This is a genomic window from Reticulibacter mediterranei (genome assembly GCF_016587455.1).
Genome location: NZ_BNJK01000001.1, coordinates 7,952,330 through 8,010,000 on the forward strand (window position 1 = coordinate 7,952,330; position 57,671 = coordinate 8,010,000).

Here is a 57,671-nt window from a genome sequence, read left to right on the forward strand (position 1 = left end):
ACCTACTACTGTGACCGCTGAGCAGACGGCGTTGTTGGCGGCGGTTGAGAATGCCACATGGTGTCAGCGGCACTACCAGGGAGGGGCGCGCATCATTGGCCTGCATCTGGAAGGCCCATACATCAGTGCGGCTCATCCCGGCGCGCAACCCGTACCGCATATTCGTCCAGCAGATCCCGCTGAATATACCCGGCTCTTCGCTCGTGGCAATGTACGCTTGATCAGTCTGGCCCCGGAAATAGCAGAGAATCGGCCATTGATTGAGTATGCGGCGGCTCAAGGTGCGTCTGTTGCGGTGGGACATTCGGCGGCAACTTATGACGACGTAATGGAAAATGTTCCACGCGGCCTCAACCAGTGCTGTCATACTTTCAACGGGATGAGCAGGTTACATCATCGCGAACCAGGGGCTGTTGGTGCAGTGCTGACCTGTGATGAGATCTATGCTCAGGCTATCGTGGATCTGGTGCACTTGCATCCCGCCATCGTCAAACTGCTCGTCAGGGCAAAGGGAACGGAGCGAGTTGTTCTGATTACCGATGCCATGCGCGCGGCTGGTCTCTCTGATGGGGAATATGATCTGGCTGGTCAGAGCGTAACGGTGAGCAAGGGTAGGGCATATCTCACGTATGGGAATAGCCTCGCCGGAAGCGTCCTGACAATGGATCAGGGGTTACGCAACCTCATGCAAGCCACCGAATTATCGCTGATCGAGGCGCTGCCGATGGCAACCTCTGTGCCCGCACGCTCAATCGGTCTGGGGCACGAGCTCGGTCTGTTACAGCCCGGCTATGTGGCTGATCTGGTTATTTTGAAGCACAACGATGGTCGAGATTTTCAAGTAGAAACGACTATTGTACAAGGAAACGTTGTTTATCAGAGAACATCATAGATAGAGAAACGAGGAATGTGAGATGAGTAAAGGAGTACTTCTGTGACGAAGATTGATACCGTCCAGCACGGAGATGTGAGAGAAGTGGGCAAGGCGACATTACAGGAAATTATTACGCAGCCGGTTGCCTGGCAAGCGGCCCTCGACATGGTGCAGGCGCTCAAACGTGAGCTAAAGACGTTGTGGGCCGACGAGCAGGTCGCCGAGGTGCTGGTGACGGGGTGTGGTTCAACATATTATCTCTCTCTGGCGGTGGCCCCGCTATTGCAGCAGCAGTTGGGGATACGGGCGCGTGCGCTACCTGCGTCCGAACTCCTCCTCTTTCCTGAGACGGTCATACCACCGTCAGGAAAAGCGCTATTGTTGACGATTTCGCGCTCAGGTAGCACGACGGAGACTATCAAGGCCACGCGACAATATCGGGAGAGGCAGCTGGGAAAAGTGGTGAATATCGGCTGCTATGGCGATGCAGAACTGGTAGCACTCAGCGATCTGGCTTTGACTGTTACGGATGGGCAGGAACAGAGCGTTGTGCAAACGCGCTCGTTTAGTGCGATGTTGCTGACTGCTCAGGCGATGGTTGCAGCGTTAAAAGATGAGCAGCAGTTGCAGGCAATGCAGCAGTTGCCGGAGTTTGGCTCCCAATTGATTGCGGCCCATCACGATCTGGCGAGACAGCTTGGAGAAGATACCAGCATTGACCGCATCTACTTCCTGGGTTCGGGCCTGCTCTATGGATTGGCTAGCGAAGCGAATTTGAAGATGAAAGAGATGTCCCTCTCCTTCGCGGAAGCTTTTCACTTCATGGAGTTTCGGCATGGTCCAATGTCGATGGTCAACAAACATACACTGGTGGTTGGTCTGCTCTCCGATGCGGTTCGCGATTATGAAATGGCCGTATTGCGCGAAATGAGGGCATTGGGTGGGCGAACGCTGGTCCTGACCGAGCAGCCTGTGACGGAGCAGGAGGCGGATTATGAGGTTTGTTTCCGTTCTGGTTTGCCGGAAGCGAGTCGATCCGTTCTCTATTTGCCGGTATTGCAATTATTGGGTTTCTATCGTGCGGTTTCACGGGGACAGGATCCCGATCATCCCCATAATTTGACTGCTGTGGTTGTCCTGGAGCCAGGCAAACAGCCATGATTGTAACGATTGTGCCGAATCCGGCCCTGGATAAAACGGTGGTCTTGCCCGATTTCACGACGGGCAAGATCTATCGAGCAGATGTCCTCACGCTGGCTGGCGGCAAGGGCTTTAATTTTGCACGGGCCTTGCACACATTGGGTCAGCAGTGCCTGTTGATAGGCCCAGTTGGTGGACACGCGGGGAGACGCCTGCTAGAACTGGCGGCTCAGGATGATCTGCCCTGCGATTGCCTGCCAGTTGAGGCCGAGTTGCGTACCTGTCTGACCATCGTTGATCCTCGTTCCAGTCAGCCGCCAACGGAGATTTATGAGCAAGGAGCGCCTTTGCAGTCTGGAGCGTGGGATCTCCTGATTGCTAAAGCTGTCAGCCATTTTGCCGAAGCCAACTTTCTTGCCGTCTGCGGCAGTTTTCTCCCTGGTACGCCGGAGGATGGATTGTATCGTCTCGTTCAGCAAGCAAAACAGGCTGGCGTGCCAGTTCTGCTCGATACACATGGGCCTCAATTGCGCGGCGTGCTGGAAAGTGGCCCGGCACTTTTAAAGGTCAATCAGTTTGAGGCCGGAGAATTGGTTGGAAGAGACATTGCCACTGTTGCCCAAGCTCTAGAGGCAGCGGTAGAATTGCAGCAGCATGGCGTCCAGGAGATTGTGATTACGCTGGGCAAAGAGGGGGCGGTTGGTCTGACTGCTGATGGGCAGCGGTTTGGCTGGGCTGCTCCAGAGGTGCCAGTTGTTTGTCCGACCGGGAGCGGTGACAGTCTCTTTGCCGGAATCGTGGCTGGGCTGGCGCAGGGACAGCGCTTGCCGGAAGCGGTCCGGCAGGGAGTCGCGGCAGGAGCTGCCAATACGTTGCAACTTGGGGCTGGTCGTCTGGATTGTCAGCAAATGAAAGCACTGTGGCAGGAGGTTCGGGCTTTGCCAGTTGATGCTCAGGGCTAAGAAGCGCACGCAGGAATGAAGAGAAGGACGAAGAACATGTCGAATGAAGCGAAAGTACAGATCAGTCGGGGCAAATTTGAGGGCATACAGGCCTGCGCCGATAAAGACGGGATTATTGCTGCCGTCGCGATGGATCAGCGGGGAGCCTTAAAGAAGCTCATGGAGCAGACGCGCAAAGGTTCGGCCACCGATGCCATGTTGACCATCTTTAAGCAGAAAGTGGCGAAAGTGCTGACCCGCCATGCCAGCGCCGTGTTGTTGGACCCGGAGTATGGGCTGCCAGCGCTACAGGAGCGAGCGAGCGGGACGGGCGCTCTGCTGGCCTATGAGAAGACGGGCTACGATGCCAATGCGACGGGACGCCTACCCGATCTGTTGCCAGTGTGGAGCGCCCGGAGATTGGTTGAAGCCGGGGCAACGGCGGTTAAAATCCTACTGTATTATCACCCCTTCGACGATGAGCGCATCAAAGACATCAAGCACGCGTTTATCGAGCGCGTTGGCGATGAGTGCCGTGCGCTGGATGTGCCATTTTTTCTGGAACCGCTGGTCTACGATGATCGCTACGACGAAAAGAGTCTGGAATTTGCGCGCTTGCGACCAGCCTATGTGCGAGCCACCATTGAGGAGTTTTCGCAGCCCCGCTATGGTGTGGATGTGTTAAAAGTGGAGGTGCCGATCAACGTGGCGTATCTGGAAGGCAGTCGGGCTTTTAAGGGAGGAGTGTCGGCATATAACTACAAAGATGCGCTGGATCATTTTCGTGCTGCTGCCACTGCTGCTCAGAAGCCGTTGCTCTATTTGAGCGGTGGCGTCGATGATGTGGTCTTTCGCGAGACGTTGCAGATGGCCGCTGAGGCAGGTGCGCTCTTTAATGGCGTGTTATGTGGACGCGCGACCTGGAAAGGTGGAGTCCCTGTGCTGGTTGAGCATGGTCCCGAAGCGCTTGAGGAGTGGTTGAGCGATCAGGGCGTGAAGAACGTCCAGGCGCTTAACGAGGTATTGAAGCAATGCGCGCATCCCTGGTATACTGTCTATGGTGGCCTGGAGAACATAAAGATTGTAGAGCGAGCATGATTGTGGTAATTGCGCAATGATTGGTGCATTCAGCAAATTGAGAGGGGGAGAGAGGAAAAGTTCCCCTACCCGTAGCGACAATGGGAGGTGTGGTGGGGCTGCGGGGGCCTTGCGCTTGTCGCGCTCCTGGAACTCCATTGCGGGGCAACAGCGACAAGCGCAAGGCCCCCGCCAAGATCCCCAGGCCCCTCTTGTCGCTACAAGTAGGGGAACATCTTCTGTGCCCAGAGCCATTCCCCCCATCAATTGCTGGATACATCAATATCGTGCAATTACTACAATCATAGAGGTCTTCCCTCAAATTGTTAATATTAAGTAATCGATACCGTTTCCCCGCCCGTCATCGTTTGCAGATCGGCTGGTGTGAGCTTGAAGACGGCAAAGGGCGTGCCAGCGGCGGCCCAGATTTCGTCATAGAGCAGCAAATCCTCATCGATAAAGGTTTCAATTGGTTCTAGATGACCAAGAGGCGGCACACCACCAACGGCAAAGCCGGTGTGTTGCCTGACGAAATCAGCATCGGCCTTCGTGATCGGTTCACCGGCAAGCTGGGCGAGTTGTTTCTCGTTGACACGGTTGGTGCCGCTGGCAACGACCAGGATTGGCTTGCTGCTTTGCTTGCCTTTGAAGATCAATGATTTTACGATCTGTTCGACACGGCACCCGATGGCCTGTGCTGCTTCTTTTGCTGTGCGTGTGGAGTCAGGCAGTTCGACGACTTGACTGGAAAATCCCCTGGCGTTCAGCGCTTCCTGCACCTTGCGAGCGCTATTACTCAAATCATTTATCATTTGCGACCTTCCGTGACGAAAGAGTGATAGTTTGTGGTGCCGACATGTTGCAGGTCGGTTCCGCGCAACAGAACCACGATTCGGTCAGATGTGGTAAAACCTTGTGCGCTCCGTAGCGTTGCAGCGCATCCTCAATCGAGAAATCCCTTCCTTGAGCTGTCAGTGCTGAGGCTTTTATCTGAAAGAAGGTTGCTAGCGGATCAACATTGTTGCCCTCTGCACGCTCTGCCAGCGCCGCCACGTTTTTCTGCAACTCGTCCATGTGCGGATCGGGATGCTGCCAGCGATACGTATAGGCAGCCCCGTCAAGCTCGCCAACCCATTCGTTGCTCTCTGTCGTATCGAGCAGGGTCGAACCGGGAGGGACGAGCAGGCGAATGGAGAGGTGGACGGGATCGATATGTTCGATATAGTGTCCCTCTTCAAAGAAATCGAGCAGGTCAATATAGCTGTCGAGCGTCTCCCAGGGCGTAAAGGGGAGCAGTGAGGGACGGAGTGAGATGCCTGCTTGCTCTGTCAGGGCAAAGGCTGTAGCGATATCGGCGGCTGTGTGGCCCTTGTTGAGACGTTGCAGCACCGTTTCATTGAGCGATTCGACGGCAGAAACGATAAAGAGGCAACCATTAGCTTGCATCTCCGGGAGCAGATGGCGATGTTTCAGCAGATGCTCAATTTTGATCGTCGCATCAAACGTCACATCGGGAAATTCTTGATGCATTGCCTGAATGATGCGTATCGCGTGCGTCGGACCATTCCAGAAATCGGGATCGCCAAACGTAATATGTTGTGCGCCCTGTGCGACTTGCGTACGGATGTCAGCTAGCACGATCTCTTTTGGCACAGCGAAGAATCGTCCATGATAGATCGGCACGACGGGGCAATGCAGGCAGGTATGTTTGCAGCCGCGCGTTGATTCGGTGTAACCGGCAACTCGTAGCTCGTCATTCCATTGCAGATGGGCATATTGTGTCAGTGCGGGTAGTTGTTGGCGTTGTGGGACAAGAAATGGTGTGCGCTCGACCCAGGGACCACTGGTAGCTGTTCGCGTATGCACTCCCGGTACATCAATCGAGGCACCATTTTCAAGCGCTTGCACCAGATTGAGCAGCGGCATCTCATATTCGCCGCCGATGGCCGAATCAATGGCTTCCTGTAAGAGATGGTCCGCATTGAGCAGGGCGTAGAGGCCGTAGAGACAGATATGGGCGTTGGGATTGTTCTGGCGTATGCGTTGGGCAATCTGTTCTCCTAAGCGCAAGGCGGTATGCATAGGGACAGAGATAGCAATGAAACGCGCCCGGCGTATAGCTCTGGCTGTGAGTGGTTCGACTGCCGTATCAATGCACACAGGAGTATAACCGGCCTGTTCAAGCAGAGCCGAGAGTGATGCAAGGTGAAACGGTTGATGTCCCAACTCATAGCAAGAAATGAGTAGAATATCTCCTTTGTTTCTCATTTTTTACGTGCTGCTCCGCCTCCGCCTTTGCGTCTCGGACCAGCACCAGCGCCAGCCGGTTCGGGTTCCCAGCCTTCGGGCATTTTCGCATCTGCACCGAAGAAAAACTCTTCCATTTGTTCGCGCAGGATTTTGCGCGCTTCAGGATCGGCCATATTCAGCCCATAGTGATTGATGATGAGCGTACTCTGCGCAGGCCACATATCCCAGGCTTGCTTGGAGATCCCCTCGTAGATGCGCCTGCCCAATTCGCCGGGAAATGGCGGCTTATCCAGCCCTGGTAGCTCGCGCTGCAATTTGGCGCAAAACACCATATGCTGGCCTTGTTGCTGGCTCTGTTGCGCGGGATCGCCAAAGAAGAACTTTTCCATCTCCTTGCGCAGCAGTTTGCGTGCTTCGGGATCGGCCATATTTAAGCCATTGTCATTGATGATCTGTGTGCTTTGCGCAGGCCACATTTCATATGCCTGCTTAGAAACATGCTCAAAGATGCGCTGCCCCAGTTCGCCAGGGAACGGGGGCTTGTCCAGGCCGGGCAATTCGCGTTTGAGTTTGACACAATAAACCATTCGTGGCATGATAAAAACTCCTGAGTTCAGGTGCCTGGTTAGCAATGATTGAATCTCTATTATAGAAGATACTACATGATGCAATCGGCCATGTCAAATAATGGATCACCACAACGACCTCCACGCGTCCTCTTTTTCGGTATGGAAGGAGCCTTTTCGTTTCCATCGCTGGCAGCTCTACTTGCAAGTGGTGTAGAGGTGTGTGCTGTGATCGTGCCAGCCGCGCCCAGACCCGATCACCACGTTGTACTGATCCAGCGCAGGGAGGCTCCACGTGTTCTGCGCTCGACATTGCCACTCGTCAACTCATCGCTCCATACCTCCATTGTACAACTCGCCTGGCAAAAGCGTCTGCCTGTATGGGAAATTTCGCGCCTGGGACACCCTGAAACCGTTGCTGTTCTGGCGGCATATGAGCCAGATCTGATCTGTGTTGCCTGCTTCTCCCAGCGTATTCCTCAACGTATTCTTACCCTCCCGCACCTGGGCTGCCTGAACATTCATCCCTCGCTGTTGCCCGCGAATCGTGGCCCGGTGCCGCTGTTCTGGACCTTTCGCGAGGGCCAGACGACTACAGGTGTTACGATTCATTTTATGGAAAGGCAGATGGATAGCGGTGACATCCTGGCTCAAAAAAGTATTGCTGTCCCGGATGGCATCAGCTACAACCTGCTTGAGCGAAACTGTGCTAGCGAGGGAGGAGTGCTGCTGGCCCAGAGTGTCTGGGATCTGTATACAGGCGATGTAACGCCTCGTCCACAAATTGAGGAGGGTAGCTCTTATCACTCTTTTCCTGCCGACGAAGATTTTGTGGTTTATGTAGAGCAATGGGATGCGCGCCACATCTATAACTTCATTTGCGGTGTTGGTGAGTGGGACGAGGCGATTACATTGCGAGTAGGTGAAGAAACGCTACTTTGCCGCCACGCGATTTCTTATAGTTTTGATAACCTCGATGGTGAACAGCTATATTACCAGAGCGATGAGGGGCTGATGATACGTTGTAAGAGCGGGTGGGTGTGTGTGGAGCCTCTCTCATAGAATTTCTAACCAGCAATTGTTAACCTTGGCTTGACTTTTTGGTTATGAGTGTGTATAGTGCGTAGAGATGATACGTACTATACGTATTCAATGCGTATTGATCGCGTACTGATCGAAGGGATAGTTTCTCATGGCTCGTTTGAACATTACCGTTCCAGATATGCTCTATGCTCGCCTGGAACAATTGCGTGACCGGATCAACCTTTCAAAAGTTTGTGCGACAGCATTAGAAAAGGAAGTAATGATGCTCGAAGGACAACCTAACATCACTGATCCCAGAATCGCCCGGCTCCTGCAACGGCTTCAGAGTACCCGTGAGCGCTGGCATCAGCGTGGCTACGAAGATGGCATTAACTGGGCTGTGGAACTGGCAACCCGTGACGAATTGCAGAGCGTGGCAACCCATCTTGCGGGGCACGATGGTCAACATCTCGCCAAGTTTTTTCATGTACGGGACAAGTTTGCCATCGCAACTCATTCTGCGCCGCCTCCGCCAATGCCGCCTGAGCCGCCCGGTTTCCATGTTCATGTCCAGCCGCCTATGCAGGGAGGGCATATAGTTTCTGAACCGGCTTTTCCCGTGCCTGGAAAGCATGTTTTTTCAAAACCAGCCTTTCCCCCTGGTGAGCAGCCAATCCATCATGAGGTCTTTTACCATCGTGCAGGCGTTCCGTTTCCTGATTTCCCAACGTCGTTTCACCCGGAGGAGCGGCTCAAATACTGGCAAGACCAGGATCGCGAAAAGAACGGAGAGGCGGCGGCAGGCGAAACAACGCGTGTCGAAGTTGATGAAGGTGCCTACTTTGAAGGCTGGCGCGATGCCGTCAAAGGCATCTGGCAGACCATCGCCCCCGCCCTCTCCTGAGATGCGACAGGCTCGCCTTCCTCTCTATGTTTACCGGGGCACCTGATTGCGCGTCATCGGGCGTACGAGCAGTACGGGACAGGGAGCATGATCGAGAACGAAGCGAGCGACATGTCCAACCGATCGGGGACCGGGAGGGAGCGCGCTTCCTCCTGGAGTGCGCGGACAGATCACGATCAGATCGGCGTTCCACTCAACGGCGCAATTGACGATTTCTCGCTCTGGGCGTCCCTTTCTGCTCAGCAGCTCGGAGCCGGGGATGAAGCGCTGACCCTCGTTGAGAATATCCTGGGACGCCACCTGTTCCGCCTGTTGCATCTGCTCTCTTCTTGGCCCTCGTAGTTCATGCGGGCGAAGGTGACGTATGCGCAGGCGCTCCATCTCCTCAAGCGGCCCTTGATCGGTCACATAGAGCAATCCAACGGCCTGTGTATCGTTATGGAGCAGAGTTGTCAGAGCGTGCGTGATTTGTTCGATATTGGTATCATCCAGACAGCATAGGACGCGCATAGATACCTCCTCATTCTAATAGGGTAATAGTAGCCAGATGACGAATGCCCCCACTAGAAGCATCAGCGGCGTGACCAGAACGCCTATTTTGAAATAATCCAGCCCCGACACATCAAGGTTGCGACGGCGCAAGATCAGCAGCCAGAGCACTGTTGCCAGCGAGCCAACCGTTGTCAGATTTGGCCCCAGGTCGCAACCGAAAATGGTTGCCGCGACGAAGCCGAGATGTACAGAAGGACTCGCCTGTTGCACACCTCCTAGAGCCGAGGACATGACAACCGCCATCGGCACATTATTGATGAGATTGGTGCCAAAAGCAGACCCCAATGTGCCAATCATCACAGCTCCAAAGCTTGTTCCGCCAGAGAGATGCAGCAAGAGTTGTCCGAATGTTGCGGTGAGACCTGTATCTTCAACGGCCTGCACAACGACAAACATACCTGCGATAAAGCCAAAGATCGACCACGAAATCTCTTTGCCTAGATGCTGGATCGTCGTCCGCTTCCACCATAACGCTCCAACAAGCAGCAAAGATGCACCACCGAGCGCGACGATTGAGAGAGGAAAACGAGTCGCCGAAGCCAGCACATAGGCCACCACAACGAGCAGCAGAATACCACAGGTATAGCGAAAATAGGCGGGATGCTTGATGCTGCTTTCCGCAGAGAGGAGTCGCTTCATATCGAATTGCCCTTGTAGCTGGCGACGATAGAGAAGGAAGAAGATTGCAATATTGATGCTAATCACCAGCAGGGAAGGTAAGAGGAGCAGGCGCAGAAAGGTCCAGAGATCGAGCGGAAACTTTGACAGAACGATGATATTGATGGGGTTGCTGACGGGCAGGAGGAACGAAGCTGTGTCTGCGATAAACGTGCAGGCGAACAGGTAGGGCAGCACTGAGAGCCGTAGACGCGTCACCAGTGAGTAGACAATCGGCGTGAGGATGAGCGCGGTGGCATCGTTTGAGAGGACCATCGAAATTATGCTGCCCAGCAGAAAGATGTTGAGCAGCAGCCGCGAAGGGTTATTGTGAGCCAGCCGCGCCGCCTGAACTGCCAGCCAGTCAAATAAACCTGCAACCTCTGCAAGCGCGGACAGGCTCATCATGCCGAGAAAGAAAAGAAACGTGTTCCAATCGTTGAGCAGCGTATTGAGCGCTTGCAGAGGAGAAAGCAGGCCAAGCAGCAGCATGAGCGCTCCACCAATCAAAGCGATCAACGCCTCGTCCCATTTGAACGGGCGAATCATAATCCCCAGCAAAGTGAGTAGAGCAATCAATGCGGTCAGGATCGTGCGGGTGAGCGCCGGGACGTGAAAGAGCAAAAACATGAGCGATGGTCCTTGTGTGCCGGTGAAATAGGATAAGAGCAGCTACTAGTAATACGGCCGGACTACACTCAATGAGTCAAATTGCATAGCTTATCGAGCGATAGATCGTATATGGTAGGGGCGATGGCTTGTCTTCGCCCGTTTTGCCCCAATTGTGTGTCTTATGAACCAGGCGAGGACAAGCCATCGCCCCTACCATATACATTCGTGTCAGCGAACAAGGCGAAGAACATCATTGTGTTCTCATCACAAGAAGATAGCTATTGGTGAATGATGAAACAGATTGTGATGTTTTTCTCCCCCTACTCGACCGGAAAAGCGCAGTATGGTATCATCGTGTGTATTATTGAACCAGAGCAGGGAGGAACAACCAGGCTGTGTATCTCAAACGTTTAGAAATGTTGGGTTTTAAGAGCTTTGCAGCACGCACAGTACTGGATTTTAGTTCGGGTATCACCGCTGTCGTGGGGCCAAATGGTGCCGGGAAATCCAATGTTGCCGACTCGATGCGCTGGGTGCTGGGCGAACAGAGTATGCGCCAGTTGCGTGGCAAGAAGAGCGACGATATCATTTTCGCTGGCAGCCAGGGACGCGCCGCGCTCGGCATGGCAGAGGTCTCTCTGACGCTGGATAACAGCACTGGTTGGGTGCCCTCCGAATATAGCGAAATCAGCGTGACGCGCCGTTCGTATCGTTCGGGCGAAAACGAATACCTCATTAATAAGCAGAAAGTTCGCCTGAGAGATGTGTTGCTATTGCTGGCTCAGGCGCGGATCGGTCACGATTCGTATACCGTCGTCGGTCAGGGCTTGATCGATGCCGCACTGAGCTTGCGTGCCGAAGAGCGGCGTGGACTGTTTGAGGATGCAGCCGGGATTCGACCATTTCAGGTGCAACGTGCTGATGCGGAAAATCGCTTGCGTCAAACGGAGCAGAATCTAGAGCGATTGCGCGATATCGTCAACGAAATCGAGCCGCGCCTGGCTCCGCTGGCAGAGCAGGCACGACGTGCCGTTGAGTTTCAACAACTCAATAACGAACTGCAAGAAGTGCTGCTCTCGTGGTATGCGCTGCAATGGCGGCGGTTGCGCATGGCGAAAGAACGCACAGAGCGGGCCGAGCAGGAGCAGGCGCAATATGTACGCAAACTGGAACACGCTTTGCATACGATTGAAGAGAAAGCGGGCGCTCTGCGCCTGGCTCGTCAGCAGACACAGTTGCATATCGCGGAGGCCCGTAAGAGCTTTGGCGAGGCCAACGGTCGCGTGCAACAGCTTGAGCGTGAATTGGCGGTCAGCGAGGAGCGCATTGGCGGGCTGGATCGTCAGCGGAGCGATATCCAGCAGGAGGAGCGGCGGATGCGTGAGCGTGTAATCGCACTGCAAAAGCAGACGATTGATCTGGAAGAGCAATGCGATCAGGCCGACGAAGCGGTGGATGACGGATCAGCGAAGCTGGCGACGTTGGAGACGCAGGTTGCCAGAGCGCAAAAAGAGTACGAGATGGACGAGAAGCGGCTGCGCAGTGCTCAAAACGACCTTATTCAGGTGCAGGCGCGTCTGGGTTCCAGTCAGACCGAGACGGGACGGCTCCAGAAGCAGTTGGGAGAGCGCAACCGCACGCTGGCAGCCCGACGCGACACCATTGTTCAGGCCCAACAATCTCTCCGCACGTTGGAGACGCGGCTGGTCGAAGAGCGGCAACGGTTGAGCGAGGCACGGGAAGAAGAGCAGGAAACCACACAGCGCAGACAGGCCATTGCCCGCACTATCGCGGAAGGTCAACAGGAAATGGAGCGGCTCAAGTCTGGTTTGGCCGAGGCCGAGCGGAGACGACGCACCGTGACAGACCGGCTTAACATGTTGAAGAACTGGCGTCAGAGCTTGAGTGGATATAGCGATGGTGTGCGTGCTCTGTTACGCTCTCCTGCTGGGAAACTGAGCGGTTTGCTTGGTCCAGTGCCGCAACTTGGATTGGTGCCTGCCGGGATGGAAATTGCGCTGGAGGCCGCGCTCGGTCCATATATGCAGGCCATCGTGGTGCATAGCTTTGCGGATGCGCAGCGCTGCCTGGAATATCTGCAAAACGCGAAACAGGGCAAGGCGATGGTCGTCTGGGTTGAGCGTGAGGGAGAGGATGAGACCAGCCAGGAAGTGAGCCTCATTCAGGGGCAGGTCGAAGAGGCAGTGTTGCAGCGCTTTCTTGCCCAGCAGCAATCCCCCTTGCGTGAGCGCGTGCTTGGTTTTGCATGGCGACGTATCCAGTGCGAACAGCGCTATATCCCGCTATTTCGGCGCATGTTGCGCGGCGTTGTGCTGGCACATGATTTGGAAGCCGCGCAGATATTGTTATCCTGGGCCATCTCGCTTAGCGCCTCCTCTGATGGCGACCTGCCATTTACCTCGATAGTGACGCTCAAAGGCGAAGTTTTGCATGTTGATGGCTGGCTGGCGGGCGGTGGCAGTAAAGATAGTGCGCACCAGGGCTTGCTGGCCTACGAACGTGAACTGCGCGAGTTGCCGCAGCAATTAGAAGAACAGAAGACGCAGATCGATCAGATCAATCATGCGATCAGCGCTGTGCAGCGGACACAGGAGGGACGCCGCGTTGAGCAGACTGCGCTCGACAAAGAGTTACAGAAGATTGCGTCGCGCATCAACGAATTGAACAGGCACGCCCAGAATTCGCAACGAGAGCAGGAGCGGTTGCAAACAGAGATTCGGTTGGCCGCCTCGGTGGAGCAACAACTGGCAGCGGAAGTTGCCGGGCTGGAGCAGGAGGTTGTCGCGGCTCAGGAGCGTGTGCGGACCCACGAGAAATCGCAGCGTGAGATGGCCGGTCTGGTGGAAGAGCTACAATACGAGATGGAGGAGCGCGCCACCGCCTATCGCCGCCAACAGGATGAACTGGGCAGGGCGCGGACGGCGCTGGCGGTCAAGCGGCAGGAGGCGAAGGCGTTGCGTCAGCAGTTGGCGACGCAACAGGCGCAGGCTCAAGATTTGAAAGCACAGGTGGAGCAGCAGGTTACTCGTGGCAAAGAAGTAGAGCAGAGAAAACAGGCGTTACTTACCGCAATTACGCAGCAGCGCAACGAGCTAGAGCAGGCACGTCTCAGGGCGCAAACGTTGGCGAGCGAACTACAGCAGATCGAGCAACGGTTGGGCGAGGTCGATCAACAGATGAACACGATAGAGCAGCAGCGTATCAAAATGCAGCAGAGCATGACCGAGCAGGAAGCCATCTATCGGCGCGCGTTGCTGGATAGCCAGAAAGCTAGTGATGCGCTGGAAACGCTGTTGGAGCAGATGCGCGAAGAGATGGGGATTGCCGATCCGGTTGAACTTGCCCAGCACAGCGTTTCGATTGATCCAACGCAGGAGAGTACTGCCGATGGAAACGGCAACAGCAATGGACTGCATACAGAGGCGATGGGGAGTTTGTCGGAGGAAGAAGAGACACTGTTGAGACGGTTGCGCCGCCGCGTGGACAATCTCCGCAGCCGCATCAAAGCAATGGGAGGATGCGATGTGAATGCGCCCCAGGAGTACGAAGAGACTCGCACACGCTATGAGTTCCTCACTACTCAAATCAACGATATGGATCAGGCGGCGTTGCAACTGCGTACCATTATCGGGCAACTGGATGCGACGATGGCACAACAGTTTGAAACCACATTCCAGGCCGTCAACGCCCGTTTTCGCGAGCATTTCACGACGCTCTTCAATGGAGGCAATGCACGACTGGAACTGATTGCCGCCAAAGCCAGCGATGACGATTCGCCCGTTCCATCGAGCATGCCGAGCGGCATTGAAGTCATTGTGCAGCCGCCGGGCAAGAAGGTGCAGGATCTCTCGCTGCTGTCCGGTGGAGAGCGAGCGCTCGTGTCGGCGGCGCTGCTCTTTTCCCTGCTAGAGATTAATCCGCCGCCATTTTGCCTGCTTGATGAAGTCGATGCCGCCCTCGACGAATCGAATGTTACCCGCTTCTGCGATATTTTGAAACGGTTGGCGCTGCGCACGCAATTTATCGTTATCACACATAACCGTGTAACTATGACGGCAGCACAGGTCATTTACGGCGTCTCGATGCGCGAGAGCGCATCTCGCTTGCTCTCTCTGCGATTGGAGGAGGCTGTTGTCGCGGGTGATCGCTAAACGAAGCAATTTTTTGCAATGGCGATTTTGGCTGAAAAAGGTGTTGACAAGTAAGGGCAAGTATAGTAGTATATGCCCTGTCAAGAAAACCCGCTCATATGTGCGGGTGAGGTGGTGATCATAGCGAAGAGGAAACACCCGTTCCCATCCCGAACACGGAAGTTAAGCTCTTCAGCCCCGACGATACTGTGTGGGCAACTGCATGGGAAAATTGGACATTGCCGCTTCACCCGCCCATATGGGCGGGTTCTTCGTTTTGGTGCAATATTTTTTAACGTTCTGTCAGGCTCACTAAAGCCTGGATCAATGCGTCTATCTCCTCCTTCGTGTTATAGAAGTTCGTCGATACGCGAAGCGCCTTCGTCGTGGGGATATCGCGAATCAGGATGTTATGTTGCTCATTGAGCTGTTTAACAATGTCTCCTGTATTCTCTTGTCCCTCCAGTTGGAAGGCCAGCAGGCCACTCGCTCCAGGTTCAGGTGTGAGCAGCTTCAGACCTGGAATACGTTGCAGCGCATGATAGGCATAGGTATGTAGGCCCGCGATGCGTTCATGTTGCCATTCGTGACCGACAAAGTTTTCCAGCCAGTCGAGAACGGCGTATTGTCCGGCAATCGCGGCGGTCTGGCGTCCACCCGTTTCGAAGCGCTGCGCCGTGTCGTGGAGTTCCCATTCGATATCTTCTTCATGCTTGATCGAATAGTAGCCAACGTAGGTAGAGCTGATGTAGTGCAGCGAATCCTGTGCGACATAGAGCGCTCCGGTGCCGTCAGGTCCACACAACCATTTTTGCATGGGGATGGCGTAAAAATCGACTTCGAGCTGCTTGACATCGATAGGAATGGCTCCGGCAGACTGCGCCCCGTCCACCAGTACAGGGATGCCACGCTCTTTCCCCAGGCGACCGATCGCGCGAATATCGAGGACTGCACCGGTTGTCCAGGTGACATGTGAAAGGACGATGAGTCGTGTGCGAGGCGTGATAAGCTCTTGTATTGCCGACAGGAGCGGACCATCAGCACGCGGCCCCAGATCAGCTACGCGCACAACAACGCCATATCGATCACGCAGCTGGTACAACGGGGCGAGCGCGCTGATATGCTCATGGTTGGTGGTAATCACCTCATCACCATCGTGCCAGTGAATACCATAGCTTACAATGTTCAAACCCTCACCAGTATTGTCGGTTAGCGCGATTTCCTGTTCATCGGCATGCAGGAGGCGAGCGGCGGCACGACGAGCATTGCCGTAGATAATTGAGATTCCCTCGAACGCTTTGGCTCCCAGACGACCATCACGCCATTCTGCCTGTATGCGCTCTTGCATCGCCTGAGTGACGCAGGTTGGCAGCGGGCCAAATGTTCCGGCGTTGAGATAGATATGAGCTGTGGTGGCAGGCATTTCCTGGCGAATTTGCTGCACATGGATAAGATCTGACAACAGAGTACTGCCTTTCGTGGTAGAAGTGATGAATGTGTATGTATGTATCCTGATAGTGGATACTCTACTATTATATAGCATGGATGGGCATTGAGGTGCGTTATTGCCCCTTTGAGAAGTAGATAGAATTGAAGGCACAGGCCGACGATACGGGAGTTGCTCTATTACGCACAAAGAGGGAGCGCAGAAACTACTCTATTATGAATAGCTCTGTGCTCCCTCTTTGTACGATGTGAAAGTGAGGTTGAATAACCTTCCCTCTCTACTGGGTTGTTGAGTAGGGGGTGGTGGTGTTTGTGGTGTTTGTCTGCGTTGATTTTGCCGCCTGCTTCGTCGTGTTGGCAACATCCTGGCTCGCGTCTTTTACCTCCGAAGCAGCGTCCTTTGCTGTACCGCTCAAGCTGCTTGCTGTGCTTTTCACCGTTGAGGCAGCTTGTTGAGCATACCCTTTCAAGCTGCCGGCGGTCTGTGAAACGCGGTCAGTCACTCGCTGCGTATAGAGATTGACCTGCTCGTTTTCGGGCAGATAGCCCTGAAACTCGCTGACCCGCTCTTTTAATCGCCTACGCATCTCTTCGCCCCGCATAGGAGCTACGAGTAAACCGATGCCAACACCAAAAAGCACGCCCTTTAGAAAGTTGTTCATAGCTATTGAGACATCCTTTCCCTATCCGATTATCTATGCGGTTTACTAACCCATAGTGATTGACCGATCTTACCTCTAAAACACGAGTGACGGCGGATCTGAGTTTCAAAGGGTAGAGATACGCATTGATTCCTTTCTCTCGAACAATTGGGGGGGTGTCTATGTATGTGGCTATGGCTGTTCAGACACCTGTTGAGTCTATTATCTTGTGAAATCCGTTCTCAGAGTAGATAGTGAAATGCCGTTTTGATTGGTATCATACAGGGAGGTAGCCCTATGACCATTACCCTTACACAGTTCGTTATCTGGCTCATTATCGCCGCTTTGATTGGTATTATCGCCGAATTTATTGCTGGACGCCGCGCGCCTGCTGGCATTTTTGGCGCAATTATGGTCGGATTATTCTCGATTTTCCTGGTTGTCGGCTTCTTTCATTTTCAGATTGCCGAAGATCCTGTGGTCTCCGGGGTGCCCATTTTCAGCACAATTATCGCGGCAATTATGCTGGTCATTATCTGGACCAGCCTGAGCTATCGCCGTTGAACAGGCTGCAAGAGGGCGAGCAGAGTCTCTACATAGCCCGCAAAGGCGGCGTAGGGACCGACAAAAGGAATCTCTTTCCTGAATTCCATGATGCGTTCTGTTGTGAAGCCGCGCTTGCTCAGGCCAGCAAGCCACTGTTGCGCTTTCTCGATGCGTGCCAGATCGTCGCGGCTCACGGGAACATCAGGCAGTCCTCGCCCATAGTTGTAGCGCCGCAACAGGTCTGGATCGAGCAGATAGGCGCGGAGCAAGGGAATCAACACCTGTCGTAGCGCCTGTTCCTCTAGCGTATGTTGCAGATAGGCGGCCAGGAGCTTTTCATCGGGAAGAGCCGCCGCGCCCATTGTTTGCAGCAGTCGAGCGCGTTCCTCCATAGCAATGCGCGTGGGATGCAGCAATTGCGCCCGCTTGCTCAGATGGACCTCATTGAGCGAGCCAATCAGTGTGGCACCGTAGCCTGTACGCCCAACCCAGCCATCGAGCGCAGGTTTGTAGTGTGGTTGAGCATGATTGGGTGGTGGACTGTTGCGATCATTTTGCCACTCCTGCGCCAACTGACGACTGATCGGCCAGCGCAACCAGATGCGCGGAGGCGTGACCTGGGGATCGAGAAACATCACCTCGTGGGCCGTAGAGAGAATGGCCTCAATAAAGGCTTCTTGCTTCTCGCGCCGATTCGTGCCAATGATCCAGGTATCGATGATGTTCGCCTGACGGTAGGCGTTGTGGCGGTGTTGCCATTCCTCTATATCGAGTGGCGCACATTGAAACTCGATGGCCCACTCACGTCCATCTGCATGGCGCATGAAGACATCGGCGATGCGATTTGGCTCAGGAAGGCGCTCCTCAAGGGTGACGGCGGCATCGGGAAATTGTGTGCGCAGCCAGTGGGCAAGTACCCGCTTCCCTTGAGCGTGGCGCACCGATTCGGCCTCCGTACTCCAGGCGCATTCGCCTTTTTGATGGGCGAAGTGCAGTTGTGTGCGTTTCTCCGCGCCGCCTCGCACATGGACGGCGGCGCGACAATTAGGACAGTGCAAAAGATGTTCGCGCGACCAGTGCTGTAGCTGTTCCAGGGGAACATCTTCAGCAACTACCGGCTGATTATCGGGACCATAAGCAACCAGCATGGCATCATCCTCATTCAAGAAAAAAGAACGCCCGTTCTGCTATACAGTATATCATGTGCGATGGGGCTTGCTCATTGTGCATGGATCTTGCATCAGGGCTTTCCAATTCTCCCATCTAGCGGGAGTGCAGAGGGCTGCCGCCCTCTGCCGGGGTGCGGGGTGTCCCCGCAAAAACCTTTTTTCTTCTCTTTTGCGCGCCGTCGCAGGCGGCGCGCGAAGGAGGGAAGGAAACTGGGGACACCCCAGACCCCGGCAGGGAGACCCTGCACCCCTTTGAGCGGAGAACTGGAAAGCCCTGGATCTTGCATAGGTATTCTTGTTTGGGATGCGCTTTTTGGTTGCTTTACCAGTGTTCCCAGCGCACGACCTCATCGAGCGGCTTGCGGCCATTTTTGCGAGCCGGGCGCGCCTGCTCTTCTGGTTTGGGATAGCCGAATGCAAGCACGGTTGAGAAATCCAGTTCTTGTGGGATGCCCAGCACCTCTTTCGCTTTTGCCGACTCATGCATGCTGGTAATGCACGAGCCAATGCCCAGTTCCCAGGCGGCAATCTGGAGATAGGCGGCGGCCTGTCCTAGATCAAATCCGTCTTCTACGGAGGTGACAAGCGCGATGACAAACGCGGCATGGGGGACATGCGCGGCATATTTGCCACATTCGGCTAGCTTTTGCAGCGTTTCGTGGTCACGGACGACGATAAACTGCCAGGGCTGGGTGTTCTTCGAGCTTTGCGCCCGCCTACCAGCCTGTAATATGGTGCGAATAGCCTCGTCGCTCACCGGCTCGCCGGTATACTGGCGCGTGGCTCGCTGAGTGCGGATCAATTCGGATACAGTCACGATCCATTGCTCCTGTTACGTGAAACTTATATATTGTCGCAAACATGTCTTTGTATTCTATCACGGATCGACCTTTCAATAGATATTGCGCGAAGGTGGATGGAGTGCTATGCTAATTGTCGTTGCGTGCGCAAGGTTGTTGTGTGCACGCGATCAACAGTGTGTTTTGTTAAGAAGGTGAGTTATGACAGAAGCACTTGTTTCTACAACCAGATCGGCGACGTTTCGCATCGGGGTCTATGCAGTGATCTTTGATCAGGAGCGTGTGTTGCTGGCTCATCGGCGCGATATTGACTGGTGGAATCTGCCTGGTGGTGGCATGGAACTAGATGAGACGGTGGAGGAGGCGATGCGCCGCGAGGTACGCGAGGAGACGGGACTGGATGTGGCGGTGGAGCGTCTGATAGGAGTCTATTCGAAGCCGCAGAAACAAGAGGTGGTATTGACGTTTCGTTGTAGCGTCGTCGGTGGCACACTCTCCGCAACGGAGGAATCGCGCGAATGTCGCTTTTTCTCACCCGATGCCCTGCCTCCAAATACATTGCCCAAACATCGCCAGCGCGTCGAAGATGCTCTGCTTGATCTGCCTCACGCTGTTATCCGCGATCAACGCAGTAGCACAGAAGAGGATCAGCACTTATCCTAGTGTCAGGCGTCGCGCAGCGCCTCCTGCATCGCACGCTCAACCTCTATCGTAAAGCGTTGATTAAGCTGTGCAGCCCACTCATCGTCCCACAAGCCCTGTTCTTGAAGATAGTGGCGGAAACGGAGCAGAGGATCATGTTGCTCTGCCGATTCTATGGTGGTGATATCTTCTGTGGTAGAGGAAGAGGGGGTAAAGCGTGTCACGCACATCTCCAGCAAAAGCGGGCCGCGACCTTCGCGCGCGTGTTGCATTGCTGCTTGCATCGCGCGATAGACAGTTATGACATCTCCCCCGTCGATGCGCTGATGTGTCAGACCGGACGGGAGAGCTATTGCGTGCAGACAGGAGGGCGTGTCAGCCAGGGAGTCTGGACAGTTCTGTTCGCAGACGAAGACGACGGGCAGCTGATGTAGCGCGGCAAACTGAATGCCTTCGAGAAAATCAGCCTCCGACGTGACCCCATCACTACAATAAGCAACCGTAACCACGGGTGCCTTGCGGAGCTTGCAGGCGAAGGCGATTCCTGCCGCGTGGAGGATCTGGGTTGCCATCGGTGTTGGGCCGGTGACGGTGTTATGTTTGTGGTAGCCCCAATGTAGCATGGCGGTGGGTTTAGAAGCTGGTTGCTCTTCTGAACACCTGTTTCCAGATAGGTGTGTTTGTAAATAGGTGTGGAACACTTCATAGGGCGTCATGCCAATAGTTAGCACAACTCCCAGGTCGCGGTAATATGGCACTGTAAAATCTTTTCCAACCTCAATACAGACCGCACTTCCCACCTGAGCCGCTTCATGCCCTCGACAACTGGCAATAAAATCAATGCGTTCCTGCCTGTGCATCTTCCATGCATGATCATCGACTATGCGTGTCAACAGCATACGCGCATAGAGGTCTCGTATGAATGTCGTAGATAGCGTGGCACTCATCATGGACCGATCTATCTGCTAGAATTTTTCAACATTTCATCGACGTTCTATCTGAACGCTGGTTGTTTTTCAGATCTGCTCTATAAATATCTCTTGGGGGCAAAATAACCCCAGATATTATACGCCGTTCGGGTTATGAGAAGCAATAAGAAAAGAGCAATGAGGATAAAAATACTGTTGAGCTAGTGCCCAGAAGGATATATTACATTCAAGAGGTCATATGCGAATGGAATGATCGCGCTTCGGTTTACTTCGGTCAAAGATAATGCTCAGGTCAATGGCGCTGAGGTGGTGGGCTGCATCTCATCCACCCCAACGCCGACTGCCAGGCACCGTGCGTGTACAAATCAGTGCTGAAGGCTCGGCGGCATCTTATGGAATGAGGTTGGGCGGCAGCGGCACTTTGCGACCGCTGTTGCTTTGACAGTGTACTCCGGGACTTCCCGTCAGGTAGTCGTCGGCGTCATGATCGCCATCGCACTGGTTCTTGGGGCCGGAAAACTGGCTGATGCCAAACTCATGAAACATAATCGGATCGCTTTGTGTGCCTTGAAACGTGCCATGTGGAGCAGGCCATGTGATGGTCGCGCCATTCGGATACGTGTTGAGGACGGTTGCTGAAATCGCACCAGAAGCGGTTACATGCACGGTAGCCACTTCTCGCTTTGAGCAGTCGCTTCCTCCCTGGCACACGGCATAGGTCCAGTTCTCTCCATAAGCGGGATTTTTCGTCTGCTGTCGGCCCGGTGCAGGCTGTTGTATTGTAATGGTATATGTGGCTATCCCCGAAGCTGGCACATTCAGGGTAGCGGTTGTACAACCTGTGGCGACTTTCACGCAAGTACTGTGTTGGATAGGACAACTCTTGCTTTTAAGAGATTGCAGTGCAGTTCCGCTTGTCGGCTTCGTAATAACGTTGGCGACGTCAGGGCCATTGACCCTGAAAGTACCGCCAGCAAGAGCATGCTTGCACGAATCCGTCACTTGAATCCAGACGGTCACAGTTTTTGCGTGAGTTGTCACCGCCCGGGCTGCTGACTCTTTTCCTCCAACAAGAGGAGACGCCATTATGAGGGTGAGCAGAGCAAGTGCAGCCATGCAGCCCAAATGCCGTAAAATAACCTGTTTCATAGTGCTAACTTGTGCATCCCTTTCAAATATACTGAATACGATAAAAAGAAGATGGATAGTGGTAAGAGAACTCTCTATCTATGTTCCGGCCAATTGCCATAGATAGAGAGTTCTCCTTTACCGTATTTTGTGCATGAGACTGTGCCAGTTGAAGCAGGCTTCACTATTCTCTATCGGAAGAGAATAGAATTTTTATAGGTCAGTAGTAGCAATGTTGGCGAACAGGGCCGAATAAAATTGAATGGTTCTGAACCATTCCGAACGCATGTATAGGCTGGGTGGGTTTGCTACTTGCAGGGGCAAGAGAGAAGCTTTTATAATGAGCTTGTAAAAATATTCTATCTGGTGCATCAATGAAGGCCCAAAAGTCAGCGTAGACTCATGGAGGCAATAGCATATGACAGTAAATATTCGAGCTACGGAAGCTGCTACTCTAGCACAGCCGCTAGATGTCATTGCGCTTTATCGCACGATGGTAACGGCGCGCGTAATGAATGATCTGCTGAAAATTCGTAAAACGCAAGGACATTTTCCTTTTTACATTGGATGTGCCGGGCATGAGAGTATGGCGGCGGTGGCGGCGGCCCTTGGTGAAGATGATTGGCTGGCTTTGTACTATCGTGATTTAGCCGCGTGGCTCCAGCGCACAGGAGACCGCTACGGTCCCTTACGTGAAGCATACTCACGCGTGACGGGACCGATGGCAGCCGGTCGTAATATGCCATCTCACTACAGTAGTCCGCAATATCATATCCTGCCCGGGTTTAGTGAAGTGGCGGGGCTTGTCCCATTCGCCGGTGGTGTGGGCTTTGCTTTAAAGCAGCAACAGAGCAAGGCGCTGATCCTGTGTTCTACCGGCGATGGCGGTGCTGCAACCAATGATTTCCATGTGTTGCTTCGTATGTCAGCAGTACATCAACTGCCCGTTTTGATGGTGATAGAAGATAATGGATGGGCCATTACGACACCTTCCACCACACAATGGGCGGGATCGCTCGTCGATTGGGCGAAAGGCGGTGGCATCTATGCGGAAGAGGTTGACGGCACGGACGCGATAGCGACCTATGAGGCGACCTGTCGCTTTGTGCAGCATATCCGTTCGGGGCAGGGGCCAGTCCTCATGCATTTGCGGCAAGGTCTGCTCGATCCTCATTCCAGTAGCACCGATATTAAAACCTATCGTAAAAAAGAAGAAATACAACTCACTGCGGCGACAAAAGATCCTGTGAAAAACTTTGGGCTATGGCTGGTTGAGCGGGGATATCTACAAGAGGCCGATATCGATCGCACGCGCAAGGAGATTCGGGCCGAACTGGAACGGATCGAGCGCGAAGTCCTTCAAGAGCCAGGGCCAACTGGAGATCGTGTGCTGGATCATGTTGTTTACGTCCCGGAGTGGCGAGAGAATCATCCTCGTGGCGCTAAACGACAATTAACGATGCTGGGCGCAATTAATGAGGCGCTGGTAGAACTGGCACAACGCGATCCTGATTTCTTTGTCTATGGGCAGGATGTGGGCAGTCCGAAAGGCGGCGTCTTTGGTGCCACCTCGATGCTTGTTTCGCAATTTCCAGAGCGAGCGATCAGCAGTCCATTAAACGAACAACTCATTATTGGTCTGGTGGCTGGCAGTGGTATGCATGATGGTAAGGCGCGTTGTGCCGAGATTCAGTTTGTGGACTATCATCAATCGGCAGCACAAACGATTCGTCTTGCCGCTCGTATATCCTATCAGACCTATGGCATCTGGAAAGTGCCGATGGTGATTCGTGCGAAGTCTGGCAGCGGCGGCGGTGGACCCATTTCCAGCAGTGGTAGCGCTGGTGGTGGGGCCTTCGGCCATTCCAATGCAGGTGAGCAATGGTTTACCTCCATTCCAGGGATGATTACGATCTGTCCCGCCACTCCATTTGACGCAAAGGGACTGTTGTTGGAGGCCGCTCGTGCGCAATCGCCGGTGACATTTCTGGAACGCGGTCGCCTTTATCGCTCGGAGCCGCCAAAGGATAACACGGGTCGTATTGTTGCTGAGATGGCCGAATACTGGCAGGTGCCGGATGGCTACTATACGCTGCCCATCGGCAAGGCCAGACGTATCCATATAGGGCAGGGCAAAGCGGATGTAGCGATTATCGCCTGGGGAACGATGGTGCTGGAGGCCTGCTCCGCCGCAACCAACATGGCGAAAAAGGACGGCGGCGCGATCGAAGTTGTTGATCTGCGCACGCTGGCACCTTTTGACGAGGAGACGGTTGCGGCTGCGGTCAAAGAGGCCAATCGCGTGATCGTTGTCACCGAAGAGGCCGACCTGAACAGTTTTGGCCGCCATATCCACTCCTGGATTGTGGAGCATTGCTTCTATGATCTGGATGGTGTGCCAGCCTTCATTTCTGCCGTTCGCGCACCAGCAGCTCCGTACAATGCGCCAGAGGAGACCGCTTTTTATCCCGGAGCCAGTGCGATTGAGGAGAAAATAGAGCAGTTACGAATAGACTAAACTGTGCTATATTACGGCATAGATAGCGTTTTGAGTAACTGTCTGAAAGTTGAGGAATTATGGTCAACTGTCCATCTTGCGGTGCAAATGTTACCGGCAAGAAATTTTGCCAGCAGTGCGGAACCCAGGTCCGTTCGGCCATTCCTGCTGCGGCGAGCGGGTCAATGTGCTCCCGCTGTAACGGGGCGGTGAACGCTGGTGCGGCCTTGAATGTGCAGACGCAGATCCCGCCTCCTCCTCCTTCGACTCGTCCCTGCCCCTCCTGTTATACGGAGGTTGCGGCGGCAAGTGCTTTTTGTACCAATTGTGGGCATAACATGAACGTGGTGGCGGGAGGGGTCGCCTGTACGAATTGTGGCAAGCAGAATAATCCAGGCACAAAGTTTTGTGGTGGTTGTGGTGCTCAGCTCGGTCAGACCCGCTCTGGAGTGATGCCACAGACAAATTATGGACAGCAGCCATCGGGTCCGTATAGTCAGCCATACCCGCAGCAGCAGTATCAACAGCAGCCACAGTATCCTCAGGGCAATTATCCGGTGCAGCCAATGATGGGGCAGTCACCGATGGTGTTGCGTTGCCCAACTTGTATGGCGATGGCTCCGTTGGGAACACCCTATTGTCAGCGTTGCCGTACGAATCTTGCGGGCGTGGTTCCTGTCCCGGCCCAACAACAGGCGCAGCAGGGCGGCTTAGGTGGCTTTTTGCAGAGTGATGGTGGAAAATTGGCCGCTGGTGCGCTGGGTGGTGCAGCCGCGGTGATTGGTGGGCAGATGTTGCTCAATGGCCTGGAAAATTCTATCGAGCGACGCGTTGAGGATGATATGGGATTTGGTGGCCATCATAATCATCACCATCATAACGAAGAAGACAACGGCATCCTGGGCAATCTGGGCAAACTGGCCGATGATATCGGGCTGATTTAGAAATCCTCCGGGATGGGAACGCGGTATGGTAGGGGCGATGGCTTGTCCTCGCCCGTTGGCCTTTGCTGTTTTGTGGAAAACACAGGCGAAGACAAGCCATCGCCCCTACCATACATGCTAAGAGATGCCTACCCAAATGGGCTATCCGCCCCCGAAATTGGGTGCAAATTGGGGGGAGTGTAGTATCCTCAGATCTGCTAATGTGTATCGAGTGCGGATCTTTATTGATTAATTGGACTGCTTATTCTGACAGTTGCTCTATTGCGGCTGTGAACCTGAACGTTTATAATAACAGCAAGCTATAACGAATTTCTGTATGCTGGAAAATGACCGCTGAAATTTGTATTGGTAACGTTTGATCAGGAATTATAAGGAGAAGTGGAGTCCTCTTTCCTCGCAACAATTTAAGAGGCTCGGCATCAAATATTCTCATGAAGTACGAGCGATTTACGCTGCAAAATGGATTACGGCTCATTACTACTCAGATGCCAGGTATGCGTTCCGCAAGTATCGCCTTCTTTTTCTCCATTGGTTCACGTTACGAGCATGATCAGATAGCAGGTGTTTCACACTTTATTGAGCATATGCTCTTTAAAGGGTCGCGCCGCTATACCACAGCTCGTCAGATCTCTGAAGCCATAGAGGGAGTCGGGGGTGTTTTTAATGGCAGCACGGGTAAGGAGATGACGAGTTACACGGCTCGCGTCCCCGGCGAAGATCTACCGCTGGTGATGGACGTGATGGCGGATATGCTGCAGCATTCCCTGTTTGATCCTGACGAGGTAGAGAAAGAGCGTGGGGTGATCATCGAGGAGTTGAGCGCGACTCAGGATGATCCGCAAGAATGGGTCAATCTTTTAGCTGACGAGACGATGTGGCCGGGTCTCCCGCTGGGACGAGATGATGCAGGATCGATCGAGACGGTGAGCCAGCTGTCGCGCCAGCAGATGCTTGCGTATCTGGATGCTTACTATCGACCGAACTCACTCGTCCTGAGTATAGCCGGAAATATTGATTCACAGCAGGTGTTTCAACTCACGGAGCAGCTGTTTGGGGATTGGGCTGCGCGCGATATTCCAAGATGGGCAGAAAGTTTTCCGCCCCAGGATGCACCACGTGTGCGTATGATCAAGAAAGCGACCGAACAGACGAATCTCTGTCTGGCAACGTTGGGGCAGTCACATAACGGCTCCGATTACTATACTATTCTGCTCATCAACGCGTTGCTGGGCGATGGCATGAGTTCCCGGCTCTTTCAAACCATTCGCGAAGAGCAAGGTCTGGCCTACGATATCGGGAGTTATCTAAATAGCTATTATGAAACAGGGAATCTCGTTGTCAGCGCGGGTGTAGATCCTTCACAGACAGAGAACGCAGTCAAGGCAATTGTTGCTGAGCTACAGCAGTTGCGCGAAGTTCCCGTGACCAGCGATGAGCTTGAGCGGACCAAAGCGTACGTGCGGGGCGGTGTTCTCCTGGGTTTGGAGGGGACGCAACAGGTGGCTTCGTGGCTTGGGAGTCAGGAGTGTTTACAGAACCGGGTGCGCGATATTGATGAGGTGATAGCGCAGGTGAATGCGGTCACTGCGCAGGATATTCAGCGTGTGGCACAGACCTGCTTTGCTCCTGAGTGGCGTCGTCTGGCGATTATTGGCCCGGATGATCCACGACGAGCGGAGCATTTGGGGAAGTTGCTTACAGGTGTGTAAAGCGGGAAGAGGAGACCAGGTATTATGGCGCAAATAACGCTTCGTGATTATTTACAGGAGACCGAAGACGTGATCGGAAACGGTCGCGCCGATGACGCTTTAACTCGTTGTCAATATGTACTTGCTCGCTTTCCAGAATCATTGGAAGCACAGCGTTTGCTTGGTGAGGTCTATCTCGCTCAAGAACACTATGATGAGGCTCAGCAAACATTTGATTGGGTGCTGACCAACGACCCGGAAAACGTCATTGTCTATTGTGATCGTGCCTTGATTAGTGAGCGTCGGGCCGACTACGATACTGCTCTGGATTGTTACCAGCAGGCATATGAACTGAGTCGGGGCAACAACCAGATACGCAATGAGTTTAATAAACTGAGTGCAAAGGTCGGACAACAGGGCTTTATGTTCTCGCGTGCAGGTCTGGCGCGGCTCTATATGCGTGGGGATCTCTTGACGCAGGCTATTCAGGAATGGGAAGCCGTGCTGTCCGTTACACCTGATCGGTTAGATGCTCGTACCGGGTTGCTGGAAGCTTATTGGCGCGATGGTCTCTATGATCGTGTTGAGCAACTGGCCGCACAAATCTTGCAGGATGTGCCTGGTTGTGAGAAGGCATTGCTGCTGCTCGCCTATGTGGTATCGGCGAAAGACATGGAGCAAGCGCGCGAACTATTGCAGCGCGTCGAGGCGCTTGATCCCGATCTGGTCATGGCTCAGGATCTCTTCTCCGACCTGATGGCAAGCCAGCCAGGTGAGCCATTTCTGGCACTGTTGAAAAAAAATCCAGTTGCGTTGGAAAAAGCGCAAGAACAAGAAAGTATTTCCCCCGTCAATGGCGCGCTTTCTCAGCAGGAAGAGCTATTTGCAACCTCTGGCAACTCGGCTCTTTCCAGTTCATTGCCTGGCTGGGCCGGCCTGGAATCGTGGAATGGTGAGACTACGCTGCCCAAAGTTGCCCCGGAAGCGCAAGCGTCGTCGCTTTCCGCCGATCTTCCTGTCTGGTCAAACGATAATTTTGCGGCATTATCTGATGTGGGACAGAACGCGACAGCCGGAGCAAACGGAGCGCAGGAGCAACCCGATCTTGCATCTTATTTAAACACGATGGGAAGTTCGGGCAGTTCATGGGAGCTGCCTCAGCAGCAATCATCTGGGGAGCAGCAAGAGGAACCCTGGATGCTGTTGCAGGCCTCGCTGGACGAGATGAAGAAAGAGTTTGAAGCATCGACAGCCACGCGGGAGCAACAGCCATCGCTTGATCTCTCGCAATGGGGGATTGCTGAAAATCCACCAGAGCAACCATCTTTAAGCGGCTTTGAGTGGAGCGGTAGTGAGCAAACTCTGGATGCAACGAGCTTTGCCAATTCCTGGTCGGCCGCACCAAAGGAAAATGAGGCTGCTCCTGCTCCCGATTGGCTCAGTATGTTGACGCAGCCGGGAGAGCGTCGCCAGATGAGCGGTAACTTGCCGCCTGTTCCTTCCTCTGAACCGCAAGCGCCATCGATTCAGCCTTTGCTGGAGCCGCAAGCGTCAGCAGCCGCACAACCGTCAGTTGTCCAGGAACCGGTTGTTCAGCCGGCCTCTCCGCCACCAGCAGAGAAGAAGCCGGAGCCCGAGAAGGAAGAAGAGCCGGCCTTCTCGCCGTTTGCAACAGATGGCGATGATGACGAGGAAGAGTCGTTCTTTGGACCTCAGTGGCTCAAAGCACTGGGAGCAGCTGCGATAGATGATGATGAAGAGGAAACCGGGGCTGTTGCCGAAGAGTCGCTCGCCAGGCCGGAGCCATCAACAGTGCAAGAAGCACCGCAGACATATGAACCCTGGACTGCATCATCACCAGAGACTGTGCAAGAGCGGAAACCAGCGGTTGCATGGAATCAGCCAGTAGAGCAAGAGAGCAATCAGCCTACTCTGGATACTGCCTGGGGAACCTTAGCAGAGACAACTCCGCCATTGACTCCTGCTGCATCCTCGCCGGAGTATAGCTGGAGCCAATCGTTAGAGCAACAACCTGCATCCAATGAATATAGCTGGAACCAGCCAGTAGAGCAACAACAATCTGCATCCTCGCCGGAGTATAGCTGGAGCCAATCGTTAGAGCAACAACCTGCATCCAATGAATATAGCTGGAACCAGCCGTTGGAAATTCAGTCGGAGTTGCAAGGAGCGGGTGAGGTATTGCCGCTATCACCAGAAGAGGCCAATGGTTGGGAGAAGCCAGACGAGCTTTATTGGGATGGGCAATCGGGCAGCGCAGGCAATGACTACACATTTGAGGCGGTGCCGCCAATCCGGACGTCTGAAATCGCTAATGCAGAGCCGTTTGATAAGACGGAACAGCAAATGCTGTTGACCTTAGAGGAGTTGGAAAAAAATCTGTTGTCCGATGGGTTTGTGCCGCTGGAACCAAACTGGCTGGCAAACCTTGCGCAAGAGCAGAAAGCCTCCTCTTTGCCGCCAGTTGAGGAGCCGCAAGAAACCTATGCAGCGCCTCCTCTCTCCTCTGCACTGGCGGAACTGGGGCATTTTATTCAACAGCCTCAGCAGATGCAACAGGCTGCAACGCCCATGCCACCGACGATCGAACCTCCAATAGAAGAAGATCCGAGGGTGTTTGAGCAGTCTGAGCCGGCTCCTGAGACGCCGCTGTGGGCAGCATCGTTGCGTCCGACGCCGCTCCCTCCACAACAGGAGAAACCGGCGGCTGCGTTACGCCCGACGCCTGTACCTGTTCCGCCTCCTCTCCGGCAGCAACCGAAGCATCTGCCCGAGGATGATTTCGATGATGGCGATGCGCCTACAACGCATGTCGCGGCTGTGAAGCCTCCCGTAAAACCAGTCGTGCGGCCCATTCCTCCGAAGAAGCCGTCGGAGCCGGTCAAGCCCACGCCGGTTACGCCCGCTGCCCGCAAAGATGCATTTGCGGATATAGAACTTGAGACAACTATGCGACGACCAGCTATCCGCCTGGAACCTATTCAGCAGCGATCAGCAACCTCACATGAGCAGGGGGCAGGCCGTTCTCATGGGCGTTCGGGAGAGCGGACCACAACCGGGAAAGCGGCTGAGGTAAGTTTCCAGGAGCGGTTATTGAAGGGATATCAATATCAGCTACTTGGAGACTATGATGATGCTATGCAGGAGTATCGCGCCGTCATACGGAATGCGCCAGACCTGTTGGGCGAAGTGATTAGTAATGTGCGCGCATTACTCAAGCTTGCCCCCAGTTATTCAACCGGCTATCGCGTACTGGGCGATGCCTATATGCGCCAGGGAGAGTACTTGCAGGCAATGGAGGCGTACAACAGAGCCTTGACGATGGCGAAAAAAGCGAAAGCATAGTTCTGTTACTGTAAATAAGGAGTAGGAGCGTGGAGACTGTATTACAACGCCTAACCGACCTCGATGAGATCTACAACGCTATTCTGGTCGGCAAGGATGGTCTGATCGTCGCTGGCATCCAGCATAGCGATGATGAAGAAGTGGTCGGGGCAATGGCAGCAGCCGCATTTGGCTCCATTACCAGTTTTACGGCCCAGATGAATAACGATGAAACGAGGCATGTGATCGTCGAAACAAAGAACGGCACCGTTCAAATGGAAGAGGCTGGCGATCTGATCCTCGTAGTTGTGACGCGCGGCACAGGGAATCTTGGCCGCGTCCGTCTGGAGATGAAGAAAGCCTGTCGGCAACTGGCCCAACTGGTCCCCAGTTACTAGAGGTTTTGGATGAGCGAAGAATCGGAGACGATCTCTCTATACCGGTTCTCTCGTGGGCAGATGCGTCTTGTGGGCGTATCTGCTCTTTGTTGCATAAGTGTAATTATGAACACGATGAAGGAGATAAGATAAACATTATGGAACGTACCCTTGTTTTGCTAAAGCCCGACGCCGTGCAGCGCGATCTTGTCGGCGAGATTATCAGCCGCCTGGAGCGCAAGGGCTTGAAACTGGTCGGCTTGAAGCTGATGCGTCTGTCGGATGAGCTATTGAACGAGCATTACAGCCACCTCGTTGGGAAGAGCTTTTTCCCCGAAGTGAAATCGTTCATGCAACTGACTCCCGTTGTAGCCTGCTGCTGGGAAGGCACCGAGGCGGTTAACACGGTGAGAGCGATCTGTGGCATCACGAAAGCGCGCGAGGCAGCTCCCGGCACCATTCGTGGCGAATTCGCCATGAGCGTGCAGGCCAATCTGATTCATTGCTCCGACTCTTTGGAGACGGCCAATGCAGAGGTGAAGCGCTTCTTCAAATCTGACGAGCTGTTCTCCTATGACGATGTTCTGGAGCGCTACGTCTATAATTCCAGTGAGCGCGAATAATTTGTGTCGTCCTGCTGGCTGAGATTGAAGTATCCAGGCATGCATAGATAAAAAACATAGTGTGAGGACCGGGGCGATAAATTGTCCCGGTCCTCACGCTTGTTTTCCTGAATGATCTTCTCTGGCGACATGAAGCGATGCTTTTCAATCTGCATATCTTTTTCATAAGAGGGTGTCGTATGTGTGAAAAGCATTGTCGAGGTCGGGGAGAAGCAATGGTGAAAATGACGCGCATGAGCCGCAGTGTACCTGGCTGGGAGTACGGATTAGCGGGATGCAGAAGATGTTTCTTGTGCGGATGCCGTTTTTGCCTGCTTTTCTGCCGCTGATTGCTGCCTGTTCGCCAGTCGCCAGCAACGAGTTTTACTGCGGAAGCATTTCTCTTGTTCCTCCAGGGTTTCTGGAGGTGTGCCCTTCAGACAAAAGACTTGATACATAGGCTCTCCTGCCTCGATATCGTTGCAGGGGAACCAGCGTTCCCGATAAAACGGGCAGGCATTTTTATGTTTCCGCCAATTTGAATTTTCTGATGGATGAGTTTCTATGGTGCCTGCCAAAAAAGTTTCCTTCCTGTTAATAATCGTTATTTATAACCTACGCGGTACACGTAGTATACCATATCCTGCCGGGAACAATAGGAGGCTAACTACAGACAAATAGGGGGTGTTTATGGTATAATAGTATGCGAAAAATGCACTCTGTTTCCCTCTCTGGTTGCTCTATTATGCCTGGTCTAAGTCGCCCTCTCATCTATAGATGTAGCAAATATGTACTCCTTTGCAGTTCCAAACTCGTCTAATTAAGTAGAACCTTCTGACGCATCGTTTATGTGGAGAATCGGAGACGCCTTTGAAAGAAGTTGAAAAAAGAGACGAAGAGAAGTCTGTCCCCTGGACGATTCAGCAAACGTTTCTTGGGATTTTGTTGACGCTTATTCCCTGGCTTTTGCTGGCCTTTGGCCTTTCCAGTCTGAATACAAGAACATCACACCCTGCCCCTCTCGCGCCAAACGTTGATCTGATCAATGCGATCATTACCTTTATTCTAGCTTCGCTGGTTGAAGGCGCTTTTCTGATCGCTCCCTTCTTTATCGCAGGACGCTCGTTTCGCCATTTGCCTAATCGCTGGCGACAGACCTGCGATGCGCTGAGCTTGCGAAAATTTCATGTCGCCAGCGCGTTACCCTGGGTAATCGGGCTGTTTCTGGGCATTCTTGCGTTGAATCTGCTGTACGGTCTGGTGATTAGCTACTTGAATACGCATTTCCATATGCAGATCCAGACGAACGATCAAGTCATTCTGCAACAGAGCAAGGCCGCTCCGCTGACGACCTATGCGACCTTGATCGTCAGCGTTTTTGTTGCCCCCTTTTGCGAAGAGGTTTTCTTTCGAGCCTTTGCCTTTGCTGGCTTTTTACGCGCCATGTCGGTCGGTTGGGCCGTTTTTCTCAGCGCGCTTGTTTTTGCGGTTGCTCATGCCGATGCCGGCTCGTTTGCTGTACTGTTTTTTATTGGTATCGCCCTGGCGTTTTTGCGCTGGCGCACCAATTCGCTCTGGCCTTCGATTCTGCTGCATCTGCTCAACAATGGCCTGGGGGCCGTGCTGATTATTCTTGAAATGCACTAGCCCATTTCGTAGTGGAGCGATTTATCGCGTGGGGGGCGGCTTCTCAGGTGCTTGCCCCACGCGATAAATCGCTCCACTACGAAATGGGGAGGATTCCCGATTTTGGTTGTGAAAACTCATTATCGCGCAACTACGAAACGTGTTAATGTTTAAGATGGCGCATAGGTGAGACCAACGCTTTGACTGTGCGCCATTCGCGACACCAGCAGCATACCCTGTATGAGTGCAATCAGGGCGGTGATCAATAAAAGATGTTTGAGCGTGCTGTCAATGATCACCGCTTCGGATAAAAAGGCCTGAGCAATACCGCAAAGGAGGGCGACGCCGAATGCAACCAGCAGGATCAGACGATTTGCGCTAGTTGTCGGGCGCGTGAGCCAGTAGAGAGAGAGCAATCCGCTTGCCACCAGCCCGATTGTAAGCAGTGTGTTATAGAGGGCAAGATCTGGCATCAGTTGTATCTGGCAAGAAGTCGGGTTGATGGTGAAGCCTTCGGCTCTGGTGAACGCTGGTGTGGTCTCGACGCTCAGAGCAAAGCTGCTGATGAGCGTGGTAACGCCTGTCAACAGCAAGAGGCTGCGGGCGACCATACCCTGTGCTCCTATAGCGGCAACAATGGTGATGCCAAGCAGCAGAAATGAGAAGATGGCTTCAAGTGGTTGTGCCGATGGGCAGATGAAGTTGAAGGCACCAATGCTGCTGGCGATGGTCAGGATCAGGACGAGGCTAAACGTCGTGATAAAGCCGCCTGTCCAGATCGGGGCGAGAGCTGATTTGTTAGTCGGCAAGTGTGACGAGGTTCTCTGCATTGGCTCTGTTGGTAGATGTGGAGCAGCTGTCGCTGTTGTTGGTTGCACAGCCGGAGTGCGAGGATTGGTCTGAGGCGCGATATAGCTGGTAGGAGCCATAGATGCTGGATTTATAATTGTGCTGGTATATTCTCCCGCCTGCTGGCTAATATTGCGCAACGTTTGCAACACTTCGAGAGCGTTAGCAGGTCGATCTCGCTCGTCGTAGGCAACCATGCGTTGAATAAGTTGATCGAGCTCCTGCGGAACCTGTGGGTTCGATTGCCGCGCCGATGGAAAGTTGAAGTGATCCTTTGCATGGTAGGGATCACGCCCCGTAAGGCAATAGTGCAAGGTTGCGCCAAGCGCGTAGAGATCGGAGCGGGGACTTGTCTGTGTCAGGCCGTGCTGTTCAGGTGGGGCATAGCCCGGTGATCCGAGGAGAATAGTGTCTTGCACCTGCCCCTCTTTGAAGAGGCGTGCAATGCCAAAGTCGATCAGGAAGATGTGGCCGTTGTTTGTGACCATGACGTTTGTTGGTTTGATATCGCGAAAAATGATGGGCGGCTGCTGTTGATGCAGGTATGAGAGCACGTCGCATAACTGGTGAGCATACGAGAGAACCTGCGCAACCGGAATGGGCTGTCCATTGTACTCCTTGAGTATGGCATGCAACGTCTTTCCCTCGATATAGTCCATGACGAGGTAAGAGCGCCCCTGCTCGCTGAAGGAATCGTAGATGCGAGGGAGATTGGGGTGGGCCAGTGCTGCCAACATATGGGCCTCTCGTTGGAAGCGCGCCGTGGCCTCGGCTAGTTCCTGAGTGTTTAAATGCGTCTGGCTCATCTCCTTGATGGCGACGCGCCGGTTACCGAGCCGCGTATCAGTTGCGAGATATACTGCGCCCATTCCTCCACGCCCTATCTGTTCCACAATGATAAAGCGTTGTTGCAGTGTAGATTGAGGTGAAAGTCTTCCTGTCTGATTATTGGGGGCGGTCATCACACACCTCACCTTTATTTGATCATTTTGTACATGTTCTATTGCGTTGACTATGTTTGAATATAGCACAGTGCCAAAAAGTTGCTTGTGAAGACGTTAATCTAAGTATAGTCGGTATATAAACGGTGGTCAACGCTTTTTTTGTCTCTTCTTCTTTACAGCTAGTCTGGTTGTTATGGGACAATGATAAATTGAATTGTATTACGACGTATTGTTGACAATAGATGATATGATAGATAATTGATGGGGCTAGTTGATTTAACGTGATGGCCTTCGACCTTCTATCGAAGGGAGGAAGTTGATGAGCGTGTGCCGCTTATTGTGTATTTCTGAGAAGGGCCGATGCTTCCTCTGTTCCCGGCTCTCTTTGCTCCTTATCGTTATTTCCGCACTTTTGATACAGCTTATACCGATTTCATCTGCTCTCATTTCGCCCACTCTGGCGTCTTCTCGTCAAGACTCGCCATCGACGCAACCACAGGATCTTGCACGTGCAGGGGTCTCGGTCGTGCGCTTGCTGATCTCGTACAGTCAAGCGAAGCAGGGATCAGCCCCAGCAACAACGGCCCAATGTACCGGTCTGGGTGTCCTGGTGGGCAGTGGGCTAACTGGCAATCAACAGGTGAACTGGGTGCTAACCGATGCCGGCTTACTTGACACAGGTAAAGCGCAGTGTGTGCCAGCGCATCCAACCGCGACGCTCAGCTCGATTGAAGTTTACATGAGCAGTGCCTACAATAGTCAGCAGCCTGTCTCTCCTATCGCAACCATCGGCGAAGTCGCGTTGAAAGACGCAATTCATACCCAAAACAATCTGGCTCTGCTTTCCTTTGGCAGCTCCTCGATTAAGCTTCTTCCTTTCCTTGATCTTGCGGTCGCCGATCCAACCCCACAGGCGGCCATCTATCTCTCAAAGGATGTCAACTCGGCAATGACGCCCCCTGCTGCAATTAGCGATGCCAAACAGGTGAGCAGCTTCAAGCCTCAGATTCAGCAGTATCTCACCCCTGCCCGCAAAGCCATCACCTCGCAACAGGACTTTATTAGCGTCGAAAAGGAAGCAGGTATGCCTCTTGTGAATAGCACGGGGGAACTGGCAGCTATCACAACAATCAATGGGAAACAGGTCAATAGTACTGATATTAGTAAGCTGTTGCAGACCATTGACGCGATCAAAAATCCTCCCTCCAATGTTGTCCACGACAAATGGAATAACGGCATTACCACCTATTATCGCAGTCAGTATGCTGATGCCGAGCAAGCGTTCAATGCGGCTGCCCAGGCAAATAGCCAGTTTGAGGGGGCGCAGAAATTTGCCCAGATTGCGCACGATGCCGCGCAGAGTGCTGTCGCCAAGCCGAGGTCCACAAGTACACCTGTCCCATCACAGGGAGAGAATATTAATGCGGTTCCTGTGTGGCTTATGTATATGGTAGGATTGCTGCTGATTGCTGCCATACTTATGATAATTTCAGTCTTTGTTCGTTCGCGCGCTCGTAAGCAACAGTTGGAACGCGAATTTGCTCAGGTTGATCGTCAGGCGGCCCTGGAAGCACAGCGCATAATGGAAGAGGAGAGCCAACAGCGGCAAGTGTTAACTCAACAGGCGGCAGCTCCTCCGCAGAGAAATGAGCCATCACCAGCGCAAGATACGTCTCCCGTGAATCTTCAGCAGATATATTGTCCGAATTGTGGTACACGTGTGTTGAAAGGCACTACGCGCTGCCCCAACTGTATGTTTTGGCTTATACAGGGATCTCAAAATTCGGTTCAGCAGGAGCAACCTGTTTCTCGTATAGAACATTCTATTGTGAATTCACGCCCGGTCGCGTCATCTGTCGATAACACGCCTGCTACGGCTGGGATGCCCGAAGTAGTGCTACAACATAGCCCTGATGTGGCAAGCCCCGCCAATTTGATACGAGGAGTATCGGCCCATGAGGAGCCAGAGAAGGTGGTATATGTCCCTGCCATGAAGATAGGAGAAATAAAAGATAGAGGGCGACGCCTGGGCAACTATCGTCTTGTTGGATCGCTGGGGCATGGCGGTTTTGCGGATGTGTATTTAGGGGAGCATGTTTATCTTAAAACGCAGTCGGCGATTAAAGTGCTTCATACACGCCTGTCTAACACTGCATTGCGAGACTTTTTGCATGAAGCACGTACTATTGCAGATCTTGTTCATCCACATATTATAAGAGTGTTAGAGTTTGGCGTGGAGGGCAATGAACCGGATTTGGAAAGCAGCCTTCTAAATGCGGATGGCTGTATACCCTATTTGATTATGGACTATGCTCCCGGCGGCACTTTGCGCGCACGGCATCCTAAAGGGCAACGTTTATCGCTGGCAACTATTTTACCGTATGTCAGAGATGTAGCCGAGGGGCTACAGTATGCTCATGACAAAAAGCTGATCCATCGGGACATCAAGCCTGAGAATATGTTAATTGGGCGGAATAATGAGGTGTTGCTCAGTGATTTTGGCATTGCTGCGGTAGCGCATAGCGAGCATTCAATGAGTACGCAAGAGATGGCTGGTACGATTCCCTATATGGCTCCCGAACAAATATTTGGCAAGCCTCGACCCGCCAGCGATCAATATGCGCTCGGTATTGTTATTTATGAATGGTTATGTGGAAGCCGCCCTTTTCAGGGTTCGCAATGGGAGATTATGGAGCAGCATCGGTCCGCATTCCCTCTGCCGCTCTCTAAAAGAGGTGTCTCAGTACCTACCACCGTTGAAGCCGTCGTAATGAAGGTTCTGGCAAAAGATCCATCACAGCGCTTTGATTCTGTGCGAGCATTTGCCGAGGCATTGGAGCAGGCCAGTTTAACCCGCTAGCTTATGGCCTGCTCGATTGTCACCCTCTGCCGCAGTTCTCCCTGGAGCAGGCGCATTGCTCCTAAAATCGAACTCAGCAAGCTCACTTGCAGGAAGAAAAAGTTGCTACTGCCATTGAAGGCGTGTGGGATTGAGAGCATGAGTAAGATTGTGGGGGCCACGCCCAGGAAGAAGGCTGGCCCGGCTTGCGTTTTCCAACAGGAGGGTCGTAGCCACCAGGCGGCAATTGCCAGATAGAGTGCGGCGGCAGCTGTGGTGCTGGCAAGGCTTGGTAGGAGGCCAATCAATGGCGGAGGAAAGAAAAATCCAGTCAGGGCAAGGCAGCCGCCAATGATGGGTGCAATTTTGAAAAACCAGCGATCCCAGCCGCGAAAAGGCACGCCGTTGGTCGAAAACACAATATAACTGGCGAGCAGGGCTATGTTGGTCGCCGCATTTAAATAGGCAATAGCCGAGAGGCCCGCATCGACGGACAGCAGACCAGCGATAAAGTTGATGGCGGTAAAGATGACCCAGAGACAGGCAAAGCTGCCGCCGATGCGAACCCAGAGCGAGCGCGTACGGATCACAATGGCCACCCAGAGCGCGCCGAGGATGGCGGTGTTACCCAGCAAAATCCACCCGGGCTGGTAGAGGCGATTATCCCAGCCCTGCGTCGTCAGGCTGGCCAGACTGAGGCCAGCCGCTAGCGTCAGGGCAAAAATAACGATAAAAGATGGTGTCCAGATGATGGTTGATCGCTGGCTCGTAAGGGTTGCGTTCTCTTGTTTAGTTGTCGCGACCTCTTCGGATTGTTGGGCGCTTTGAAGCAATGGAGCCTCGTTCTGGTGTACTGACCGGGTAATACTCTCCGCCATACAGACATCTCCTCACATATTGTTGCATGTATGCTGTGTTTTCTAACGAACGGCGTTCATGATTGGGTACAAGTTTCGCCAGATCGCGATGAATGGAGCATAGGCAGGAAAAAATCTCCTGCTATGCTCCATTCAACAGTCCGTTTTCTCTGCCCACCAGTTGAGCGGCTTGTCTGCGGAGTGCTTGTAGTCCTTCGCTAAAGTGGACAGGATATGGTTGTTCAACGTTGAGGGCGCGATACTCAGGAGGGAGTTTTTTCAAGTTCTCCTGAGCCAGTTCGCGAATTTCGGAGAGTGGCGGCAGGCTGCCAGGAATCATCTCGCCGTTGCGCATCACAGGTCGGAGCAGCCGATGATAGCTATCCGGACGCGGCTCGTGAGCCAGCTGGACGATATCTTCCTGCCAGTTGGGATGGCGGTAGATCTCCTTCTTGCCGGGCCAGGTGCTTTTGGCTCCGGCGATCTTCATCTTGGGATATTCTGTCCCAGCCTCGTCAACATACCAGACCTCTTTATAGACGGCACCAAGCGCGCCTCCTGGGATGCCCTGTTCGAGCGAGCCTGCTCCATAGCCAAGCGTTGTCCCAACACCAAAGGAATCGATGGCAGCTCCAGCTTGCACCAGTTCGGTAATTTTCCATTCATCGAGATCGCCGCTCGCCAGGATGCGCACATTCCCAAGATCGGCTTTGTCGAGCTGCTCACGAATGTAGATGCTGTCTGCGACCAGATCGCCACTATCGAGGCGTACTGCCGCCAGCGTGTGGCCTAGTGTCTCTTGAGAGCGCAAAGCTACCTGGATGGCGGTATGAATGGCCTGGCGTTGATCGTAGGTATCCAGCAGCAGGGTATAACGGTTATAGGCGGCGGCGATGGCCTCGAACGCCTCTTCTTCAGTGGGGAACATCTCGATCAGGGCATGGGGAACGGTGCCAGTTGCCGGGAGGCGGAACTCATAGGCGGCGTTCAGCAGCGATGTGCTGGCACAGCCACCGATGTATGATGCGCGAGCAACGGTCATCGGCTCCTGGGCGCGGCGGAAGGCGAACTCAGCGACACGTCGTGTGTGGCCCTGTTCGGCGGCGTAGACGATACGCGATGCTTTGGTGGCGATCAACGTCGAGAGGCCGATAGCCTGAAGCAGTCCGGCTTCGAGCAAAAGAGCCTCGCGAAAGGGCGCGGTAACGCGGATTAATGGTTCGTTGGGGAAGGCAATGGAGCCTTCGGGGAGCGCGAGAATTTCGCCAGTGAAGCGCAACTCTGCCAGTTCATCGAGAAACGCCGCGTCATAGTCGCGAATATGAGCAAGAAATTTCAGTTCTTCGGGCGTGTAGCGAAATGCCTGTACGAATTCCAGAGCTGCTTCCAGTCCGGCAACAAGCAAGTATGCTCCACCAAATGGCGCAGTACGTGTATACAGATCGAATGTGGTAAGGCCGTTGCCTCCACTACGCCAGGAGACATAGGCTGAATCGGGATGGTACATATCGGTCATCAATCCTGGATGAAAACTAGGCGCACGACGATGCATCGCTTTTCCCTCTTTCCCTTCCGCATGGATGGATAGTTCTGTTTGTTATGGCAATGTGAGTTAGTGTACATTGTACCATATCTCCGCAACCCTTTCGCCGCCTATCCTTGCCAATCTCAAGAAGGTACACGGATCAGCCCCGGAAAAGGACGCAAAAGGTGGGGTCGCTCCATTGAATCTCAACGTTTACACGCATTCTGCTGTGCATTGCATTTCGTAGGAGAGCAAGATAGGAGAAGTTTTTTCTGATGATCGAGCGTATGCTATTACCACTTGCAAAATGCTCAGTTTCGGGGCGCTTGCTATTACCTATCAGCCAGACAAAGAATAACCGCCTGGGAGGGGTCGGGCGAGGACAAGCCGTCGGTCGGCTTCCATGTTATGTCACATCCTGCAAATGTACAGGAGAGAGGCTTCTTCCCCACCCGTAGCGACAATGGGAGGTGTGGAGGGGCTGCGGGGGCCTTGCGCTTGTCGCTCTCCCCATCGGCTGGTTCCTCCCTTCTCGCGGGTGCCAGGGGCGATGAAGCGACCTGGGGAGAGCGACAAGCGCAAGGCCCCCGCCAAGATCCCCCAGCCACCCATTGTCGCTACGGGTGAACCCAACATTCTCTGCGCCCATAGCCATTCCTCCTTCACTTGTCGGATGCTCCTCTATTATGTCTGCATATCTATTCCTGGGGAAGATCGAAGTTGAGGATGGCACTGGAAAGCTGCCTGAGTTGGGAGCTGACAGCTTTGTGATGTGGGTTGGGAGAATAGGCTTTCAGATGTTCCTCATTGTCGAAATGCATAACAAAGCCGTAGGTGTAACCTTGATGAGCGTTATGTCTGTTCGCATCTGACTGCACATACAGGATGCCGGGTATCTTTTCTTTAAGCGCTTTGATCTGCTCTAACACTGCGTCCATCTGTTCGGGCGTCGTGTCGGATTTGGGTTGCAGCAAAACGATATGAATGATCATCTGGGTTATATTCCTTTCATGCGCTCTAATGTCCCTACTATCTCTCTTTGAAGGCGCTTCATAGCACGCTCTTTCCCTAATGAGGTGACGCTGAGACGGTCAGACATCTGTTGCAATAGGAGGTCACCACCTTCAAGAGGTTTTGTTGCGTCAAAACGTCGTGGCACGCCTTTTCCAACTGCTTCTAATCGCTCTTCAGGAATATTGAGAATGTCAGCAAGCCGGGAAACCTGTTCTTGTTTATCTAGCTTCCTTTTTCCCCGCTCTATTTGCGATACATATTCCCTTGTAAAGCCCCAGCGCTCCGCCAACTCTCCCTGCGTCCATCTCCTTTGTTTCCTGTAGTAGCGTACTAGCTTCCCAAATGCATTGCTATCCATGAATTTCTCTCAATCTAATGTAACACTAAGTTACATGTAAGTTACATTTGTTTCTTATTTATTGTCTTCTGAAGTAGTCATGTCCCCTCATGAATATAATGTTTAAGCGCCAGACAGCACCTTTTGTGTATAGACGTGTTCAGGGCCATCGTATTGACACATAAGAGCGAGAAAGAATACTGTAGAAGAAAAACAACTAGAGATGGATGCGAGTCATTCGATTAATAGCACATTGAAGAAGAAGGGAAATAGATGCAAGAAATTTGGAAACGTATTGAGGCATGGCTCGGAGCTCATACACCAGAGGTCATGAACAATGTATATGCAGGGGCTGCAGAAGAGGATATCAGGCAGCTAGAAATGAAGCTAGGATACCAGCTCCCTGACGATTTGCGTGATTCTTTGCGCATCCATAATGGCACCGCAAGCTGGTTTGTGGATGGATGGGAGCTACTGAGTGTTGATCGTATCTGGCAAGAGCAACAGGTGCAATTAGAGGTGCTACATGATTTGCAAGAGGAGGCTGGCGAGATCGAGGCAGGGGAGCGTGTCTGGTGGTGGTATCCTCACTGGATTCCTTTTGCCTCCTTTGGCAATGGAGATCTTCTTTGTGTCGAAGTTGATCCCTCATCGGGCGAACAATCTGGACAGATTATTGAGTTCTATCATGAATCGTATAGTCTCTGGATAGCTCCCAACTTTCAAGCGGTGTTATCGGCTTTTGCAGATCATCTTGAGGCGGGAGGGTATGCTCTTGACGAGTTCGGTGGTTTGCGCAGTAAGACCAGGCGGTTCGATGCTGACCACCTTCCTCCAGGCTCACAGCGCATTTACCTCTAGCAGAGGTGCGAGAAGAAGATTTATGCAGTATATTGATTTTTTTAGCACGAGATTTCCGCGCCGAAAGGATGAGGATCATGTTTTATCCAGACCATATAGCTGTCCCTGAAACCCTCTGCACAGAAGAGTTCCTTGTACGGCCATTAAAGGCGACTGATGTTAAGCTTGATTATGATGCGGTGATAACGAGCCGCGCCGAATTGTTCCTGCATAGTGAGGGGAGATGGCCTCGTGAGGGGTTCACCTTGGAAGAAAATCTGGCAGATCTGGTCCGGCATGAGCGAGAGCATCTTGATCGTGTTGCATTCACCTATACCGTTATGAATCCAGCGAAAACGGAGTGTCTGGGTGCCATTTACATTCATCCGCTGAGGCGGTTGCTGCAACGAGCTGATATCTCTGTTGAGCATATTTCAGATGAAAGCGCTTATGTTTCCTTCTGGGTGCGTCAGAGTCATCTCCCGGATAATCTTGATAGGCGGCTACTGCAAGCGCTGATTTCCTGGTTTCAAGCAGAGTGGGCCTTCTCACAGGTGACATTTTTTGCCCGTAAAGCTCAGACCCGCCAGATTCAGTTATTCGAGGATATGGGGATGCGACTTGAGTACACGCTGCCGAAATCGGTTGTGTATCGTTCATCGTAGAAGGGTATCGCGGCGAACCTACCACTTCGATCTGTCCCTTTGCATTATTGTATACCCCTTACAATGATTTTACAGAAACCTGCATTGATTTTACATCTGTGTGCGTTTTTTTTGAAGATCGTGCTTTATCCTATTCAATAGATTGATGATACAGAAAGAACAACAAGGTGTTCAAAAGATTGATAAAAATGCAAAGGGATTATCACTATGTTGTATAAAGATACTGATACAGAGCATCCTTACTACTATCCATATGCGCCTGTGCCAGCACTGGAGACTCCTGTTGACCAGGCTTCTGCGCCTGTGCCAGGAGTGGCATTAGACGATACGCCTCAGCCTCCGCAGGGACCACGAAAACAGAGGCAATCAGGTTGGCGAGCAGGTGCGATCATCGCGCTCGCGCTTGTGATGCTGCTGGTCTTCGGCGTCGGCCTGTTCTCTGGTGTGGTACTCCTCAATAAGCATACAAGTGCCAGCACAACGACGGCATCCACGACAACAGCAACCCCCATCTCCCAGACGCAGCAGGAGGCGGCCATTGCGAAGGTCGAGCCGGCTGTGGTCGAACTCCAGGTCACGACTAACCAGGGCGAGGCAATTGGTTCAGGTGTGATTATCGACACGAACGGTGATATCGTGACCAACAATCATGTCGTTAACGGCGCGCAATCTATGCAGGTGCTTCTGAGCGACGGCACCACCGAGACGGCTCAACTTGTCGGAACGAACGCCGCAAACGATCTGGCTGTCGTGCGAATCGCGCCGTTTGCTCATATGACGGTTGCCACATTTGGTGATTCATCCAAGCTGGCCGTTGGACAGACGGTTCTGGCAATTGGTAATCCATTGGGCATCAATGAGACGGTTACTCACGGCATCGTGAGCGCCTTGAATCGCACCTTGCCAGAATCTAAAGCCGTCACGATTCCAAACGCGATCCAGACCGATGCTTCGATCAACCCCGGCAATAGTGGAGGCGCGTTGATCAACTTGCAGGGACAGGTCATCGGTATTCCAACCCTGACATCCGTTGATCCAGAGTTCAATACTCCCGCCAATGGCGTTGGCTTCGCGATTCCGTCGAATCTTGTCAAAACCGATGTCGCGCAGATTCTCCAGCAGGCAGGATAAAGCGAGATTTGAAGCTATATGTGACAATCTGGATCTGCTCATAACGGCATATTGCGTTTTGAGGATTGGATGAAACAGGCTGTTACTTAAAAATAATGGACTGAGCGAAATATTAAAAAACAACCGTCAAGGCTAACAATCCCTGTACGGTTGTTTTTATTCAAGCATGTTGGCAGCAAACGTGCTATCAAATGCGTTCGTAAGAGGTTAGCGTGCGCTCGTTGACGACATTGCCCGTGTGTTTGGCGGATTTCAGGTCCAGCACCAGCATATGAACCTCTTCTTCGGCGACGGGCATGTGTTCGACCCCCTTTGGAATCACGAAAAGCTCGCCCTCTTGTAGCCAGATATCGCGGTCACGTAATTTTAACAGCAATTTCCCCTTGATGACCATGAAGAACTCGTCCTCGTCTTCGTGCTTGTGCCAAAATAGTTCTCCCTTGAATTTAGCCAGCAGCACATAAGAGTCGTTGTACTCTCCAACGATTTTGGGCGTCCAATGTTGACTGAAAAGTGCGAGCTTGTCCTGTAGATTGACTTTTTCCATGAAAGACCTCTCCTTTTTGTGGTTTCTCTTTAGCAATTTTACGGAGAGCAGCACCTTCTCAACAATTGGCAAAAAAGACAACATATGCTAAATTACTGCCATGCACACCGTTGCTATTCTTGTCTACGATCATATCAATCCCTTTGAACTGGCAGTCGCGACCGAAGTATTTAGCCTGCACCGGCCAGAGTTGGGCGTGGAATGGTATCACACTTTTGTCTGTAGCCCCGAAGCGCGGCCTGTTCCAACACGCGCTGGCTTTAGCATCTCCACGCCGTACACGCTTGTAGATATGGTTCAGGCGGATACGATTATTGTTCCCAGCACAACTCCGGGGAACCTTGCGGTATCAGATCAACTGTTGGAAGCTCTTCGAGAGGTGTATGGGCGCGGCGCTCGACTCGTCAGCTTTTGCACGGGAGCCTTTGTGTTGGCGGCGGCTGGCCTGCTCGATGGGCGGCGCGCAGCAACTCACTGGCAATGGACAAGCTATCTCGCTCAACAATATCCTCGCGTGCAGGTAGATCCCGCCGTTCTCTTCGTTGACGATGGACAGGTGCTTACCTCGGCAGGTACAGCGGCGGCCATCGATCTTGCCCTGTATATTGTGCGAAAAGATTATGGGGCTGAAATCGCCTCTGCTCTGGCCCGACGCATGGTTGTGCCACCGCTGCGTGAGGGAGGACAGGCCCAATACATTCAATCTTCACTGCCTGACCTGCCCGAACATGCCTCGTTTAGCGCGGTCCTCCAATGGATGAAAGAGCATTTACAGGAAGAACTGCCTATTGAACGTCTGGCCGCCGAAATGAACATGAGTCAGCGCACATTCGCGCGGCAGTTTCGCGCAATGACCGGGACAACTCCGCATCAATGGTTGCTGCAACAACGTATCGTGCAGGCTCAATGCCTTCTGGAAAGGACCGACGAGACCATCGAAAGGATCGCGTTTCTCTCCGGCTTCTCCTCTGCTTCCATGTTACGCATCCACTTTCAGCGTTTAGTGCAGACATCTCCGCAAGCATATCGCCAGAGCTTCAATCTCAAAAGAGCCACCAGCATATTGCAGTCAATGCCGTAAGAATCGCGAAATTGTGTTCAAGCAGACAGAGTTAAAACAGGCAATTTTCGGAAGGAGCAACATAATATGGGCAAAAATGACCGTAAAGCCCTTGCAACTTCCCTTTCTTCTGTGCATAATTGCTAGTGTGTGGGCTATTGTACAAATTACACGCAGTGCATGAACAGTCATTCACCCTTTGGCTGCTACAGGGAGGAGTGCAAAGGATCAACCATGTTGTCATCTGACGATCTTACCCAGACAACCGATGAGCTTGTGACCGGCGAGTTGCAAACCGGCGCTCTTGAACGCTTGCCTCGTATACTGGATCGTAAGAGTCTTGTAAGTGAGCGACGACAAAGCATCCTGCACCAGAAGCAAACGACCGATGCTTTGCCCAATTTGACGCCGGATACCCCCAATGCGAAGGTTGCCTGGAGACAGGTGATGCAGTTGCGTGAGGAAAACCGGCGGCTACGCTTCGATCTGGACGAAGCGCAGACAGAATTACAACGGCTGGTTGCAGATTATAAGGCTCTCCAATCCGAGTTTGAGCGGGAAGCCTCGATTATTCACAACGGGCATCAGCAAGAAGTTGAGCATTATCAGAACCTGTTGAGCGAGGCAACGGCGGAGCGCGATCGCTTGCGCGAGGCTCAGCAACAGTTGGAACAGCGTTATCAGGATCTTTATCATTCCTTCCAGGAAACTGTCGATGAAGAGGCGCGCAAAATGGTCTCCGAAGCAACAAAGACCCTGACGCTTTCTCCAGATAGCCGTCCGGTCCTGTTGCAGGAGATGATGGAGACGGTGGAGTCGCAAGTGCGGCGCGTGGAAGATAAGCATCTGGTGGAAGCGTTGTATTTAAAGCGCGAAGTCGAGCGTATGGCGGGGCAGATGGAGCAGAAGCAGCGCGAGCTTGATCAGGAACTTCAGAACTTGCTATCGATGCAACTGACGGTCAGGGAGCAGGCCAAACTGCGTATGAAAGTGCTGCATTCTCGCCTGCATGCTCGGTGGACCGTAAAATCGGTCTCCACAACATTAGGCATCCTCGCGTTGCTGATCGTATTACAGTTTGCGTGTTTAGCTTTCTTTCATGTTCAGGTTGGCTCGAATCTCTCGCTTTCCCTCATCACCCCTATTGTGGTCTGCGTCATCCTGGCCCTCGTATTGACAACCCCCATCAACATGATTAAGCACTTGTATACAGGTGCGCCCCATAAGCGACGGGTAAAAGAGGATCTGTAAGAGAAAATGTTTTATCGCGCTCTTTCCATTCACGGGAGAGCGCGATTTCCCTTCTTTCGTAGTTGCGCGATTTATCGCGCAACTACGAAAGAAGGGTTACATATCTAGCTTTTGGTTTGTATCTCGAATAGCTTGTAAGACTTCTGCGGTATGTTCGCCAAGCCTGGGAGGTGGCGTCGTCATCTGAGCAGGTGTCAGGCTGTAGGTGACAGCTGGACCGACGAGCCGTATTTCTCCGGCGGTAGGATGCGTCATCGTCACGACTTGCTGTGAATGAAGCACCTGTGGATCTTGAAACACCTGATCCATGTGGTTGATAGGAGCGACCGCAATCCCGGCAGCTTCTAGCTTCTCTTCCCACGCGGCCATCGTGTCGGTTTCAAGAACCGCTTCCAGGGCGGGCAGCAGTATGTCACGGTGCTGGACGCGCGCTTCGTTGGTGGCAAAGCGGGGATCGTCGCTCCATTCGGGATGGTTCAGCGCCCGACAGAGGCGCACAAAGAGCCTGTCGTTGGCGGCACCGATAAGAAGATAACCATCGGACGCCTTGAATGCCTGATAGGGAACGATGGAGTTGTGAGCGCTGCCCTGTGGCTCTTGAATCATGCCACCAATGAGATAGTTGCTGGCCGCATTGATCAATGACGCCAGTTCCACGCTGAGCAGCGAGATATCTATTCGTTGTCCCTCCCCCATGCGTTCGCGATGGTAGAGGGCCGCCAGGATGCTTGAGAATGCATGAAGGCCGGTGGCAACATCTGTGAGCGCAACCCCTGTTTTCACTGGCGGCCCGCCTGGAGTGCCAGTAATGCCCATCAATCCGCCCATTGCTGAGACGATCACGTCGTAGCCCGCCCGATCTTTGTAGGGGCCGGTTCGTCCATAGCCAGAGATCGAGCAATAGATCAGGCCAGGATGATGAGGGCGTAGATCGTCATAACTTAGTCCAAGCTGTTCCATTACCCCGGAGCGAAAATTCTCGATGACAATATCGGCTGTCATGATCAATTTGCGTGCCGCCTCCAATCCCTCTTCGGTCCGTAAATCGAGGCAGACGCTCTTCTTATTGCGGTTGATGGCGAGAAAATAGGCGCTTTCGCCCTCCACGAAGGGTGGCCCCCATTTGCGAGTGTCGTCTCCCTGTGGTGACTCGATTTTGAGGACTTCCGCGCCGAGATCCCCTAACATCATCGTACAATAGGGACCGGCAACAACGCGCGTAAAATCGATGACGCGAATGCCTGAAAGCACGCCCATGCTGTGTCTTCTCCTAATTAAGATACAGGTGTTTCGTAACAACAATGATGTGTTTCCCTCTGCTCTTTAGCATACCGTTTCCCCAAACAAATTGTCCAATTGCGCCTGTTTGCATGGCACAAATCTTTGAGGGAGATCGAAAAAATTATCTGAGAGGCGTTGTTTGTACGTATATAGTAGTGAAGACAGTAAAAATTCTGCTGAGGAGAAGATCTCATGACGCAACAGGCACCAGTGGAACAACCGCTCAAGCAACATTCTATCTGGCAGGATGGACGAAAACCTGATCCTTGTGCTGTGGTCATTTTTGGCGCGACCGGCGACCTTGCCCAGCGCAAGTTACTTCCCACCCTGGCTCATCTGACGCATGACCATCCCTTGCCGCAGGGATTTTGTATTGTGGCATTTGCGCGCCGCCCATTATCCGACGAGCAGTGGCGCGAGATGGCTCTGAATGCCGTCAATCAATATATGCCGGAGGACGATAAGTTAGATCACGAGGCCCAGCAAGCCTTTGCGCAACGCCTGTTCTATTGCCAATCGACCTTTGAAGATAAAGATGGCTATGCTCGCCTGGCACAATTATTAGAAAAGCTGGATCGTGAGCAAGGGACGGGCGGTAATCGTATCTTTTATCTGGCGACACCCCCTGAGACTGACCCTGGCATTATTGCGCATCTGGGAGAGGCTGGCCTGTCGCGTGAGCATAATAGTAATCATAATGGCCACAAATCCTGGGCGCGGATCATCATTGAAAAACCGTTCGGACATGATCTGTCGTCAGCACAAAAGTTGAATCGCGATCTGGGCCGTGTTTTCAAAGAGCAGCAGATTTATCGCATTGATCACTATATGGGGAAGGAGACGGTACAGAACATCCTGGCTTTTCGCTTTGCCAACGGGATCTTTGAGCCGCTCTGGAACCGCAACTATATCGATCACGTCCAGATTGTCGTTGCTGAGAGTCTTGGCATCGGTACGCGTGCGGAATTTTACGAAGGCGAGGGAGCCATTCGTGATATTGTGCAGAACCATATCATGCAAGTGCTTTGTCTTACCGCAATGGAGACGCCGGTTGCTTTCGATGCCGAAGCAGTACGCGATGAGAAGGTCAAGTTGCTGCGTGCGATCCCGCCGTTGACACCGGAGGAGGTGGCACAACAGACGGTGCGAGGACAGTATACTGCTGGCGTGGAAGATGGACAAACGGTCAAAGGATATAAGCAGGAAGAGGGCGTCAGTCCTCAATCCACGACCGAAACGTTTGTGGCATTGAAGCTCTTTATTGAGAACTGGCGCTGGGAGGATGTGCCTTTCTATATTCGCACCGGGAAGCGTTTGCCGACCCGCAGTACAGAAGTGACGATCCAGTTTAAGCGCGTGCCACATCTATTGTACAAGCCAGACGAGACGCGTGGATTGGTACCAAATCGCCTGACCCTGCGCATTCAGCCAGACGAGGGTATATCACTGAAGATCGGGGCAAAAGTGCCGGGGGCAGAACGTAATTTGCGCTCCGTAGACATGGGATTTTCTTATAGTTCCGCATTTGGCATTCAGTCGCCTGATGCCTATGAGCGGTTGATCGCTGACTGCATGCTGGGCGATTCGACTCTGTTCATTCGGCGCGATGAGATCGAGGCGTCGTGGCGGATTATCGATAGCATCACTAATGCCTGGAAAGGGATGTCTGACGACACCGTGTATCCCTATCAGGCTGGCACCTGGGGACCGAAGCAGGCCGAAACCTTGATTGAAAACGATGGGCGTGACTGGGATAACCCTAGCTGATCCTTTAACCCTAATTGAAGGGTTTTGCTCATAGACGAGCGATTTATCGCGGGGAAGCTTGTGGAGCAGCTCCGCGATAAATCGCTCGTCTATGATATATAGCGAAATCCTAAAGGAGTGTGTCCTTTTGTTCTGCTTGTTGATGCACCCACAAAAACTCGTTAATGCCTCTCGATGTTAAGATAAACCTTAAGAGTGGAGGGTAGGCAGCTAGTGCCTGTGACGCGGGGATAATTTCGGGCCTTTCCAGCACATATTCTTTGCCTTGTGTCTTGAGGGTACACGTTCCAGTTGCCATCACGTTGAGGCACCAATCAACCGTATTCGCATTTCCATAAAGCAATGCGATCACAAAACCGTCGCCGAGTGGGTATGCGCTGAGAGGAAGAGCATATTCTCGTCCACTCTTGCGCCCAACGTGCTTGAGGAGAGAGTACGCACGCAAAGGCCCGCCGGCAATCTTGAGAAAGAGTGCATTCGATCTTCTATTGAGTTGACGGCGAGAGCGTGATTCTACCTCTTTTTTGCCCTGTATATTTTCCATCGTTTTCCCTGCTTTCTATCGGATCTTGCGTTTGTGAAACAGCGTTGACAGCTGGACCGTTTTGTTAGACCATAGACTGTGAGTAACGGCCTGCCTTTTGTTCAGTGTAGCCTTGTTGCAAGCTGGGAACAAGAAACAATTGGGGAGAACTGTTACATACGTAACAAGGAGCGCAAAATGTCACAAATCCCCGGCGATTTGCGGGTAAGGCGCACGCAAAAGCTCATCTGGGATGCTTTTATTGTCCTGGTAGAAGAGCGTAGTTTTGATGCCATCACGGTTGGCGAAATTACGAGTCGGGCGATGGTCAGTCGAACCGCGTTTTACCGATATTATCAGGACAAATATGATCTGGTTGAGAAGATGTTTGAAGAGATCGTCAGGAGCGTTAACAGTGAAATGGACCTCTTTCGCCGGGATGTTGTTGATGCTTTTGATGGGCAATACAGACCAAAATCCTGGAAGCAACTTTTCGAGTATGCTGAAGCGCTGACTGTCCCGGAGCCGCTGGTCACGTTCTTTGAACATGTTATAGAATATGAGCAGCTCTATCGGGCGCTACTTGGCAAAAAGGGAAGTTCCTGGTTTGTGACGAGAATGCGTGAATATCTCGCTGAAATAATCGGTGAACGCCTTCAGGAGCTTGTTATGATGCTCAATAGAAAGCCTCTCGTCGAGGCTCGTGCGTTCGCAGATGGATTTGTGGCAACCCTGATAGCCGCGCAGTTTGTCGCCGCCATTACCTGGTGGCTGGAACAGGAAAAGCCGTACACCCCCCACCAGATCGCAACATACTGTTACCGCACGATGTGTTCGCTTCTCAAGGATGTCCACACGTGGGATGAGAAGTGAAAGGGGACGCCAGGATGCCCCCTTTCACTGGATTGTTGATTAACTGAGTAGCTCTTCCATTTGTGAGAGGTGAGCCTCGAACAACTGGAATGCCTGTCGCACCGGTTCGGGTGTGGCCATATCGACACCGGCCTTTTGCAGCAGGTTGATGCTGTAATCGGACGAGCCGGAGCTGAGGAACTTCAGGTAGCGGTCCACAGCTGGCTGACCCTCATGCATGATCTTCTGGACCAGAGATGCGGCGGCAGAGATACCCGTTGCGTACTGATAGACGTAGAAGTTGTAGTAGAAGTGAGGGATGCGTGCCCATTCGATGCCGATCAGATCATCGATGACGGCTTCACCTCCATAGTACTTCTCGTTGAGCGCGGCATACATTGCCGTCAGTGCGTCGGCGGTCAGCGGCTCTCCCTGCTCGGCGCTGTTATGAATCTCCTGCTCAAACTCTGCGAACATCGTCTGACGGAACAGTGTGCCGCGAATATCTTCTAGCGAATGATTCAGGATAGCCAGGCGCACGGCTGGATCTTTGGTATTGCGCAGGAGATATTCGGTGAGCAACCCCTCGTTGAGCGTTGAGGCAACCTCTGCAACGAAGATGGTGTAGTCGCCATACTGGTACGGTTGATGGCTGCGAGTATAGAACGAGTGCAGCGAGTGGCCTAGCTCATGAGCCAGGGTGTACATGCTGTCGCGCTTGTTCTGGAAATTGAGCAGCACAAATGGGTGAGTTCCATAGGCACCACCGCTATAGGCACCGCCGCGCTTGCCGGGGGTCTCGTAGACATCGATCCAGCGCTGTGCAAAGCCTTGCTTCAGATTATTGATATAATTCTCTCCCAGAGGAGCCAGCGCCGCCACAACTGTATCGCACGCCTCTTTATATGTAATCTCGTCGGTTGTTTCCTCAACAATCGGCACATAGAGATCATACATATGCAGCTCGTCGAGCGCGAGCATCTTTTTGCGCAGCTTCATGTAGCGATTGAGCAAGGGAATATGCTCGCTCACCGTTGCGATCAGATTATCATAGACGCTCACGGGAATATTGTAGCGAGAGAGTGCGCGTTCGCGGCTGGAGCTATAGTTGCGTTGACGGGTATAGAAGACATCAACCTTGACCTGGGCCGAGAGAGTGGCGGCGATGGTGTTGCGCTGTTTGAGGAACGTGCCGTGCAGCGCCTCAAACGCATCTTTGCGCACGCGGCGATCCTGACTGCGAATATAGGTGAGATAGTTGCCCTGAGTGAGTTCCACCTCTTCGCCAGCCTCATTTTTGATGTTGGGCAGCTTCAGATCGGCGTTATCGATCATGGAGAAGATCGAATCGGGCGCATCGCTGATCTCGCCCACAGCTGCCAGCACCGCTTCAACCTCTGCGGAACGGATATGTGGACGTTTGAGGTTGAGATCGTCAAGCTGGTGTTTGTAGAGAGCCAGGCCGGGCGTGCCCTGTAGATACTGATCAAGCGTCTCTTGAGGCAAAGCCAGGAGTTCAGGCTCAATATACGACGCGGCGGTGGTCGCGCGGACGTACAATTGTGTGGCACGGTCCGCCATGCCTTGATAGAGTCCGTTGGTCGTATCTTCGTCTTTGCGCATCGAAGCATAGACATAGAGGCGTTCAAGCACCTCGAAGATCTCATCACGTTTTTGCAGGACGTTGAGCAGTGCCTCTCCGCTCTGGGCCAGGGTTCCCTTCAGCGCTTCAAGGTCCGGGATGCGGTTCTGCAATGTCTGAAAATCCTGCTCCCAGTTATCGTTACGAGTAAAAATGCTTTCGAGATTCCATTTAAACTCTGTTGGAATTTCATCACGAGTCTTAAATGTTTGCAATGTTTGTACTGCCTTTCGTATAAATGCACTGACAAACCAAAATTCCCTGCGGTGTTCTCATCATATCATACTGGATCAGGTTATCAGCATGATAGAAGTCGTTTAATTTTGCGATGTGAACACAGTTTCAGGTATATGTGTATGAATAAGACTGCAACCAGAGAGCGACATCCCTGGTTGCAGTGGCGACTATTCATGCTCTTCTAGAGCGCTTATTCTTCGAGATGCTCTTCGAGAATGAGATCCTCGCGGCCTCCCCACTTGTCCAGGAAACGGTAGAAGTTGCGCTTGGTTAAGCGGGTTCGTTCTGCATCCGACAGGGTGGCGTCCTGTATGGTTGGATGGCAGACGAGCGGCAGATCTGGCGTGACCACTGCCTGCACTCCCTGGTCGCGGAGCGCGAAGTTGAAATCGATATCCATGTAATGCGGATAGCGGTAGCGCTCGTCGAAGAGGCCAGCACGTTTAAGCAGTGAACGCTTGAAGACCAGGCAGAGGCCATCAATGACCTCAACTTCCGGCTCCTGGCTCTCTTCAAAATGGCGCAGATCGTACGTACATAGACCGCGCAAGCCTGTCACGCCTATTTGATCGGTCGCGAGCGTCTTTTCTAATGGCGCGAAGATATCTCCGGTCAGTTCGATACTGGCATCCAGCAGCAGGATGTAGCGTCCGCGACACTGTTTCAGACCAACGTTGTACGCTTCAGCTGCCCCCATTGCGCGAGATGTACGCAGGAGATGGAGGCGCGGCTCTCGCTGTTGAATCGCTATTACCCAGAGATCGATATCGTCCTGGGAAGCGTTATCGATCAGTAGAATTTCCAGGCTGGTATCTCCAGCATAACGCAATACGCTCTCGATGCAGCGGCGCGTCTGATCGGCGTTATTACGTCCTACAAGAAGGACAGAAAAGAGGCAGGTATCCGGTTCATCGATCATTGAAGGTAATTGGCGCGCAATGCGATATTCTTTCCCATCAACTTCGACACCTGGCAGGATCACCAGATGAGCACCTCTGGGATTATCTTTCACGGCATAGCCTGCATCCTCGATCTGGCGCTTGAGAACGTCGGCTCGCTCGTATTGACCTCTGCGGCGGAGGAGATCACGCTCATGAGAGAGAGCGAGGATTTCGGGTGGAATGCTATGGCGATACGGGCGAATAGTCATATAGTGTGTCCTTCCTTGCTACATAAAACTCTAGCCACAAGTAACCCGCTACCAACCAGATGCGAAGATATCGCCGCGCGGGTGGTAGCGTCTTAGTTATTGTTTTGCTAACATGTTCATCAACATCGCTCTGTCCGCCTTGTTCTATTGCTGATCCTTCTGCTGGTGTGGGCGTTTCTCGCCCGCTACACCAGCGAGGGGTTGAGATTGCTTACTGTACGTTCAACTCAAAGTCTATCATAGCTGAAGACAATTGTACATGAATTTGTGGGTGCGCGTCCCTCCTACTGTGGCAAGCACTGGCTCTGCGCGGAGCGCATGGTGGAACTCCAATTCTGGAGATTACAAACTCATTTTTCACAGTATAACATATTGCTCTGTTGCAGCTGGAAATGATGGAAATACCCTTCAGGATCGTATGGCAATTTTGATGCCCTGGCGAGATCGCAATGTTTCCAGTGCTTGTGCATACTCTTCCAGCGCAAACTCATGCGTGATGACCTCATCTACTTTTACCTGCTTGCTTTCTAGGTACAGCAAGGCGCGGTCGAAGCTATGGGTTTGAGCAAAAGAACCAGTAATGGTCAATTGTTTCTTGAAGATATCATACGGACTCCAACTGATGCGTGCTTGCTCGGGATAGACACCGTACACGACGAGCTGACCACCCATCCGGGTATAGTCGATGGCTTCGGTGCAGAGGGAGGGAACCCCGGTTGCTTCGATGACACAATCAAAGCCATGTCGGTGGGTACGCAACAGGTGTTCGCGGTGAGCAGTGGCGGCGTTGCGATCTATTGGAACGACCTCATCGGCTGCCAGACGTGAGACCAGATCGAGCTTTGGCCCGGCAGGTGCGGCGACGGTAAGATGGGCTGCGCCATTGAGCTTGAGCAGTTGGGCCAGGATGATACCAGTTGGTCCGGCACCGAACAGCAGCACTTTGCTGCCTGGTTTCAGCGCAATCATGTCCATGCCATGAATAGCACATGCGGTTGGCTCGACCAGAGCGGCCTCGCGCCAGGATAGATTCTGAATGGGGAAGACTTTTTCAGCTTTGATCGCGACATAGTCGGCCTGCCCACCGGCAGCGTTGCAGCCATGTGAGAGGAAGTTTTCGCAGAAGAGGGGCTGATCTCGTCGGCAGTAGAAGCAATGGCCGCATAGTTCGGTATTGTCACAAACGACCCGATCTCCAACCTGGATATTGTTGACGAGGGAGCCAGTGGAGACGACCTCGCCGGCGAATTCGTGGCCTGGAATGAGAGGAAACTCTGCCAGAAATTCGCCTTCGTGAATATGGAGATCAGTTCCGCAGATGCCGCAAGATCGCACACGAATCAATACCTCGTCGGGCTGGATCTCCGGTGTTGGTACATCCTGGTAGTCAAACTGTCGTGGAGCGCTGTACACAATTGCTTTCATTACCTACCCCCTGCTCACATCTATGGTGTTGTTGATAGATGTCTCTCGTCGTTGAAGAAATCGGGAGACGTGATCGCCTGAACCATTCAGGTTATCTTACGTTATAATCATACTATCCAATAAACTTTTCTGCCAGGAGAGCACCAGCTGGTGTAAAGGATCACATAAGGTGGGAAGCGTTGTGAGGTTGTTGCGAAGGGGGATTAAGAAGAATTTTTGAAAAGGGCGAGGCAGATACTTTCGGGCGTATCTGCCTCGCAATATGATGCACCTATACACAAGTTTGCCGTTCTAGTGGATAGTGCAGTACCATAAAGAGCTATTCTTATTGTCGCATGTAAAAATGGTAATCCGCTGCTGGCAATCTTACAATTGTTTCTTCTGTTGTTCTGCAAGCTCTTTGACGCGCTGAACATGTTCTTTGTGGCAGACAAGGGTCATATCATCCATCTCCACAACAATTACGTCCTCCAATCCAATGGTATATACCTGGCGTTGTGTGTTGTTGTAGACCACGATATTCTGGCTGCCCAGCCCTGTGTGGGAGCCGACGGACCTGATGCCCAGTGCATCGCCGGGGAAGAGGCTGCCATATTGGTCCCAGTTGCCAACATCGTTCCAACCGAGATTGGCCGGGATAACGACGAGGTTGCTGGTCTTTTCAAGAATGCCGTAATCGATAGAAATACTTTGAATGGTTGGCCAGATGGCATTGAGGACTGCGCTGGCATCCTGCGTCTCCATTGCATCAACAATGCTCTGCACTTTTTGGGCGACATCGGGTAAATGCTCGCGGAATTCGTTCAGAATGGCCTCGACCTTCCAGATAAAAATACCCGCATTCCAGACATAGTGCCCATCGGCGAGATAGCTTTGTGCGGTGGCGAGATTGGGTTTCTCGACGAAGCGCTCGGCCAGAAACGCTTTATGTCCGTGTCCCTCGTCCACCTCGTCGGCAAAGCGGATGTAGCCATAGCCCGTCTCAGGCGTGGTTGGCTGAATGCCTATCGTGACAAGATAGCCCTGTTCCGCCAGTTCATAGGCCAGCTGAAGGGTGCGCCGAAATGTCTCAACCTCAGTAATCATGTGGTCAGCACTGAAAATCGCCATGACGCCCTCTGGATCTTTGCGGGCAATCGTGGCGGCGGCCCAGGCAATGGCAGGTGCCGAATTGCGCCCCATTGGTTCGAGCAGCAAATGCTCAACCGGGACAGTCGGAAGATGCTCCAATACCAACCCGGCCATGTGTTGTCCTGTGACCACCCAGGATTGTTCGGGGGTCGTCAACGGGGCAACGCGTGCCAGAGTCTCTTGAATCATGCTGTTGCCATTGGGAAGTGGGAGAAACTGCTTGGGGAAGCTTGGCGTGCTGAGCGGCCATAATCGAGTCCCACTTCCACCAGCCAGAATTACGGCGTTAAAGTGTTTCATGCCAGGTAGGTCTCCTCTATAATGATGCGGTTATTGCTCTTCGTGCCTGCGCATAAACCTTCTCTAGTTCATGCGTCCATGCAGGGATTGTATCGGGGTTTAAGCATCGTGTCAAATGTCTGTGAGGAATGAGTACCGTATTGTGGACGTTCTGCCCATAATGGAAAAAGGGCATCCCAACATGGGATGCCCTGGGGATAAGTGAGTGCTAATCGAGTGCGACGGGGACGGGCTGTTCTGCTGTGACCGATACTGGCTGCTCTGGCTGGACTACAACCTTTTTAGTAGTGCTGGTTGAGCGACGGGCCAGTTGCTCTGGCGAGACGCGATAGACATCGCTGACCAGCCCGATCCGTTCGAGGGTCCAGATGAGGTAGCCG

General features: G+C 52.9%; 49 protein-coding genes and 1 rRNA gene (2 of these 50 running past the window's edge). 25 read left to right on the plus strand and 25 right to left on the minus strand.

What is annotated here, in order from left to right; genetic code table 11:
• The 4 genes in view from nagA to K3T83_RS34030 are tightly spaced (at most 42 nt apart) and all read left to right on the plus strand, a layout consistent with a single transcriptional unit that may run on beyond the window.
• On the plus strand, positions 1 to 892 hold the 3' portion of the coding sequence (nagA, locus tag K3T83_RS34015; protein ID WP_220207360.1) for an N-acetylglucosamine-6-phosphate deacetylase. Its footprint begins 281 nt before the window's first position; only the last 892 of its 1,173 coding nucleotides appear in the window; its start codon lies beyond the left edge, outside the window; its stop codon occupies positions 890 to 892.
• A gap of 42 nt (positions 893 to 934) precedes the next feature.
• The gene (locus K3T83_RS34020) at positions 935 to 2,035 is read left to right on the plus strand and encodes an SIS domain-containing protein (protein WP_220207361.1); all 1,101 of its coding nucleotides are present in this window, start codon (positions 935 to 937) and stop codon (positions 2,033 to 2,035) included.
• Entirely contained in the window at positions 2,032 to 2,976 is a 945-nt protein-coding gene (locus K3T83_RS34025) for a 1-phosphofructokinase family hexose kinase (protein WP_220207362.1), read from the plus strand. Before K3T83_RS34020 ends, K3T83_RS34025 begins: the two co-directional genes overlap by 4 nt.
• A 36-nt stretch (positions 2,977 to 3,012) precedes the next feature.
• Positions 3,013 to 4,053, plus strand: coding sequence for a tagatose 1,6-diphosphate aldolase (locus K3T83_RS34030; protein WP_220207363.1), 1,041 nt, complete (start codon positions 3,013 to 3,015; stop codon positions 4,051 to 4,053).
• 311 nt (positions 4,054 to 4,364) lie between these two features.
• Here K3T83_RS34030 and K3T83_RS34035 read toward each other — a convergent pair whose 3' ends face one another.
• Genes K3T83_RS34035 through K3T83_RS56505 form a run of 3 tightly spaced genes read right to left on the minus strand, consistent with a single transcriptional unit; the run spans position 4,365 to position 6,878 of the window.
• Positions 4,365 to 4,844, minus strand: coding sequence for a YbaK/EbsC family protein (locus K3T83_RS34035; RefSeq protein ID WP_220207364.1), 480 nt, complete (start codon positions 4,842 to 4,844; stop codon positions 4,365 to 4,367).
• Positions 4,834 to 6,300 carry a CUAEP/CCAEP-tail radical SAM (seleno)protein gene (locus K3T83_RS34040; RefSeq protein WP_220207365.1) on the minus strand — a complete coding sequence of 489 codons (1,467 nt, stop codon included), beginning with the start codon at positions 6,298 to 6,300 and terminating at the stop codon, positions 4,834 to 4,836. Before K3T83_RS34040 ends, K3T83_RS34035 begins: the two co-directional genes overlap by 11 nt.
• Complete coding sequence (locus K3T83_RS56505) at positions 6,297 to 6,878, minus strand: oxidative damage protection protein (protein ID WP_236065043.1); 582 nt, start codon at positions 6,876 to 6,878, stop codon at positions 6,297 to 6,299. The genes K3T83_RS34040 and K3T83_RS56505 overlap by 4 nt, the downstream gene beginning before the upstream one ends.
• A 66-nt stretch (positions 6,879 to 6,944) precedes the next feature.
• Between K3T83_RS56505 and K3T83_RS34055 the strand changes: the two genes are divergently transcribed.
• Positions 6,945 to 7,910 carry a methionyl-tRNA formyltransferase gene (locus K3T83_RS34055; protein ID WP_220207366.1) on the plus strand — a complete coding sequence of 322 codons (966 nt, stop codon included), beginning with the start codon at positions 6,945 to 6,947 and terminating at the stop codon, positions 7,908 to 7,910.
• 130 nt (positions 7,911 to 8,040) lie between these two features.
• On the plus strand, positions 8,041 to 8,775 hold the full coding sequence (locus K3T83_RS34060) for a hypothetical protein (RefSeq protein ID WP_220207367.1): 735 nt from the start codon (positions 8,041 to 8,043) through the stop codon (positions 8,773 to 8,775).
• A gap of 30 nt (positions 8,776 to 8,805) precedes the next feature.
• Here K3T83_RS34060 and K3T83_RS34065 read toward each other — a convergent pair whose 3' ends face one another.
• Together K3T83_RS34065 and K3T83_RS34070 are read right to left on the minus strand one after the other, a co-directional pair.
• Positions 8,806 to 9,285: a universal stress protein gene (locus K3T83_RS34065; protein WP_220207368.1), complete on the minus strand. Its 480-nt coding sequence runs from the start codon at positions 9,283 to 9,285 to the stop codon at positions 8,806 to 8,808.
• Positions 9,286 to 9,300: 15 nt separating this feature from the next.
• Positions 9,301 to 10,614, minus strand: a complete 1,314-nt coding sequence (locus K3T83_RS34070; RefSeq protein WP_220207369.1) for an SLC13 family permease — start codon at positions 10,612 to 10,614, stop codon at positions 9,301 to 9,303.
• Between the two features lie 377 nt (positions 10,615 to 10,991).
• On the opposite strand from K3T83_RS34070, the gene smc reads away from it, so the two are divergent.
• Together smc and rrf are read left to right on the plus strand one after the other, a co-directional pair.
• Positions 10,992 to 14,768: a chromosome segregation protein SMC gene (gene smc / locus K3T83_RS34075; RefSeq protein WP_220207370.1), complete on the plus strand. Its 3,777-nt coding sequence runs from the start codon at positions 10,992 to 10,994 to the stop codon at positions 14,766 to 14,768.
• Between the two features lie 110 nt (positions 14,769 to 14,878).
• Positions 14,879 to 14,995: ribosomal RNA gene (rrf, locus tag K3T83_RS34080) — 5S ribosomal RNA — on the plus strand.
• A 44-nt stretch (positions 14,996 to 15,039) separates the two neighbouring features.
• On the opposite strand, the gene K3T83_RS34085 is transcribed toward rrf, so the two are convergent.
• Positions 15,040 to 16,209: an aminotransferase class V-fold PLP-dependent enzyme gene (locus tag K3T83_RS34085; protein WP_220207371.1), complete on the minus strand. Its 1,170-nt coding sequence runs from the start codon at positions 16,207 to 16,209 to the stop codon at positions 15,040 to 15,042.
• Positions 16,210 to 16,471: 262 nt separating this feature from the next.
• Complete coding sequence (locus tag K3T83_RS34090) at positions 16,472 to 16,855, minus strand: YtxH domain-containing protein (RefSeq protein ID WP_220207372.1); 384 nt, start codon at positions 16,853 to 16,855, stop codon at positions 16,472 to 16,474.
• Positions 16,856 to 17,131: 276 nt separating this feature from the next.
• Between K3T83_RS34090 and K3T83_RS34095 the strand changes: the two genes are divergently transcribed.
• Positions 17,132 to 17,398 carry a transglycosylase gene (locus K3T83_RS34095; protein ID WP_220207373.1) on the plus strand — a complete coding sequence of 89 codons (267 nt, stop codon included), beginning with the start codon at positions 17,132 to 17,134 and terminating at the stop codon, positions 17,396 to 17,398.
• On the opposite strand, the gene K3T83_RS34100 is transcribed toward K3T83_RS34095, so the two are convergent.
• Positions 17,386 to 18,528: a competence protein CoiA gene (locus K3T83_RS34100; RefSeq protein WP_220207374.1), complete on the minus strand. Its 1,143-nt coding sequence runs from the start codon at positions 18,526 to 18,528 to the stop codon at positions 17,386 to 17,388. The two genes, K3T83_RS34095 and K3T83_RS34100, sit on opposite strands and share 13 nt — an antisense overlap.
• Positions 18,529 to 18,871: 343 nt before the next feature.
• Positions 18,872 to 19,366: a nitroreductase family protein gene (locus K3T83_RS34105; protein ID WP_220207375.1), complete on the minus strand. Its 495-nt coding sequence runs from the start codon at positions 19,364 to 19,366 to the stop codon at positions 18,872 to 18,874.
• Between the two features lie 184 nt (positions 19,367 to 19,550).
• On the opposite strand from K3T83_RS34105, the gene K3T83_RS34110 reads away from it, so the two are divergent.
• The gene (locus tag K3T83_RS34110; protein ID WP_220207376.1) at positions 19,551 to 20,012 is read left to right on the plus strand and encodes an NUDIX domain-containing protein; all 462 of its coding nucleotides are present in this window, start codon (positions 19,551 to 19,553) and stop codon (positions 20,010 to 20,012) included.
• A gap of 2 nt (positions 20,013 to 20,014) precedes the next feature.
• Here the strand turns inward: K3T83_RS34110 and K3T83_RS34115 are convergent, their stop codons facing one another.
• Both K3T83_RS34115 and K3T83_RS34120 read right to left on the minus strand, forming a co-directional pair.
• Positions 20,015 to 20,941, minus strand: a complete 927-nt coding sequence (locus K3T83_RS34115) for a thiamine pyrophosphate-dependent dehydrogenase E1 component subunit alpha (protein WP_220207377.1) — start codon at positions 20,939 to 20,941, stop codon at positions 20,015 to 20,017.
• A gap of 369 nt (positions 20,942 to 21,310) precedes the next feature.
• Entirely contained in the window at positions 21,311 to 22,069 is a 759-nt protein-coding gene (locus K3T83_RS34120) for a hypothetical protein (protein ID WP_220207378.1), read from the minus strand.
• Positions 22,070 to 22,466: 397 nt separating this feature from the next.
• On the opposite strand from K3T83_RS34120, the gene K3T83_RS34125 reads away from it, so the two are divergent.
• The 7 genes from K3T83_RS34125 (at position 22,467) to K3T83_RS34155 (ending at position 33,145) form a co-directional block, all read left to right on the plus strand.
• A complete protein-coding gene (locus K3T83_RS34125; protein ID WP_220207379.1) occupies positions 22,467 to 24,566 on the plus strand; it encodes an alpha-ketoacid dehydrogenase subunit alpha/beta in 2,100 nt (699 codons plus the stop codon).
• A gap of 59 nt (positions 24,567 to 24,625) precedes the next feature.
• On the plus strand, positions 24,626 to 25,489 hold the full coding sequence (locus K3T83_RS34130; protein ID WP_220207380.1) for a zinc ribbon domain-containing protein: 864 nt from the start codon (positions 24,626 to 24,628) through the stop codon (positions 25,487 to 25,489).
• A gap of 431 nt (positions 25,490 to 25,920) precedes the next feature.
• Complete coding sequence (locus tag K3T83_RS34135; protein WP_220207381.1) at positions 25,921 to 27,198, plus strand: M16 family metallopeptidase; 1,278 nt, start codon at positions 25,921 to 25,923, stop codon at positions 27,196 to 27,198.
• 24 nt (positions 27,199 to 27,222) lie between these two features.
• A complete protein-coding gene (locus tag K3T83_RS34140) occupies positions 27,223 to 30,540 on the plus strand; it encodes a tetratricopeptide repeat protein (protein ID WP_220207382.1) in 3,318 nt (1,105 codons plus the stop codon).
• 29 nt (positions 30,541 to 30,569) lie between these two features.
• Positions 30,570 to 30,917: a roadblock/LC7 domain-containing protein gene (locus K3T83_RS34145; protein WP_220207383.1), complete on the plus strand. Its 348-nt coding sequence runs from the start codon at positions 30,570 to 30,572 to the stop codon at positions 30,915 to 30,917.
• Positions 30,918 to 31,051: 134 nt separating this feature from the next.
• Positions 31,052 to 31,519, plus strand: a complete 468-nt coding sequence (gene ndk / locus K3T83_RS34150; RefSeq protein WP_220208352.1) for a nucleoside-diphosphate kinase — start codon at positions 31,052 to 31,054, stop codon at positions 31,517 to 31,519.
• Positions 31,520 to 32,368: 849 nt separating this feature from the next.
• Positions 32,369 to 33,145 carry a CPBP family intramembrane glutamic endopeptidase gene (locus tag K3T83_RS34155; protein ID WP_220207384.1) on the plus strand — a complete coding sequence of 259 codons (777 nt, stop codon included), beginning with the start codon at positions 32,369 to 32,371 and terminating at the stop codon, positions 33,143 to 33,145.
• A 149-nt stretch (positions 33,146 to 33,294) separates the two neighbouring features.
• Here the strand turns inward: K3T83_RS34155 and K3T83_RS34160 are convergent, their stop codons facing one another.
• A complete protein-coding gene (locus tag K3T83_RS34160) occupies positions 33,295 to 34,935 on the minus strand; it encodes a serine/threonine-protein kinase (protein WP_236065149.1) in 1,641 nt (546 codons plus the stop codon).
• 301 nt (positions 34,936 to 35,236) lie between these two features.
• Between K3T83_RS34160 and K3T83_RS34165 the strand changes: the two genes are divergently transcribed.
• Complete coding sequence (locus K3T83_RS34165) at positions 35,237 to 37,777, plus strand: serine/threonine protein kinase (protein WP_220207386.1); 2,541 nt, start codon at positions 35,237 to 35,239, stop codon at positions 37,775 to 37,777.
• On the opposite strand, the gene K3T83_RS34170 is transcribed toward K3T83_RS34165, so the two are convergent.
• The 5 genes from K3T83_RS34170 to K3T83_RS34190 all read right to left on the minus strand — a co-directional run bounded on the left by K3T83_RS34170 (position 37,774) and on the right by K3T83_RS34190 (position 41,510).
• Positions 37,774 to 38,634 (minus strand): hypothetical protein, encoded by an 861-nt coding sequence (locus K3T83_RS34170; protein WP_220207387.1) that lies wholly within the window; start codon positions 38,632 to 38,634, stop codon positions 37,774 to 37,776. The genes K3T83_RS34165 and K3T83_RS34170 overlap by 4 nt on opposite strands.
• A gap of 121 nt (positions 38,635 to 38,755) precedes the next feature.
• On the minus strand, positions 38,756 to 40,165 hold the full coding sequence (locus K3T83_RS34175) for a nicotinate phosphoribosyltransferase (RefSeq protein WP_220207388.1): 1,410 nt from the start codon (positions 40,163 to 40,165) through the stop codon (positions 38,756 to 38,758).
• 379 nt (positions 40,166 to 40,544) lie between these two features.
• A complete protein-coding gene (locus tag K3T83_RS34180) occupies positions 40,545 to 40,787 on the minus strand; it encodes a hypothetical protein (RefSeq protein WP_220207389.1) in 243 nt (80 codons plus the stop codon).
• Positions 40,788 to 40,836: 49 nt separating this feature from the next.
• Positions 40,837 to 41,130, minus strand: coding sequence for a Dabb family protein (locus tag K3T83_RS34185; protein WP_220207390.1), 294 nt, complete (start codon positions 41,128 to 41,130; stop codon positions 40,837 to 40,839).
• A 5-nt stretch (positions 41,131 to 41,135) separates the two neighbouring features.
• Positions 41,136 to 41,510, minus strand: a complete 375-nt coding sequence (locus tag K3T83_RS34190) for a helix-turn-helix domain-containing protein (RefSeq protein WP_220207391.1) — start codon at positions 41,508 to 41,510, stop codon at positions 41,136 to 41,138.
• Between the two features lie 252 nt (positions 41,511 to 41,762).
• Between K3T83_RS34190 and K3T83_RS34195 the strand changes: the two genes are divergently transcribed.
• From K3T83_RS34195 to K3T83_RS34205, 3 genes are all read left to right on the plus strand, one after another.
• Entirely contained in the window at positions 41,763 to 42,350 is a 588-nt protein-coding gene (locus K3T83_RS34195; protein ID WP_220207392.1) for an SMI1/KNR4 family protein, read from the plus strand.
• 77 nt (positions 42,351 to 42,427) lie between these two features.
• Positions 42,428 to 42,994, plus strand: a complete 567-nt coding sequence (locus tag K3T83_RS34200; RefSeq protein WP_220207393.1) for a GNAT family N-acetyltransferase — start codon at positions 42,428 to 42,430, stop codon at positions 42,992 to 42,994.
• A 207-nt stretch (positions 42,995 to 43,201) separates the two neighbouring features.
• Complete coding sequence (locus K3T83_RS34205; protein ID WP_220207394.1) at positions 43,202 to 44,125, plus strand: S1C family serine protease; 924 nt, start codon at positions 43,202 to 43,204, stop codon at positions 44,123 to 44,125.
• A 187-nt stretch (positions 44,126 to 44,312) separates the two neighbouring features.
• Here K3T83_RS34205 and K3T83_RS34210 read toward each other — a convergent pair whose 3' ends face one another.
• A complete protein-coding gene (locus K3T83_RS34210) occupies positions 44,313 to 44,672 on the minus strand; it encodes a cupin domain-containing protein (RefSeq protein ID WP_220207395.1) in 360 nt (119 codons plus the stop codon).
• Between the two features lie 100 nt (positions 44,673 to 44,772).
• On the opposite strand from K3T83_RS34210, the gene K3T83_RS34215 reads away from it, so the two are divergent.
• The gene (locus K3T83_RS34215) at positions 44,773 to 45,753 is read left to right on the plus strand and encodes a GlxA family transcriptional regulator (RefSeq protein WP_220207396.1); all 981 of its coding nucleotides are present in this window, start codon (positions 44,773 to 44,775) and stop codon (positions 45,751 to 45,753) included.
• Between the two features lie 213 nt (positions 45,754 to 45,966).
• Positions 45,967 to 46,983, plus strand: a complete 1,017-nt coding sequence (locus K3T83_RS34220; RefSeq protein ID WP_220207397.1) for a monovalent cation/H(+) antiporter subunit G — start codon at positions 45,967 to 45,969, stop codon at positions 46,981 to 46,983.
• A 96-nt stretch (positions 46,984 to 47,079) separates the two neighbouring features.
• Here K3T83_RS34220 and K3T83_RS34225 read toward each other — a convergent pair whose 3' ends face one another.
• Positions 47,080 to 48,240: a CaiB/BaiF CoA transferase family protein gene (locus K3T83_RS34225; protein ID WP_220207398.1), complete on the minus strand. Its 1,161-nt coding sequence runs from the start codon at positions 48,238 to 48,240 to the stop codon at positions 47,080 to 47,082.
• 216 nt (positions 48,241 to 48,456) lie between these two features.
• On the opposite strand from K3T83_RS34225, the gene zwf reads away from it, so the two are divergent.
• Positions 48,457 to 50,031 carry a glucose-6-phosphate dehydrogenase gene (gene zwf, locus K3T83_RS34230; protein WP_220207399.1) on the plus strand — a complete coding sequence of 525 codons (1,575 nt, stop codon included), beginning with the start codon at positions 48,457 to 48,459 and terminating at the stop codon, positions 50,029 to 50,031.
• 109 nt (positions 50,032 to 50,140) lie between these two features.
• Here the strand turns inward: zwf and K3T83_RS34235 are convergent, their stop codons facing one another.
• A complete protein-coding gene (locus K3T83_RS34235; protein ID WP_220207400.1) occupies positions 50,141 to 50,575 on the minus strand; it encodes a PNPOx family protein in 435 nt (144 codons plus the stop codon).
• Positions 50,576 to 50,752: 177 nt separating this feature from the next.
• Between K3T83_RS34235 and K3T83_RS34240 the strand changes: the two genes are divergently transcribed.
• Complete coding sequence (locus tag K3T83_RS34240) at positions 50,753 to 51,427, plus strand: TetR/AcrR family transcriptional regulator (RefSeq protein WP_220207401.1); 675 nt, start codon at positions 50,753 to 50,755, stop codon at positions 51,425 to 51,427.
• A gap of 39 nt (positions 51,428 to 51,466) precedes the next feature.
• On the opposite strand, the gene pepF is transcribed toward K3T83_RS34240, so the two are convergent.
• The 5 genes from pepF to K3T83_RS34265 form a co-directional block, all read right to left on the minus strand.
• Complete coding sequence (gene pepF / locus K3T83_RS34245) at positions 51,467 to 53,263, minus strand: oligoendopeptidase F (protein ID WP_220207402.1); 1,797 nt, start codon at positions 53,261 to 53,263, stop codon at positions 51,467 to 51,469.
• Between the two features lie 212 nt (positions 53,264 to 53,475).
• Positions 53,476 to 54,435, minus strand: coding sequence for a glycosyltransferase family 2 protein (locus tag K3T83_RS34250; protein WP_220207403.1), 960 nt, complete (start codon positions 54,433 to 54,435; stop codon positions 53,476 to 53,478).
• Positions 54,436 to 54,843: 408 nt separating this feature from the next.
• Positions 54,844 to 55,860 (minus strand): zinc-dependent alcohol dehydrogenase family protein, encoded by a 1,017-nt coding sequence (locus K3T83_RS34255; RefSeq protein ID WP_220207404.1) that lies wholly within the window; start codon positions 55,858 to 55,860, stop codon positions 54,844 to 54,846.
• 366 nt (positions 55,861 to 56,226) lie between these two features.
• Positions 56,227 to 57,291 (minus strand): mannose-1-phosphate guanylyltransferase, encoded by a 1,065-nt coding sequence (locus tag K3T83_RS34260; RefSeq protein ID WP_220207405.1) that lies wholly within the window; start codon positions 57,289 to 57,291, stop codon positions 56,227 to 56,229.
• Positions 57,292 to 57,499: 208 nt separating this feature from the next.
• Positions 57,500 to 57,671, minus strand: the final stretch of a protein-coding gene (locus K3T83_RS34265; RefSeq protein WP_220207406.1) for an acyl-CoA desaturase. The gene runs 734 nt beyond the window's last position; the window shows 172 of its 906 coding nt (coding positions 735–906); the start codon falls outside the window, past its right edge; the stop codon is at positions 57,500 to 57,502.

Bases quoted from the DNA above. Each gene is read 5' to 3' on its own strand.
- K3T83_RS34125 (WP_220207379.1), top strand. From the start codon at position 22,467: ATGACAGTAAATATTCGAGCTACGGAAGCTGCTACTCTAGCACAGCCG.
- K3T83_RS34095 (WP_220207373.1), top strand. From the start codon at position 17,132: ATGACCATTACCCTTACACAGTTCGTTATCTGGCTCATTATCGCCGCT.
- K3T83_RS34055 (WP_220207366.1), top strand. From the start codon at position 6,945: ATGATGCAATCGGCCATGTCAAATAATGGATCACCACAACGACCTCCA.
- K3T83_RS34235 (WP_220207400.1), bottom strand. From the start codon at position 50,575: ATGGAAAATATACAGGGCAAAAAAGAGGTAGAATCACGCTCTCGCCGT.
- K3T83_RS34030 (WP_220207363.1), top strand. From the start codon at position 3,013: ATGTCGAATGAAGCGAAAGTACAGATCAGTCGGGGCAAATTTGAGGGC.
- zwf (WP_220207399.1), top strand. From the start codon at position 48,457: ATGACGCAACAGGCACCAGTGGAACAACCGCTCAAGCAACATTCTATC.
- K3T83_RS34175 (WP_220207388.1), bottom strand. From the start codon at position 40,165: ATGCATCGTCGTGCGCCTAGTTTTCATCCAGGATTGATGACCGATATG.
- K3T83_RS34185 (WP_220207390.1), bottom strand. From the start codon at position 41,130: ATGATCATTCATATCGTTTTGCTGCAACCCAAATCCGACACGACGCCC.
- K3T83_RS34160 (WP_236065149.1), bottom strand. From the start codon at position 34,935: ATGACCGCCCCCAATAATCAGACAGGAAGACTTTCACCTCAATCTACA.
- K3T83_RS34115 (WP_220207377.1), bottom strand. From the start codon at position 20,941: ATGATGAGTGCCACGCTATCTACGACATTCATACGAGACCTCTATGCG.
- K3T83_RS34040 (WP_220207365.1), bottom strand. From the start codon at position 6,300: ATGAGAAACAAAGGAGATATTCTACTCATTTCTTGCTATGAGTTGGGA.
- K3T83_RS34215 (WP_220207396.1), top strand. From the start codon at position 44,773: ATGCACACCGTTGCTATTCTTGTCTACGATCATATCAATCCCTTTGAA.
- K3T83_RS34090 (WP_220207372.1), bottom strand. From the start codon at position 16,855: ATGAACAACTTTCTAAAGGGCGTGCTTTTTGGTGTTGGCATCGGTTTA.
- K3T83_RS34225 (WP_220207398.1), bottom strand. From the start codon at position 48,240: ATGGGCGTGCTTTCAGGCATTCGCGTCATCGATTTTACGCGCGTTGTT.
- K3T83_RS34035 (WP_220207364.1), bottom strand. From the start codon at position 4,844: ATGATAAATGATTTGAGTAATAGCGCTCGCAAGGTGCAGGAAGCGCTG.
- K3T83_RS34165 (WP_220207386.1), top strand. From the start codon at position 35,237: ATGAGCGTGTGCCGCTTATTGTGTATTTCTGAGAAGGGCCGATGCTTC.
- K3T83_RS34240 (WP_220207401.1), top strand. From the start codon at position 50,753: ATGTCACAAATCCCCGGCGATTTGCGGGTAAGGCGCACGCAAAAGCTC.
- K3T83_RS34070 (WP_220207369.1), bottom strand. From the start codon at position 10,614: ATGTTTTTGCTCTTTCACGTCCCGGCGCTCACCCGCACGATCCTGACC.
- K3T83_RS34140 (WP_220207382.1), top strand. From the start codon at position 27,223: ATGGCGCAAATAACGCTTCGTGATTATTTACAGGAGACCGAAGACGTG.
- K3T83_RS34250 (WP_220207403.1), bottom strand. From the start codon at position 54,435: ATGACTATTCGCCCGTATCGCCATAGCATTCCACCCGAAATCCTCGCT.
- K3T83_RS34220 (WP_220207397.1), top strand. From the start codon at position 45,967: ATGTTGTCATCTGACGATCTTACCCAGACAACCGATGAGCTTGTGACC.
- K3T83_RS34195 (WP_220207392.1), top strand. From the start codon at position 41,763: ATGCAAGAAATTTGGAAACGTATTGAGGCATGGCTCGGAGCTCATACA.
- K3T83_RS34200 (WP_220207393.1), top strand. From the start codon at position 42,428: ATGTTTTATCCAGACCATATAGCTGTCCCTGAAACCCTCTGCACAGAA.
- K3T83_RS34060 (WP_220207367.1), top strand. From the start codon at position 8,041: ATGGCTCGTTTGAACATTACCGTTCCAGATATGCTCTATGCTCGCCTG.
- K3T83_RS34120 (WP_220207378.1), bottom strand. From the start codon at position 22,069: ATGAAACAGGTTATTTTACGGCATTTGGGCTGCATGGCTGCACTTGCT.
- K3T83_RS34110 (WP_220207376.1), top strand. From the start codon at position 19,551: ATGACAGAAGCACTTGTTTCTACAACCAGATCGGCGACGTTTCGCATC.
- K3T83_RS34135 (WP_220207381.1), top strand. From the start codon at position 25,921: ATGAAGTACGAGCGATTTACGCTGCAAAATGGATTACGGCTCATTACT.
- K3T83_RS34205 (WP_220207394.1), top strand. From the start codon at position 43,202: ATGTTGTATAAAGATACTGATACAGAGCATCCTTACTACTATCCATAT.
- K3T83_RS34180 (WP_220207389.1), bottom strand. From the start codon at position 40,787: ATGGGCGCAGAGAATGTTGGGTTCACCCGTAGCGACAATGGGTGGCTG.
- K3T83_RS34025 (WP_220207362.1), top strand. From the start codon at position 2,032: ATGATTGTAACGATTGTGCCGAATCCGGCCCTGGATAAAACGGTGGTC.
- K3T83_RS34170 (WP_220207387.1), bottom strand. From the start codon at position 38,634: ATGGCGGAGAGTATTACCCGGTCAGTACACCAGAACGAGGCTCCATTG.
- K3T83_RS34190 (WP_220207391.1), bottom strand. From the start codon at position 41,510: ATGGATAGCAATGCATTTGGGAAGCTAGTACGCTACTACAGGAAACAA.
- K3T83_RS34210 (WP_220207395.1), bottom strand. From the start codon at position 44,672: ATGGAAAAAGTCAATCTACAGGACAAGCTCGCACTTTTCAGTCAACAT.
- K3T83_RS34130 (WP_220207380.1), top strand. From the start codon at position 24,626: ATGGTCAACTGTCCATCTTGCGGTGCAAATGTTACCGGCAAGAAATTT.
- K3T83_RS56505 (WP_236065043.1), bottom strand. From the start codon at position 6,878: ATGCCACGAATGGTTTATTGTGTCAAACTCAAACGCGAATTGCCCGGC.
- K3T83_RS34255 (WP_220207404.1), bottom strand. From the start codon at position 55,860: ATGAAAGCAATTGTGTACAGCGCTCCACGACAGTTTGACTACCAGGAT.
- K3T83_RS34100 (WP_220207374.1), bottom strand. From the start codon at position 18,528: ATGCTGGTTGCTTATGGTCCCGATAATCAGCCGGTAGTTGCTGAAGAT.
- K3T83_RS34260 (WP_220207405.1), bottom strand. From the start codon at position 57,291: ATGAAACACTTTAACGCCGTAATTCTGGCTGGTGGAAGTGGGACTCGA.
- K3T83_RS34065 (WP_220207368.1), bottom strand. From the start codon at position 9,285: ATGCGCGTCCTATGCTGTCTGGATGATACCAATATCGAACAAATCACG.